Annotated in this window: 57 protein-coding genes (1 of these 57 only partly in view); 37 read left to right on the forward strand and 20 right to left on the reverse strand. The window is 64.5% G+C overall.

The window, feature by feature from the left end; translation table 11 throughout:
• From sdhA to LB547_RS26405, 3 genes are all read left to right on the forward strand, one after another.
• A protein-coding gene (gene sdhA, locus LB547_RS26395) for a succinate dehydrogenase flavoprotein subunit (RefSeq protein WP_140759182.1) crosses the window boundary here: on the forward strand, positions 1–964 show its 3' portion. 872 nt of this gene lie to the left of the window's left edge; 964 of the gene's 1,836 nt are visible here — the last part of the coding sequence; its start codon lies beyond the left edge, outside the window; its stop codon occupies positions 962–964.
• Positions 965–1,003: 39 nt separating this feature from the next.
• Complete coding sequence (locus LB547_RS26400) at positions 1,004–1,783, forward strand: succinate dehydrogenase iron-sulfur subunit (protein ID WP_140518103.1); 780 nt, start codon at positions 1,004–1,006, stop codon at positions 1,781–1,783.
• A 105-nt stretch (positions 1,784–1,888) separates the two neighbouring features.
• On the forward strand, positions 1,889–2,515 hold the full coding sequence (locus tag LB547_RS26405) for a YceH family protein (RefSeq protein WP_140759180.1): 627 nt from the start codon (positions 1,889–1,891) through the stop codon (positions 2,513–2,515).
• A 48-nt stretch (positions 2,516–2,563) separates the two neighbouring features.
• Here LB547_RS26405 and LB547_RS26410 read toward each other — a convergent pair whose 3' ends face one another.
• Positions 2,564–2,989 carry an OsmC family protein gene (locus tag LB547_RS26410; protein WP_140492697.1) on the reverse strand — a complete coding sequence of 142 codons (426 nt, stop codon included), beginning with the start codon at positions 2,987–2,989 and terminating at the stop codon, positions 2,564–2,566.
• A 212-nt stretch (positions 2,990–3,201) separates the two neighbouring features.
• Between LB547_RS26410 and LB547_RS26415 the strand changes: the two genes are divergently transcribed.
• Together LB547_RS26415 and LB547_RS26420 are read left to right on the forward strand one after the other, a co-directional pair.
• The gene (locus tag LB547_RS26415) at positions 3,202–3,429 is read left to right on the forward strand and encodes a hypothetical protein (RefSeq protein WP_140554839.1); all 228 of its coding nucleotides are present in this window, start codon (positions 3,202–3,204) and stop codon (positions 3,427–3,429) included.
• Positions 3,426–3,782: a YciI family protein gene (locus tag LB547_RS26420; protein ID WP_140492691.1), complete on the forward strand. Its 357-nt coding sequence runs from the start codon at positions 3,426–3,428 to the stop codon at positions 3,780–3,782. The genes LB547_RS26415 and LB547_RS26420 overlap by 4 nt, the downstream gene beginning before the upstream one ends.
• A gap of 13 nt (positions 3,783–3,795) precedes the next feature.
• On the opposite strand, the gene LB547_RS26425 is transcribed toward LB547_RS26420, so the two are convergent.
• Positions 3,796–5,055, reverse strand: coding sequence for a ubiquinone biosynthesis hydroxylase (locus LB547_RS26425; RefSeq protein WP_140759178.1), 1,260 nt, complete (start codon positions 5,053–5,055; stop codon positions 3,796–3,798).
• Positions 5,056–5,154: 99 nt separating this feature from the next.
• Between LB547_RS26425 and tesB the strand changes: the two genes are divergently transcribed.
• The 7 genes from tesB to LB547_RS26460 all read left to right on the forward strand — a co-directional run bounded on the left by tesB (position 5,155) and on the right by LB547_RS26460 (position 13,206).
• Positions 5,155–6,015, forward strand: a complete 861-nt coding sequence (tesB, locus tag LB547_RS26430) for an acyl-CoA thioesterase II (protein ID WP_140524665.1) — start codon at positions 5,155–5,157, stop codon at positions 6,013–6,015.
• A gap of 249 nt (positions 6,016–6,264) precedes the next feature.
• Positions 6,265–6,603: a P-II family nitrogen regulator gene (locus LB547_RS26435; protein WP_013528889.1), complete on the forward strand. Its 339-nt coding sequence runs from the start codon at positions 6,265–6,267 to the stop codon at positions 6,601–6,603.
• Positions 6,604–6,635: 32 nt separating this feature from the next.
• Positions 6,636–7,988 carry an ammonium transporter gene (locus LB547_RS26440; RefSeq protein ID WP_140492683.1) on the forward strand — a complete coding sequence of 451 codons (1,353 nt, stop codon included), beginning with the start codon at positions 6,636–6,638 and terminating at the stop codon, positions 7,986–7,988.
• A gap of 308 nt (positions 7,989–8,296) precedes the next feature.
• Positions 8,297–8,572 carry a hypothetical protein gene (locus tag LB547_RS26445; RefSeq protein WP_140513949.1) on the forward strand — a complete coding sequence of 92 codons (276 nt, stop codon included), beginning with the start codon at positions 8,297–8,299 and terminating at the stop codon, positions 8,570–8,572.
• A gap of 213 nt (positions 8,573–8,785) precedes the next feature.
• A complete protein-coding gene (locus tag LB547_RS26450) occupies positions 8,786–11,452 on the forward strand; it encodes a DNA translocase FtsK (RefSeq protein WP_140759176.1) in 2,667 nt (888 codons plus the stop codon).
• Between the two features lie 136 nt (positions 11,453–11,588).
• Positions 11,589–12,269 (forward strand): outer membrane lipoprotein carrier protein LolA, encoded by a 681-nt coding sequence (locus tag LB547_RS26455; protein WP_140513951.1) that lies wholly within the window; start codon positions 11,589–11,591, stop codon positions 12,267–12,269.
• Between the two features lie 130 nt (positions 12,270–12,399).
• Positions 12,400–13,206 (forward strand): exodeoxyribonuclease III, encoded by an 807-nt coding sequence (locus LB547_RS26460; RefSeq protein WP_140492674.1) that lies wholly within the window; start codon positions 12,400–12,402, stop codon positions 13,204–13,206.
• Between the two features lie 122 nt (positions 13,207–13,328).
• On the opposite strand, the gene LB547_RS26465 is transcribed toward LB547_RS26460, so the two are convergent.
• Together LB547_RS26465 and LB547_RS26470 are read right to left on the reverse strand one after the other, a co-directional pair.
• The gene (locus tag LB547_RS26465) at positions 13,329–13,784 is read right to left on the reverse strand and encodes a cyclic nucleotide-binding domain-containing protein (protein WP_140492671.1); all 456 of its coding nucleotides are present in this window, start codon (positions 13,782–13,784) and stop codon (positions 13,329–13,331) included.
• A gap of 121 nt (positions 13,785–13,905) precedes the next feature.
• Positions 13,906–14,589 carry a response regulator transcription factor gene (locus LB547_RS26470; protein ID WP_091576052.1) on the reverse strand — a complete coding sequence of 228 codons (684 nt, stop codon included), beginning with the start codon at positions 14,587–14,589 and terminating at the stop codon, positions 13,906–13,908.
• Between the two features lie 144 nt (positions 14,590–14,733).
• Here LB547_RS26470 and LB547_RS26475 point away from each other — a divergent pair, with 144 nt between their 5' ends.
• Positions 14,734–15,270 carry a L,D-transpeptidase family protein gene (locus tag LB547_RS26475; RefSeq protein WP_181165209.1) on the forward strand — a complete coding sequence of 179 codons (537 nt, stop codon included), beginning with the start codon at positions 14,734–14,736 and terminating at the stop codon, positions 15,268–15,270.
• A gap of 44 nt (positions 15,271–15,314) precedes the next feature.
• Here the strand turns inward: LB547_RS26475 and LB547_RS26480 are convergent, their stop codons facing one another.
• Positions 15,315–15,560, reverse strand: coding sequence for a hypothetical protein (locus tag LB547_RS26480; protein WP_140524660.1), 246 nt, complete (start codon positions 15,558–15,560; stop codon positions 15,315–15,317).
• Between the two features lie 165 nt (positions 15,561–15,725).
• On the opposite strand from LB547_RS26480, the gene gcvA reads away from it, so the two are divergent.
• Complete coding sequence (gcvA, locus tag LB547_RS26485) at positions 15,726–16,658, forward strand: transcriptional regulator GcvA (protein ID WP_140492662.1); 933 nt, start codon at positions 15,726–15,728, stop codon at positions 16,656–16,658.
• Between the two features lie 9 nt (positions 16,659–16,667).
• On the opposite strand, the gene LB547_RS26490 is transcribed toward gcvA, so the two are convergent.
• From LB547_RS26490 to tsaD, 6 genes are read right to left on the reverse strand one after another with little or no spacing between them, the layout of a single operon-like run.
• Positions 16,668–17,084 (reverse strand): DUF1761 domain-containing protein, encoded by a 417-nt coding sequence (locus LB547_RS26490; RefSeq protein WP_140524659.1) that lies wholly within the window; start codon positions 17,082–17,084, stop codon positions 16,668–16,670.
• Between the two features lie 51 nt (positions 17,085–17,135).
• The gene (locus tag LB547_RS26495) at positions 17,136–17,849 is read right to left on the reverse strand and encodes a class I SAM-dependent methyltransferase (protein ID WP_411908942.1); all 714 of its coding nucleotides are present in this window, start codon (positions 17,847–17,849) and stop codon (positions 17,136–17,138) included.
• Entirely contained in the window at positions 17,804–18,229 is a 426-nt protein-coding gene (locus LB547_RS26500) for an EVE domain-containing protein (RefSeq protein WP_140492656.1), read from the reverse strand. Before LB547_RS26500 ends, LB547_RS26495 begins: the two co-directional genes overlap by 46 nt.
• Before the next feature lie 28 nt (positions 18,230–18,257).
• Positions 18,258–18,554, reverse strand: a complete 297-nt coding sequence (locus LB547_RS26505; protein ID WP_140513955.1) for a YciI-like protein — start codon at positions 18,552–18,554, stop codon at positions 18,258–18,260.
• 23 nt (positions 18,555–18,577) lie between these two features.
• Positions 18,578–19,615: an NAD(P)H-dependent glycerol-3-phosphate dehydrogenase gene (locus LB547_RS26510; protein ID WP_224655808.1), complete on the reverse strand. Its 1,038-nt coding sequence runs from the start codon at positions 19,613–19,615 to the stop codon at positions 18,578–18,580.
• Positions 19,612–20,697 (reverse strand): tRNA (adenosine(37)-N6)-threonylcarbamoyltransferase complex transferase subunit TsaD, encoded by a 1,086-nt coding sequence (gene tsaD, locus LB547_RS26515; protein ID WP_181167281.1) that lies wholly within the window; start codon positions 20,695–20,697, stop codon positions 19,612–19,614. The genes LB547_RS26510 and tsaD overlap by 4 nt, the downstream gene beginning before the upstream one ends.
• A gap of 105 nt (positions 20,698–20,802) precedes the next feature.
• Between tsaD and hemC the strand changes: the two genes are divergently transcribed.
• The 6 genes from hemC to LB547_RS26545 all read left to right on the forward strand — a co-directional run bounded on the left by hemC (position 20,803) and on the right by LB547_RS26545 (position 26,907).
• A complete protein-coding gene (gene hemC / locus LB547_RS26520; protein WP_140513958.1) occupies positions 20,803–21,729 on the forward strand; it encodes a hydroxymethylbilane synthase in 927 nt (308 codons plus the stop codon).
• 2 nt (positions 21,730–21,731) lie between these two features.
• A complete protein-coding gene (locus LB547_RS26525; protein ID WP_140513959.1) occupies positions 21,732–22,448 on the forward strand; it encodes a uroporphyrinogen-III synthase in 717 nt (238 codons plus the stop codon).
• 89 nt (positions 22,449–22,537) lie between these two features.
• The gene (locus LB547_RS26530) at positions 22,538–24,019 is read left to right on the forward strand and encodes a COG4223 family protein (RefSeq protein WP_140513960.1); all 1,482 of its coding nucleotides are present in this window, start codon (positions 22,538–22,540) and stop codon (positions 24,017–24,019) included.
• A gap of 10 nt (positions 24,020–24,029) precedes the next feature.
• Entirely contained in the window at positions 24,030–25,631 is a 1,602-nt protein-coding gene (locus LB547_RS26535; protein WP_140759174.1) for a heme biosynthesis protein HemY, read from the forward strand.
• Positions 25,632–25,667: 36 nt separating this feature from the next.
• Positions 25,668–26,147 (forward strand): TerB family tellurite resistance protein, encoded by a 480-nt coding sequence (locus tag LB547_RS26540; RefSeq protein ID WP_140492633.1) that lies wholly within the window; start codon positions 25,668–25,670, stop codon positions 26,145–26,147.
• A 22-nt stretch (positions 26,148–26,169) separates the two neighbouring features.
• Positions 26,170–26,907, forward strand: a complete 738-nt coding sequence (locus LB547_RS26545; RefSeq protein ID WP_224655818.1) for a glutamine amidotransferase — start codon at positions 26,170–26,172, stop codon at positions 26,905–26,907.
• Positions 26,908–26,928: 21 nt separating this feature from the next.
• Here the strand turns inward: LB547_RS26545 and LB547_RS26550 are convergent, their stop codons facing one another.
• Together LB547_RS26550 and LB547_RS26555 are read right to left on the reverse strand one after the other, a co-directional pair.
• The gene (locus LB547_RS26550; RefSeq protein ID WP_140492627.1) at positions 26,929–27,159 is read right to left on the reverse strand and encodes a hypothetical protein; all 231 of its coding nucleotides are present in this window, start codon (positions 27,157–27,159) and stop codon (positions 26,929–26,931) included.
• Between the two features lie 84 nt (positions 27,160–27,243).
• The gene (locus LB547_RS26555) at positions 27,244–28,482 is read right to left on the reverse strand and encodes an MFS transporter (protein WP_140513962.1); all 1,239 of its coding nucleotides are present in this window, start codon (positions 28,480–28,482) and stop codon (positions 27,244–27,246) included.
• A gap of 895 nt (positions 28,483–29,377) precedes the next feature.
• Here LB547_RS26555 and LB547_RS26560 point away from each other — a divergent pair.
• Positions 29,378–29,803, forward strand: coding sequence for a hypothetical protein (locus LB547_RS26560; protein WP_140492621.1), 426 nt, complete (start codon positions 29,378–29,380; stop codon positions 29,801–29,803).
• Between the two features lie 33 nt (positions 29,804–29,836).
• Positions 29,837–30,244 (forward strand): lysozyme inhibitor LprI family protein, encoded by a 408-nt coding sequence (locus LB547_RS26565; RefSeq protein ID WP_140492618.1) that lies wholly within the window; start codon positions 29,837–29,839, stop codon positions 30,242–30,244.
• Between the two features lie 178 nt (positions 30,245–30,422).
• Here LB547_RS26565 and LB547_RS26570 read toward each other — a convergent pair whose 3' ends face one another.
• The 5 genes from LB547_RS26570 to LB547_RS26590 all read right to left on the reverse strand — a co-directional run bounded on the left by LB547_RS26570 (position 30,423) and on the right by LB547_RS26590 (position 36,697).
• Positions 30,423–30,884 carry a MucR family transcriptional regulator gene (locus LB547_RS26570; RefSeq protein WP_140492615.1) on the reverse strand — a complete coding sequence of 154 codons (462 nt, stop codon included), beginning with the start codon at positions 30,882–30,884 and terminating at the stop codon, positions 30,423–30,425.
• A gap of 216 nt (positions 30,885–31,100) precedes the next feature.
• Complete coding sequence (locus tag LB547_RS26575; protein WP_140554825.1) at positions 31,101–31,805, reverse strand: ROK family protein; 705 nt, start codon at positions 31,803–31,805, stop codon at positions 31,101–31,103.
• A 16-nt stretch (positions 31,806–31,821) separates the two neighbouring features.
• Positions 31,822–33,198: a glucose-6-phosphate dehydrogenase gene (zwf, locus tag LB547_RS26580; RefSeq protein ID WP_140513965.1), complete on the reverse strand. Its 1,377-nt coding sequence runs from the start codon at positions 33,196–33,198 to the stop codon at positions 31,822–31,824.
• A gap of 22 nt (positions 33,199–33,220) precedes the next feature.
• Positions 33,221–34,237, reverse strand: a complete 1,017-nt coding sequence (gnd, locus tag LB547_RS26585) for a phosphogluconate dehydrogenase (NAD(+)-dependent, decarboxylating) (protein ID WP_140492606.1) — start codon at positions 34,235–34,237, stop codon at positions 33,221–33,223.
• 42 nt (positions 34,238–34,279) lie between these two features.
• Complete coding sequence (locus tag LB547_RS26590) at positions 34,280–36,697, reverse strand: glucan 1,4-alpha-glucosidase (RefSeq protein WP_140759172.1); 2,418 nt, start codon at positions 36,695–36,697, stop codon at positions 34,280–34,282.
• Positions 36,698–36,905: 208 nt separating this feature from the next.
• Between LB547_RS26590 and LB547_RS26595 the strand changes: the two genes are divergently transcribed.
• The 5 genes from LB547_RS26595 (at position 36,906) to LB547_RS26615 (ending at position 43,577) form a co-directional block, all read left to right on the forward strand.
• Entirely contained in the window at positions 36,906–37,919 is a 1,014-nt protein-coding gene (locus LB547_RS26595; protein WP_140492600.1) for an ABC transporter substrate-binding protein, read from the forward strand.
• Positions 37,920–37,968: 49 nt separating this feature from the next.
• Positions 37,969–39,432 carry a sugar ABC transporter ATP-binding protein gene (locus LB547_RS26600; RefSeq protein WP_140559251.1) on the forward strand — a complete coding sequence of 488 codons (1,464 nt, stop codon included), beginning with the start codon at positions 37,969–37,971 and terminating at the stop codon, positions 39,430–39,432.
• Position 39,433: 1 nt separating this feature from the next.
• A complete protein-coding gene (locus tag LB547_RS26605) occupies positions 39,434–40,408 on the forward strand; it encodes an ABC transporter permease (protein ID WP_140559250.1) in 975 nt (324 codons plus the stop codon).
• Between the two features lie 3 nt (positions 40,409–40,411).
• On the forward strand, positions 40,412–41,359 hold the full coding sequence (locus LB547_RS26610; protein WP_140662720.1) for an ABC transporter permease: 948 nt from the start codon (positions 40,412–40,414) through the stop codon (positions 41,357–41,359).
• Between the two features lie 145 nt (positions 41,360–41,504).
• Positions 41,505–43,577, forward strand: coding sequence for a 3-hydroxyacyl-CoA dehydrogenase NAD-binding domain-containing protein (locus tag LB547_RS26615; RefSeq protein WP_140759170.1), 2,073 nt, complete (start codon positions 41,505–41,507; stop codon positions 43,575–43,577).
• A 26-nt stretch (positions 43,578–43,603) separates the two neighbouring features.
• Here LB547_RS26615 and LB547_RS26620 read toward each other — a convergent pair whose 3' ends face one another.
• The gene (locus LB547_RS26620) at positions 43,604–44,410 is read right to left on the reverse strand and encodes a response regulator transcription factor (protein ID WP_140524652.1); all 807 of its coding nucleotides are present in this window, start codon (positions 44,408–44,410) and stop codon (positions 43,604–43,606) included.
• 119 nt (positions 44,411–44,529) lie between these two features.
• Here LB547_RS26620 and LB547_RS26625 point away from each other — a divergent pair, with 119 nt between their 5' ends.
• From LB547_RS26625 to LB547_RS26650, 6 genes are all read left to right on the forward strand, one after another.
• A complete protein-coding gene (locus LB547_RS26625) occupies positions 44,530–45,666 on the forward strand; it encodes an ABC transporter ATP-binding protein (RefSeq protein WP_140513973.1) in 1,137 nt (378 codons plus the stop codon).
• Positions 45,647–46,810, forward strand: coding sequence for an ABC transporter substrate-binding protein (locus tag LB547_RS26630; RefSeq protein ID WP_140654959.1), 1,164 nt, complete (start codon positions 45,647–45,649; stop codon positions 46,808–46,810). Before LB547_RS26625 ends, LB547_RS26630 begins: the two co-directional genes overlap by 20 nt.
• A gap of 77 nt (positions 46,811–46,887) precedes the next feature.
• Positions 46,888–47,745 (forward strand): ABC transporter permease, encoded by an 858-nt coding sequence (locus tag LB547_RS26635; protein WP_140654962.1) that lies wholly within the window; start codon positions 46,888–46,890, stop codon positions 47,743–47,745.
• Positions 47,745–48,557: an ABC transporter permease gene (locus tag LB547_RS26640; RefSeq protein ID WP_140654964.1), complete on the forward strand. Its 813-nt coding sequence runs from the start codon at positions 47,745–47,747 to the stop codon at positions 48,555–48,557. The genes LB547_RS26635 and LB547_RS26640 overlap by 1 nt, the downstream gene beginning before the upstream one ends.
• 10 nt (positions 48,558–48,567) lie before the next feature.
• The gene (locus tag LB547_RS26645) at positions 48,568–49,329 is read left to right on the forward strand and encodes an SDR family NAD(P)-dependent oxidoreductase (RefSeq protein WP_140492572.1); all 762 of its coding nucleotides are present in this window, start codon (positions 48,568–48,570) and stop codon (positions 49,327–49,329) included.
• Positions 49,330–49,653: 324 nt separating this feature from the next.
• Positions 49,654–50,349: a hypothetical protein gene (locus LB547_RS26650; RefSeq protein ID WP_140654967.1), complete on the forward strand. Its 696-nt coding sequence runs from the start codon at positions 49,654–49,656 to the stop codon at positions 50,347–50,349.
• A 29-nt stretch (positions 50,350–50,378) separates the two neighbouring features.
• Here LB547_RS26650 and LB547_RS26655 read toward each other — a convergent pair whose 3' ends face one another.
• Complete coding sequence (locus tag LB547_RS26655; protein WP_181168303.1) at positions 50,379–50,573, reverse strand: hypothetical protein; 195 nt, start codon at positions 50,571–50,573, stop codon at positions 50,379–50,381.
• A gap of 93 nt (positions 50,574–50,666) precedes the next feature.
• Here LB547_RS26655 and LB547_RS26660 point away from each other — a divergent pair, with 93 nt between their 5' ends.
• The 4 genes from LB547_RS26660 to pcaF all read left to right on the forward strand — a co-directional run bounded on the left by LB547_RS26660 (position 50,667) and on the right by pcaF (position 55,308).
• Positions 50,667–50,987 (forward strand): hypothetical protein, encoded by a 321-nt coding sequence (locus LB547_RS26660; RefSeq protein ID WP_224655810.1) that lies wholly within the window; start codon positions 50,667–50,669, stop codon positions 50,985–50,987.
• Complete coding sequence (locus LB547_RS26665) at positions 50,897–52,603, forward strand: nucleotide disphospho-sugar-binding domain-containing protein (protein ID WP_347439596.1); 1,707 nt, start codon at positions 50,897–50,899, stop codon at positions 52,601–52,603. The genes LB547_RS26660 and LB547_RS26665 overlap by 91 nt, the downstream gene beginning before the upstream one ends.
• Before the next feature lie 2 nt (positions 52,604–52,605).
• Positions 52,606–53,904, forward strand: a complete 1,299-nt coding sequence (locus LB547_RS26670; RefSeq protein WP_181170858.1) for an NAD(P)/FAD-dependent oxidoreductase — start codon at positions 52,606–52,608, stop codon at positions 53,902–53,904.
• 198 nt (positions 53,905–54,102) lie between these two features.
• Positions 54,103–55,308, forward strand: a complete 1,206-nt coding sequence (gene pcaF / locus LB547_RS26675; RefSeq protein ID WP_140759168.1) for a 3-oxoadipyl-CoA thiolase — start codon at positions 54,103–54,105, stop codon at positions 55,306–55,308.
• Positions 55,309–55,338 lie beyond the last annotated feature (30 nt).

The following is a 55,338-nucleotide window of genomic DNA, read 5'->3' on the forward strand; positions in this document are numbered from 1 at the left end:
GTCGGCCAAGGACCTTGCCTCGCGCGATGTCGTCTCGCGCTGCATGACGCTGGAAATCCGCGAAGGCCGCGGCGTCGGCAAGAACAAGGACCATATCTTCCTGCACCTCGATCATCTCGATCCGGCGGTGCTGCACGAGCGGCTGCCCGGCATCTCGGAATCGGCAAAGATCTTCGCCGGCGTCGACCTCACCAAGGAGCCGATTCCGGTGCTGCCGACGGTGCACTACAATATGGGCGGCGTGCCGACCAATTACTGGGGCGAGGTGCTCAACCCGACGATCCCTAATCCCGATCGGGTCTCGCCCGGCTTGATGGCGGTAGGCGAGGCCGGGTGCGCCTCGGTGCACGGCGCCAACCGGCTGGGATCGAACTCGCTGATCGACCTGGTCGTGTTCGGCCGCGCGGCGGCGATCCGCGCTGGCCAGGTCATCGACCGCAAATCGGCAATCCCGTCGCCCAACCAGGCCTCGGTCGACAAGATCATGGACCGCTTCGACCGGCTGCGCCACGCCAACGGCTCGACGCCGACGGCGGTTCTGCGCGAAAAGATGCAGCGCGCCATGCAGGAAGACGCGGCGGTGTTCCGCGCGCAGGAATCGCTGGAGAACGGTTGCAAGCGCATTTCGCAGATCTGGGGCGAGCTCAAGGACATAAAGGTTTTCGACCGCTCGATGATCTGGAACTCCGACCTGGTGGAGACGCTGGAGCTGGAAAACCTGATGGCCAACGCCATCACCACGGTCTACGGCGCCGAGGCGCGCAAGGAGAGCCGTGGCGCGCACGCGCGGGAGGATTTCTCGGCCCGCGACGACGCCAACTGGCGCAAGCACACGCTCGCCCATCTGAGCGAGACCGGTGAGGTGACGCTCTCCTACCGCCCGGTGCACACCGAACCGCTGCTGGCCGAAAAGGACGGCGGCATCAGTCTCGCCAAGATCGCGCCCAAGGCCAGGGTGTATTGAAATGACGTCCAGCCGCGTCATCCGAAAGGACCTGAGGTAATGGTCGAACTCACGCTCCCCAAGAACTCGAAGATCCAGCAGGGCAAGACCTGGCCGAAGCCGGAAGGCGCGACCAATCTCAGGGAATACCGCATCTACCGCTGGTCGCCGGATGATGACGAGAACCCGCGCATGGACACCTATTTCGTCGACATGGACGATTGCGGGCCGATGGTGCTGGATGCGCTGCTCTGGATCAAGAACAAGATCGACCCGACGCTGACCTTGCGCCGCTCCTGCCGGGAAGGCATCTGCGGCTCCTGCGCCATGAATATCGACGGCTCCAACACGCTCGCCTGCACCAAGGGCTGCGACGACATCTCGGGCGCCGTCAAGATCTACCCGCTGCCGCATATGCCCGTCATCAAGGACCTGGTGCCCGACCTGACCAATTTCTACGCCCAGCACGCCTCGATCGAACCGTGGCTGAAGACGGTCTCGCCGCAGCCCGCCAAGGAATGGCTGCAGAGCCATGAGGAGCGTGAGAAGCTCGACGGGCTCTACGAATGCATATTGTGCGCCTGCTGCTCGACCTCTTGCCCGAGCTATTGGTGGAACGGCGACCGTTATCTCGGCCCGGCAACCCTGCTGCAGGCGTATCGCTGGCTGATCGACAGCCGCGACGAGGCCACGGGCGAGCGGCTCGACAATCTCGAGGACCCCTTCCGGCTCTATCGCTGCCACACCATCATGAACTGCGCGCAGACCTGCCCCAAGGGCTTGAATCCGGCCAAGGCGATCGCGGAAATCAAGAAGATGATGGTGGAGAGAAGGGTTTAGGCGCTCGCTCGCGGCAATCTTGAACGCAGCGACCCTTCGCCCCCCCTTTCTCCGGCAGGACAAAAGGGGCGCTGTCTTGCCAGCTTCAAAAAGGATTGCAATCCAATGACGGACCTCCCCATCCTGTCTCCTCCCGAAGCGCGTGTGCTCGGCTGCCTCATCGAGAAGAAGGAGCTGACGCCGGACGTCTATCCGTTGACCCTCAACGCAGCGCTTGCCGCCGCCAACCAGAAGACGGCGCGCGAGCCCGTCATGGCGCTGGAGCAGACAGAGTTGCACCGGGCGCTGAAGCTGCTCGAGCAGAAGGGGCTGGTGCGGCAGATGTTCGGCTCCCGCGTCGAGCGCTACGAGCACCAGATGGCGCAGCGCTTCTCGCTGACCACGCCTCAGACCGCCTTGGTCGGTCTGCTTTTGCTGCGCGGGCCGCAGACGGCGCATGAATTGTTGGCACGCAGCGAGCGCATGGCAAGGTTTTCATCGATCGAGGATTTGCGCGGTGAACTCGATATGCTGATCGGCCGTCGACCGCCGCTCGTTCAGGAAATCCCGCGCGGTCCAGGCCAACGCGAGGACCGCTATGTGCATCTCCTCGCCGGGCCGGTTGACGTTGCCGCCCTGTCGGCGCAGCGCACTGCATCGGCCCTACCCGCTTCCGACCTCGAAGCGAGAGTGGAGGCGCTGGAGCAGGAAGTCGCAGCCCTTCGCGCCCGGCTCGACGCGCTGGGCGCCTGAGCGGTCGGGCGTGCCCGGCGCGACCATGCGCGCCGGGATGCCGTGGTCTCAGCCGAGCCTGGCGTCGAGCGATACGTTGATGGCGCCCAGCGCTTTGGAAACAGGGCATTCGGCCTTGGCCTTCTCGGCCAATTCCTTGAACTTCGCCGCGTCGATGCCGGGCACCTTGCCGACAAGGGTGATCGCGCTGCCCGTGATGCCGGTGCCGGGAACCAGCGTCACCACGGCCTTGGCGTCGAGTTCGGCTGCCGGGGTGCCGTTCTCGGCCAGGAAATGCGACAGCTGCATGGCGTAGCAGCCGGCGTGCGCGGCCGCGATCAGCTCTTCCGGATTGGTGCCGGATTTGCCGCTCTCGTCCTCGAAGCGTGCCTTGAACGAATAGGGCGTGCCGTTCAGGGTCCCGCTCTGGCTGTCGAGCGTGCCTTTGCCGTCCTTCAGATTGCCCTTCCAGACGGCGGTTGCGGTGCGGTCCATGAATTCCTCCTTGGTTGTCGTGAACTTGTCCAGGTGAGCCCAGCGTCCGGCCAACTATAACGCGGGCATGCGCGAAGACCACTGCGCTGTTTGGACCACGGCGTGATGACGGTTCATTCCTTTAGAAAAAAACCGCGTGCAAAAATGTCGGCTTCCATTCGGCCCGGCCGTCCTGCGGGCGACCACGGGATTGTGGCCGGATGGAGGTTCACATGGACAATCTGTTTTTCGCAATATGGAAGACCCCGGGCCGCAAGGCTCAACGACGGCAAGACTTCTGGCTGGAGCCACCGCCGTCCGGTGTCCGCAGGCTGCTGGCGGCTGTCGCCATCATCGCGGTCGCGGCATGCCTTCTCGACCATGCGGCAGCGGTCGAAGGCAAGGCTGACACGCTCGTCACCGCATCCTATGATTCATCGCAGCAAGGGAGCGCGAAATGAAATATGTCTGCCTGGTCTATGGTGAGGAGAAAGACCTCTACGCGCTCACCCCGGAAGGATCGGCCAAGCTCGACGCCGATTCGCTGGCCTATGACCGCTCCTTGGACCAACAAGGCAAGCTCATCGTCGCGCAGGCGCTGCAATCGGTGAAGACCTCGAAAACCGTGCGCCGTCGCAAGGGCAAGCGGCTGGTCACCGACGGCCCGTTCGCCGAAACCAAGGAGCAGTTGCTCGGCTTCGTCATGATCGAGGCGAAGGACCTCCAGGAGGCACTGGACATCGCCGGCGGCATTCCGCTGGCCGAACTCGGCACGATCGAGGTCCGGGCGATCTATGACGTGCCCGGGTCATAAGCGGCGCGGCGGGTCAGATCGCCTCGCCCTTCAAAAGGCGCGGCGTGCCGGCTGAAAGCCCCGACGCCTGGCGGATGAAGAATTCCTTCAGCCGTGGCATGCGCTCGACCAGGCCGAGGCCGATGTCGCGCACCGCGCGCAGCGGGCCGATATCGTTGGAAAACAGCCGGTTCAGCACATCTGTCGTGACGCCCATCTGCACCGTGTCGAAACGGCGCCATTGCTGGTAACGCTCGAGCACGTCGAGCGCGCCGATATCCTGGCCCAGCCGGTCGGCTTCGACGATCACCTCGGCCAGGGCGGCGACATCCTTGAAGCCGAGATTGAGGCCCTGGCCGGCGATCGGGTGGATGCCGTGGGCGGCATCGCCGGCAAGCGCCACGCGCGGCGCGACGAAGGCGCGCGCGATGGTAAGACCCAGCGGCCAGGCGCGCGGCTTGTCGGCGACGCGGATCTCGCCAAGCTTGAGGCCGAAACGCTGTTCCAGTTCGTGCTCGAAGAGGAGGTCGTCGCCGGCGACCATCGTCTGAGCATCTTCCGACCGCTCGACCCAGACGATCGACGAGCGGTTGGAGCCGTCCGCGCCCGGCTTCAGCGGCAGCGTGGCGAAGGGTCCGGCGGGCAGGAAATGCTCTTCGGCGCGGCCATTGTGCGGCCGTTCATGTGCCACGGTGCAGACGATGCCGGACTGGCCGTATTCCCATTTCACCGTCTTGATGCCGGCCATGTCGCGCAGCTTCGAGTTGACGCCGTCGGCGGCGACCAGCAGCCGCGCCTTCAGCGTCGCGCCGTCGGCCAGATGCACGGTGATGCCCGCACCATTGGTTTCGAACCCTTGCACGGCAACGCCTTCGATGATGTCGACGCCGAGCTTTTCGGCGCTGCGGCGCAAGGCGCCGTTCAGCACCCGGTTGGCCACCATATGTGCGAAGGGCTCGCCCGGCGCCACCTCGCCGTCGAAAGTGAGGAAGACCGGGCGCACAGGATCGGCGGCACGCGAATCGGTGATGATCATCTCGGTGATTGCCTGCGCTTCCGGCGCGATCTCGGCCCAGACGCCGAGCCGCTCGAGCATGCGGCAGGCGGCCGCCGCAATGGCCGAGGCGCGCCCGTCCCTTTGCCAGGAGCCGGGGAGTGCGGCATCGACCAGGGCCACGGCAAGCTCCGGTTGCGCCTGTTTCAGCGACACGGCGGCAGCCAGGCCGACATAGCCGGCGCCGGCGACCAGAACATCGAGCCCGGACCTGGTTTTCGCCTCTGCCTTGCCTTCCATGGTCTTCGCTCCTTGCAAGCCAGCCTGCCATCCGCCCTTGACGGCCCGTCCTTCCTGTCGGAAACCCGCCGAGGAAATCTTGAGGCGAGGTCACGACACATGACGGCGGCCATGGACGAGCTTCTGCGCATTCTCGACCTCGAGAGGCTGGAACACAATCTGTATCGTGGTCGCAGCCCCCAGGTGGAGTGGCAGCGCGTGTTCGGCGGCCAGACCATCGCCCAGGCGCTGGTGGCGGCGCAGCGGACCGTCGAGCCCGACCGCTACGTGCATTCGCTGCACGGCTATTTTATGCGGCCGGGCGACATCAAGGTGCCGATCATCTACGAGGTCGACCGCATCCGCGACGGCGGCTCCTTCACCACCCGCCGGGTGCTGGCGATCCAGCACGGGAACGCGATCTTCTCGCTGGAAGCCTCGTTCCAGGTCGATGAGAAGGGGCTGGAGCACCAGTTCGCTTTGCCCGACGACGTGCCGCCGCCGGAAGGGCTGAAGACGCAGCGCCAACTGCTCGAAAAGGCCGACCGGGTGCCGGAAGCGGTGCGACGCTTCTGGGCGCGCGAGCGACCGCTGGAGCTCAGGCCGGTCAATCTCCAGCACTATGAAAGCCGTGACAAGCTGCCGCCCCGGCAGAATGTCTGGATCCGCCTCGCCGGTCCCGTCCCAGACGACCGCGCGCTGCAATCGGTGTTGCTCGCCTATCTCTCCGACATGACGCTGCTCGACACCTCGACCTTCGCGCATGGGCGCGGGCTGTTCGATCCCGACATCCAGGCGGCCAGCCTCGACCATTCGATGTGGTTCCACCGCCCGCATTCGCTCGACGGCTGGCTGCTCTACGCGCAGGACAGCCCCTCGAGCTCGGGATCGCGCGGATTCAGCCGCGGCACGCTTTATGCCCGCGACGGCACGCTGATCGCCTCGATGGCCCAGGAAGGCTTGATCCGGCTCAAGCGTTGAGCAGTCCTTTCGACCAAAGCCCGCCAAATAGGCGTTTTCTGAAAACTGCTTAATTATTGAGCAGAAGCTGTGCCGCGCTCATCGGTACGGTGCGATCGCCGGTGCGTCAATTCCTTTGTTTACAACCAGTTAACACGCTGCTTCGGCAATTGGCACGGAGCTTGAATCCTCGTCGGCACTCTCCGGCTCCTCGGGATCGGTGAAGGTGTGCAAACGCGGGGGACCGCAACAGCAAAAGGGTGAAACCTTATGAAAATCGTGATGGCAATCATCAAGCCGTTCAAGCTCGACGAGGTACGCGAAGCGCTTACCGCCGTCGGCATCCAGGGCCTGACCGTCACCGAAGTCAAAGGCTACGGGCGTCAGAAGGGGCACACGGAAATCTATCGCGGGGCGGAATACGCGGTCAGTTTCCTGCCGAAGATCAAGATCGAGGTCGCGGTCAGCGCCGACATGGTCGACAAGGCCGTGGAGGCCATCACCGCAGCCGCCAAGACCGGTCAGATCGGCGACGGCAAGATCTTCGTTTTCGGCATCGACCAGGCGGTGCGCATCCGCACCGGCGAAACAGACACCGACGCGCTCTGAAGCGGCGAACACGTATTCCAATGGAGAGTTCAATGAATATTCCTTCCACCTTGAAGAAGACGGGACGCGCCGCCCTTTTTGGCTCGCTCGCTCTCGCAGCGTTGGGCAGCGTCGCCGCCCTCGCGCAGGAAGCGGCTCCGGCCGCGGCTGCCGCCGCCCCGGCCGCTCCCACCCCGGTGCTCGACACCGGCAACACCGCCTGGATGCTGACTTCGACGGCGCTGGTGCTGATGATGACCATCCCCGGCCTGGCACTGTTCTACGGCGGCATGGTGCGCAAGAAGAACGTGCTTGCCACCGTCATGCAGAGCTTCGCCATCACCTGCCTGGTGACGGTGCTGTGGTTCATGTTCGGCTATTCGCTGGCCTTTTCCGACGGCGGCGGCATGAATGCCTATCTCGGGGGCTTCTCGAAGTTCTTCCATCACGGCATCACCACCTCGACGCTGTGGGCGCCGGGCGTGGCTAACATTCCTGAATTCGTCTTTTCGATGTTCCAGATGACCTTCGCCATCATCACCCCGGCCCTGATCGCCGGCGCCTTTGCCGAGCGCATGAAGTTCTCGGCCCTGCTGATCTTCATGGCGCTGTGGCTGCTGGTCGTCTATGCGCCGATCGCGCATTGGGTCTGGGGCGGCGGCTTCCTCGGCGCTGCCGGCGTGCTCGACTTCGCCGGCGGCACGGTCGTCCATATCAATGCCGGTGTCGCGGGTCTCGTCTGCGCCCTGGTCCTGGGCAAGCGCGAAGGCTACGGCACCACCAACATGGCGCCGCATAACCTGGTCTATTCCGTGATCGGCGCTTCGCTGCTGTGGGTCGGTTGGTTCGGCTTCAACGCCGGTTCGGAACTCGCCGCCGACGGCCTCGCCGGTGCCGCGATGCTCAACACCCAGGTTGCCACCGCGGCAGCGGCGCTGGCCTGGATGTTCGCCGAATGGATCGTCGCCAAGAAGCCCTCGGTGCTCGGCATCATCTCCGGCGCCGTCGCCGGCCTTGTCGCGGTGACGCCGGCTTCCGGCTTCGTCAACCCGACGGGCGCCTTCATCGTCGGCATCGTCGCCGGCGTCGTCTGCTACATCTCGGCGGTCAAGGTAAAGCACATGTTCGGCTATGACGACTCGCTCGATGCCTTCGGTGTCCATGGCGTCGGCGGCGTGGTCGGCGCATTGCTGACCGGCGTGCTCGCCGACCCGGCAATCAACAGCCTCTCCTCGGGCGCGTCGATCGGCAAGCAGCTCTACGGCATCGTCTTCACCATCCTGTGGACGGCAATCGCCACCTTCGTCATCCTCTACATCGTCAAGGCGCTCGTCGGCCTGCGTCCGTCGACCCAGGAGGAGGTCGAGGGTCTCGACATCAGCCAGCACGGCGAAGTGGTGCCGTAAGGCCTCTTTGCCATGGGACCGGCGGACCTCCTCCCGCCGGTCCCATCTCTTCGGTAATCACGTACGGAAAACCGCTGCACGTCTTCCGGAACTGTTTTGAAATCCCGTCGTGACGCTCCGCAAGGTGCTCACGCCTTGAGGCCCGGATCGCTCCGGGCCTCTTTTTTTGGAGCCCGTTTGGTTGGACGAGCGCAATCACGTTCGCGTGATTGAGATTTTCGAGGAAACATCGGCCGTCTTGGCATCGAACTCCCGGGCACGACCACTGTTCGGCGGTCGTTGCAAACAATAGGGAAGGAAACTATCCAATGAACGTCAAGAATATCTGTCTCGGCGCGCTCGCTCTTTCCATGGTCAGCGGCATGGCATTTGCCGGGGCTCTCGACGAACCCGACAATATGGCCCCGTTCTTCACCGATTCCAGCATGAAAACCATGAAGCCGATGGCGGAATTCAAGACCGCTTTCATGGCCATGCCAATGGAAAAGCAGGATGCGATGAAGAAGGAATGCCAGGACGCGGCGATGAGCAAGCCGCACGCCGAGTTCTGCGCCAACGTCCAGGCGCTCGGCGGAGCCAACTGAGACCGCGGCGGATCAGGCCCACCGAGCCTGGTCACCCTGCCGTTGCCGATGCAGAAATGGCGGGCCGTGAGGCTCGCCATTGTTATTTGCGGCAGGCGGCTGGGGCCCTTGCCATGGTTAATGCGGCCTTAACCTTCCCACGCATAGTCTGGCAGCCAAATCTGCCGAAGTGCGTCACGCGCTCGGGCCAGGCAATCACTGACGGGGAAGAGCATGCGTTCAGGGGCTTCAGCACCGCTCGCGCTGACCGATACGGGGCACGGCATCCAGGCATTCGCGCGACGCCAGGTCGGCCGGCTTGTCGGCGCCGGCATGTTCGCGTTCACCGCCTTCGGCGTCGCCAGCCTTGCCACCTGGAATGTCGCCGACCCGAGCTTCTCGCACGCCACAGCCAACACCGTCACCAATGCCATGGGATATGCGGGTGCGGTCTTCTCCGACATCGCCATGCAGTTCTTCGGCCTTGCCGCCGTGGCGGCGCTGGTTCCGGCCGTGATCTGGGGATATCTGCTGTTTTCGGCGCGCGGCGTCGACAGGCTGCCCAGGCGCGGTCTGTTCTGGTTCGGCTTTGCCCTGCTGGCCGCTGCGATCGCCGGCTGCGTGGTGCCGCCCAAGACCTGGCCGCTGCCGACCGGGCTCGGCGGCGTGTTCGGCGACATGGTACTGAAGATTCCGGGCGTCGTCATCGGTGGCTATCCGACCGGGCTGGTGGCCAGCGTGCTCGCCATTCTGATGGCCGGTCCGGCGCTATGGCTATTCGCCTACGGTTCGGCGCTGATCGCACGCAAGAACGGTTTCGCCGTCATGGAGGAACCGGCCGCCGCCGATCCGCGTGAGGATGAGCTGCTGTTCGACAATGACGAGGATGAAGGCGACGAAGGCATACTGGCGCTCGGCGCAATGACCCATTGGTGGCTTTCGTTCCGCGCGTGGATGCACCGCCGCGCCGTGCGCCGCAGGCAGCGGCGGGACGAATTCGAGCCGGGAATGGAACCGCGCGCCAGCGCCTGGCGGCGTGCCGCCGAACGGGTCGAATCGGCCGAGTTCGCCGAGCAGCGGATGAGCCCGGATGGCCGTGCCCGCGTCGAACCGGAATTCTTCGCCGCCATGGTCAACGACCGCAGCGTTTCCGTCGATCCGGACGATGACGTCTTCGACGATCGCTTCGACACCGGCGATGACGATGTCGATTTCGACGATGAACCCCTCGTCCAGCGTCGCGCGGCTTCCACCGCCAAGGTCCAGCCGTTCCGCTCGGATGCCGCCACGCGCGTTGAAGCGCCGGCGCCGCGCCCGGCTCCGGGTGCGCGCGTCCAGCGCGAGGCGCAGACCTCGTTGATCGGCTCGGAAAAATTCGAGATGCCGTCGCTGCATTTCCTGTCCGAACCGAAGAACGTCGCGCGCGACCCGAGCCTCTCGAAAGACGCGCTGGAACAGAACGCCCGCCTGCTCGAAGGCGTGCTGGAGGATTTCGGCGTCAAGGGCGAGATCATCCATGTCCGCCCCGGCCCCGTCGTCACGCTCTATGAGCTGGAGCCTGCGCCAGGCATCAAATCATCGCGCGTCATCGGCCTCTCCGACGACATCGCCCGCTCGATGAGCGCCATCGCCTGCCGCGTCGCCGTGGTGCCGGGCCGCAACGCCATCGGCATCGAATTGCCGAACGCCAAGCGCGAGACGGTGTATCTCAGGGAAATCATGGCCAGCCGCGATTTCGAGACCACCAAGGCCAAGCTGGCGCTGGCGCTGGGCAAGACCATCAACGGCGAGGCGGTCATCGTCGATATCGCCAAGATGCCGCACGTCTTGGTCGCCGGCACCACCGGCTCGGGCAAGTCGGTCGCCATCAACACCATGATCCTGTCGCTGCTCTACCGGCTGACGCCGCAGGAATGCCGGCTGATCATGATCGACCCCAAGATGCTGGAGCTCTCGGTCTATGACGGCATCCCGCACCTTTTGACGCCTGTCGTCACCGACCCGAAGAAGGCGGTGGTTGCGCTGAAATGGACCGTGCGGGAGATGGAAGACCGCTACCGCAAGATGTCGAAGGTCGGCGTGCGCAATATCGACGGTTTCAACGCACGCGTCCAACAGGCGGAGAAGAAGGGCGAAAAGATCTCGCGCACGGTGCAGACCGGCTTCGACCGCCAGACCGGCGAGGCGATCTACGAGACCGAGAATCTCGACCTCGAGCCGATGCCCTACATCGTCGTCATCATCGACGAAATGGCCGATCTGATGATGGTTGCCGGCAAGGACATCGAGGGTGCCGTCCAGCGCCTGGCGCAGATGGCGCGCGCCGCCGGCATCCATGTCATCATGGCGACGCAACGTCCGTCTGTCGACGTGATCACCGGTACCATCAAGGCCAACTTCCCCACCCGCATCTCCTTCCAGGTGACGTCGAAGATCGACAGCCGCACCATCTTGGGCGAGCAAGGCGCCGAGCAGCTGCTCGGCATGGGCGACATGCTCTACATGGCCGGCGGCGGCCGCATCCAGCGCGTGCACGGCCCGTTCGTCTCCGACGACGAGGTCGAGAAGATCGTCGCGCATCTGAAGCTGCAGGGCGTGCCGGAATATCTCGACGCCATCACCGAGGACGATGATGAGGACGAGGACGAGCCCTCCGGCAAGGGCGGCTCGGGCGGCGGCGGCGGCAATTTCGAGGATTCCGACGATCCTTACGACCAGGCGGTGTCCGTCGTGCTGCGCGACGGCAAGGCCTCGACCAGCTACATCCAGCGGCGTCTGGGCATCGGCTACAACCGCGCCGCTTCGATCATCGAGAAGATGGAAAAAGAAGGCATTGTCGGCCCCGCCAATCATGCCGGAAAACGCGAGATCCTGGTGCCGACCGAAGAGGACAAATTCTGATCGCGACAAATACCGGCGGCAACTTTGAACCTTCTGGCGCGTTCAAGCGGTCAAGCAGCGTTCGCGCCGTCAAACTTCAGCCCAACTGGGGGTTCAGGACAGCAACAAATCAGGATTCAAGATGAGAGTGACCGACATGAAAAACGATCTTTCCGCGCTCGGCGATCTTGCCCCGACGCGCCGTCAGCTGCTTGGCCTCGGCCTGGTGCTCGCGGGCGCTGCGGCCCTCAACGTGGTGCCCGGATTCGAGCTGCTGGCATCCGCGCAGGCGGCCGTGCCGGCGGCCGCGCAGAAGATCGCCGATCATTTTTCCTCGGTTAAGTCGATGAGCGGCGAATTCGTGCAGTTCGGCCCCAAGGGCGAACAGACCGGCGGCAAGTTCTTCCTGGAAAGACCGGGCAAGATCCGCTTCAATTATGACGGATCCTCGAATTTCCGGGTGATTTCGGACGGCAAGTCGGTGGTCATCCTCAACAAGAAACTGAACACGTCCGATCTCTATCCCTTGTCCAAGACGCCGCTGAAACTGCTGCTCGACGACCGGATCGACCTCTCCGGAAACCGCGTCAAGAGCGTCAAGGAAGAGGACGACCTCACCACCATCCAGCTCTCGGACAAGTCGGTGTTCGGCAATGCGCGGATCACCATGATGTTCGATCCGAAGACCTATGATCTGCGCCAGTGGACGATCACCGATGCGCAGGGCAAGGACACCACGGTGATGATCTTCAACACCAAGGAAGGCGTCAGCTTCGCTCCCGACACGTTTGCCATCGACTATACGGCCAATCGCGAGCTGAATACGAAGACCAGATAGCTCTCCTCGCGCTGGCGAAGCCTTTCGTGCGGTTTCGGCGGCGCGGCGCCGACCTCCGCAACTGCTGCAATGCTTGTCTTTATGGCGCGGGGCTGGCAGTAGTTCGGCGATCTTTCGCCGGACCCGCCAAATGCCCTTTTCCATCGCCACCTGGAACATAAATTCCGTTCGCCTGCGCATGCCGATCATCGAGCGCCTGCTCGATGAATACGCACCCGATGTGCTTTGCCTGCAGGAAACAAAAGTTCCCGACGAGCTGTTCCCCGAAAAGGCCTTCCGCAGGCTCGGCTACGGGCACATCGCCTTTCACGGTCAGAAGGGCTATCACGGCGTGGCGACGGTCGCGCGCCGGCCGATCGCGGTGGTCGAGAAGCGCCGCTTCTGCGACATCGACGACAGCCGGCATTTGTCGGTGACCGTGCGGGCCGGCGGCAAGACGATCCTGCTGCACAATTTCTACGTTCCGGCGGGCGGTGACGAACCGGACCCGGAAGTCAACCGCAAATTCAGGCACAAGCTCGATTTCGTCGCCGAGATGAACGCAATCCGCGCCGAACACAGCGAAGTGTCCGCCTCGGTCCTGGTCGGCGACCTCAACATCGCGCCGCTCGAACACGATGTCTGGTCGCATAAGCAACTGCTCAACGTGGTCAGCCATACACCGGTCGAGACGGAGAGTTTCGAGGCCATGCGGCTGGCCGGCGACTGGGTCGACCTGATGCGGCTCAACGTGCCATCAGAACAGAAGCTCTACACCTGGTGGAGCTACCGCGCGCAGGACTGGGAGGCATCCAACCGCGGCCGGCGGCTTGACCATGTCTGGTCGTCACCGAACCTGGTGCCTGATTTCACCGGCTACGAAATCCTGCGGGCGGCGCGTGGCTGGGAACGCCCCTCGGACCATGTTCCGGTCATCGCGCGGTTCAACCTGGACTGATCAGCCGGGCCGGCGCTTTTCCCACTCCGGCGACAATTGCGTCAAGCCGCTCGGTCGCCACGATGAAGGGCAGGTCATTTTCGGTGGCGCGAACCAGCCGGAACTCCACCTGTCTCTCCCGTTCACTCGGAAAAGCGCGGCGCCAGCTTCTCGATGCGGTGGATCATTGCCTGAAAGTCTTCCAGGATGCGCTGGTGGAGCTGTGCCGCCAAATCCGGATATTCCTCCAGGATGCGGCGGAACATCTTTCGGCTGAGCCGGATCACCTCCGAATCGACCGCGGCCGATGCACTGGTCAGCCGGTTGGTGTCGGCGATCAGCGCCAGTTCGCTCAGCATGGTGCCGGGGCCGGCCGTGCCGATAGGGATGCGTTCGCCTGTCTGCTCGCGGTAGAGCACGATCTCTCCGCTGACCACGATATAGGCCGAATCAGCCATATCGTCCTCGCGATAGAGCTTGTGGTCTGCCTGCAGCAGCATGGTCTCGGCGCCGAAGGCGAGCAGGCGCAATTGTTCCTGCGTGAAGCCCTCGAAAAGCCTCACGGCTGACAGGATGCGGATGTCGTCATCCAGCGCCATCTAGCTGTGTCCCCGAACGGTCAGTCCAATCCCTCCTCTGCGGTGCGATCCAGAATCCCGCTCCAACAGGATCGCACCCAAAAGCAGCCCCGCCCAGACCGCTTATTGGATAATAAAATGTTTAAGGAACCAGCTTGTAGCCACCGCTTTCTGTCACAAGAATTTCCGCATTGGAAGGATCGCGCTCGATCTTCTGGCGCAGGCGATACACATGGGTTTCCAGCGTGTGCGTGGTAACGCCGGAATTGTAGCCCCACACCTCCTCGAGCAGCACGTCCCGCGTCACCACCTTCTGGTCGGCGCGGTAGAGATATTTGATGATCGAGGCCTCCTTCTCCGTCAGCCGCACTTTTGCGCCGCGCGGGTCGATCAGCAGCTTCTGGCTTGGCTTGAAGGTGTAGGGGCCGACCGAGAAGGTGGCGTCCTCGCTTTGCTCGTGCTGGCGCAGCTGCGCGCGGATGCGCGCCAAAAGCACCGCGAAGCGGAACGGCTTCGTCACGTAGTCGTTGGCGCCGGCTTCGAGGCCAAGGATCGTGTCCGAATCGGTGTCGTGGCCGGTCAGCATGATGATGGGCGCCTTGTAGCCACCCTTGCGCAGGATCTTCACCGCTTCGCGGCCGTCCATGTCGGGCAGGCCGACATCCATGATCAGCAGGTCGATGAGGCCGCCACGCGCCGCGGCGACGCCTTTTGCCGCAGTGGACTCCTGCAGCACGTCGAATTCCTCATAAAGAGACAATTGCTCGACCAACGTGCCGCGCAGGTCGTCATCGTCGTCGACGATCAGGATGGTTCGTGAAGTCATGGATCAATCCGTTGTTTTGAAAAGAAAATTCAGTTGACCGCTGCCTGTTTATGCGGAAGCTGACCGGCACAACAGCCGATCACAGTGATTTGTTCCGTGGCACGATCATACAAGAAAAAACACGATCGCAATGCAGCCGGCGCAATTTTGCGAAAAGGACTGCGGGTGCTGACCGTGCGGGCAAGGCCCGGCCGTCCCAGCCAGGGGCTGCTGCAGGCGGGCAGAACGGTGTTTGCCTGCGCGCTGGGGCGTGGCGGCATCTCGGCGGGCAAGCGCGAAGGCGACGGCGCCACGCCGCTTGGCCAAATGCGGATCCTGTCGGGTTATTTCCGGGGAGACCACTTCTCCAGCGGCCGCATCACCCGGCTGGCGATGACGCCGATCGGGCCTGATCTCGGCTGGTGCGAAGTGCCCGACGACCGAAACTATAACAGGCCAGTCAAGATCCCCTACGGCGCCAGCCACGAACGCATGCGGCGCGACGACAGGCTCTATGATGCCTGCCTTGTGCTCGACTGGAATATAACGCCGCGCCGCCGCGGACGCGGCAGCGCCATCTTCTTCCACCTGGCGCGCCCGGGCTTCACGCCCACGCAAGGCTGCGTCGCGGTGACCGCACGCACGATGGCGCGCCTTTTGCCGCTGCTGTCGGACCGGACGGTGGTGAGGGTGGTAAGGTAGGGAATAGGCAGTAGGCAGTAGGGTTCTCTTTCTATTGCCTACTCCTAATTCCTATTCCCTTTCCTTACCTGCCAGCCGATGTCGAGCAGGCCCAGCCGGCCGAGTTCGCGGGCCATGGCGCGGGAGACGTCTTTGCGCGTGGCGCCGACATCGCGCAACTGGCGATCCGACAGGTCCTCGATGTCGTCCTGCGGCAGGCTTGCCGCGACCTTGGCCTGGCGGAGCCAGTCGAACGCGGCGGTCAGCCAGTTCAGCCGGCTCGCGGGAGCTCTCAAAGCTATGTGAGACATGATACGGTTCCTTCCATCCGGACATAAAATCCGGTTTGATATTGGTTCGATGGTCGCATCATGCCCGATTGAAAGATTGGAGAGAAACGAGTAGTTCTTTCCGGATTATCAAGTTTTCTTTGAGGATCAGGACGCCATGACCGCGTCTGTTCTGGGGCCGCGCTGATGGCCCGCCTGGTGCCGGGAACCCGGGCGCTGAGGACGCTGGAGGCAGCGGCCCGGCATCTCAATTTCACCCGGGCCGCCGACGAACTCGGCCTGACGCCAGCCGCCGTCAGCCACCAGATCAAGGAGATCGAAGACCAGCTCGGCATCGTCCTGTTCACGCGCTCCAGCCGCAGCATCCGGCTGACGGAGGCCGGAACGGTGCTGTTCGAGGCCTCTGCCGATGCGCTCGACCTGCTTGGCAAGGCCGTCTCGCGGGCACAGAAGATGACGCGCGGCACGACGCTGCTGAAAGTGACGCTCGACGCCCAATTCGCGACGAAATGGCTGATGCGGCGGGTCGAGGATTTTCGAAAAAAACATGAAGGCATCGAACTCAGGTTCGACATCGCCTACGGATTGCGGGATTTCGACCTTGACGATGTCGATGTCGGCATCCGCTTCGGCGCCGGCAGATATCCGGGACTTTGCGCGCATCGGCTGTTCGACAACGTCATCATCCCGGTATGCAGCCCGAGCCTGCTGGCGTCAGGTCCGCCGCTGCGCGAACCGCGCGATCTCTTCCATCACACGCTTGCCCATATCGAATGGGCGCGTCAGGGCGTGACCTGGCCGAACTGGCGCATGTGGATGGCGGCAGCCGGCGTCGACGATTTCGACGACAGCCGCACCATCGTTTTCGGCACCTCGGCCGACGCGGTCCAGGCGGCGATGGAGGGCAGCGCCGTGGCGCTCGCCGATTTCGCCATGGTGGCCAACGACCTTTCCGAAGGTAGGTTGGTGCGGCCTTTCGAACTCGGCATCAAGGTCGCGCCGGAATTCGCCTATTTCCTGGTCTATCCCAAGGAACTGGTGAACGATCCGCGCATCGTTGCCTTTCGCACGTGGATTCTGGAGGAAATGGCAAAATCCCAAACCGCGGACCGGGTGTAGCGGAGGCCTTCAACTCGCTGCGGCGCCGAACCAGCCGACCACGGCGCCGACGATCAACAGCACGCCAAGCCAGTGGCCGCCGTCGATGACGGTCAGGTCCCAGCCGAAATTCTCGTAGCGATGATTGACCGACAGCGTGGTTGCGACGAAGCCGAGCCAAAGCACGAAACCGAAGACCAGTCCCGCCAGCAATGTCGGCTCGCCGCCAGTCACCGCGCCGACGACCAGGGCCAGCACAAGCGCCATGACCAACTCGGCGATGAAAGAGATGAGAAACGGCAGCAACGATTTCTTCATGGTCGCCGGATCGAGTTTTGCAGCCTTCAGCCATGGCTTACTCAAACCGGTGTACCAGCCGGCGCCGAACAGCCACGCCAGGATTGCGGCGACGATCACCGCCAGCCAGTTAACCGCTGAAAAATCCATGATATTCCCCTCTGATACGGAGCTCATGGAAACGCCTGTTCAGTGGCGGCGTCAAGCCGGGCGCTCGGTGCTCCACCGCCAGACGGTGGTGCGTTTTATTTCGGCATCCTCGAGCGCCCGCGTCACCGGCACCTGGTAGACGCCAAGCGGTTCCAGCCCCGACCGCGGCAGATAGGAGCGGCCGGGATCGCCGATCAGGATATCGGCGCCGCGCCGCTTCAGAGCCGCGAACCAGGGCGTCAGCCGGTCTGCGAACGGCTTGTCGTAGAAGACATCGCCGGCAAGAACCACGTCCCAGTCCGCATCCGTTCCGACGCAGTCATCCTGGACGAATTCGACGGCGACGCCATTGGCTTGCGCATTGAGGCGGACCGCCGTGGCGCAGAACGGGTCGATGTCGGCGGCGGTCACCCCTGCCGCGCCGGCTTTTGCTGCGGCGATGGCGACGAGACCGGAGCCGGAGGCGAAGTCGAGCACGCGCTTGCCCCGCACCATGGCCGGGTTGTCGATGATATGGCGGGCAAGCCCCTGGCCGCCGGCCCAGGCAAAGGCCCAGAAAGGCGGCGGCAGCCCGATCTCGACCAGCTCGTCCTCCGTCCGCTGCCACAGATCATGCGCCTCGTCGGCAAGATACAGCGCAATCTCGGGCACATGCGGCGGCGCCATCAGCGCCGTATTGTCGAGGATGAAGCGTTCGGCGCTATGGCTCGTGAGAACCGTCACGGAGCCGGCGTCAGGCCACCCATGCGGCAGACTTCCTTCCATTCGGCCGGCGTCACCGGCTGCACGGAAAGCCGTCCGAGCCGCACCAGCGCCATGTCGGCGAGCTTGGGATTGGCCTTGACCTGCTCCAGCGTCGGCGGGTTCGGCACATCCTTGAAGGCGCGGATGTCGACGCATTCCCAGCGCGGATCGTCCGATGTGGTGTCGGGATGAGCCAGTGCGCACACTTCGGCGATGCCGACCACGTTCAGCCCCTCGTTGGAGTGGTAGAAGAAGCCGAGATCACCGATCTGCATGGCCTTCATGTTGTTGCGCGCCGCATAGTTGCGCACGCCGTCCCATTGCGTGCCTGCCTTGCCCTTGGCCTTCAACGCCTCGAACGAGAAGACCGAGGGTTCGGATTTGAACAGCCAGTAGTTCATTCGTATTGCTCCTCCAGCCTTGTGCCGATTAATTAGCCGCCGGCTTGTTGAAGGTCCAGTTCCACTGGCGGATCTCGACGCTTTCGAACAGTCCCGCCTTGGCATAGGGATCGGCTGCCGACAGCGCCTGCGCGCCTGCCATGTCAGGCGCTTCGACGACGACGAGGCTGCCGTTGGACTTGCCGTCGGCGTCGAGGAACGGACCGGCGAAGGCCAGCTTCTTGTCGCTGTTCAGCCCTTCGAGAAAAGCGAGGTGCTCCGGCCGCGTATCGATGCGCACTTGCATGCTTCCGGGCTTGTCCTTGCAAATCAACGCGAACAACATGTCTCTGTCTCCTGATGCTGGAATCAATCGTCGGTTTCGGTCTTCAGCGGCCGGGTCATCAAGGCCGCCACAGCCTGCCGGATGGTGATGGTGCCGTCCAGTATGGCGGCGACTGCGGCGATGATAGGCGCGTCGATGCCGCGCTCGGTGGCGATGCGGGCGGCGATCGCCGCCGTCGGCACGCCTTCCGCCAGCGGCAGCCCGCCAAGCGGCTTGCCCTGGCCGAGCGCCAGTCCGTAGGCAAAGTTGCGCGATTGCGTGGACGAGCAGGTGAGCAGCAGGTCGCCAAGGCCGGAAAGCCCCATCAACGTCTCGGGCCTGGCGCCGAAGGCGGCACCGATGCGGCGCAGTTCGACGAAGCCGCGCGTCACCATGGCGGCCTGGGCACTGGCGCCGAGCCCGGCGCCGGTGACGGCACCCGCGGCGATGGCGAAGACGTTCTTCAAGGCGCCGCCGATCTCGACGCCGATCAAATCATCATTCGAATAGCAGCGCAGATTTTCCGCCGAGAAGCGCGCGGCAAGCTTGGCCGCCAGCGCCTCGTCCCGGGCGGCAACCACTACCGCCGTGGGCAAGCCCCGGGCAACGTCCGTGGCGAAGCTCGGACCGGACAGAGCGGCGACCGGATTCGCAGGCAGGATTTCCCCGACGATCGCCGACAGCAAAGCGCCGGTGTCGCGCTCGATGCCCTTGGCGCATAGCACCAGTGGGACGCCGGCCGGCATATGGCCGTTGGCGTGAGCAAGCATGGCCCGCAACGATTGCGCCGGCGTCACCGCCAGCACGCAATCGGCACCGTCGAGCGCGGCTTGGATGTTGCTCGTCGCCACGATGCCGGCCTGGAGCGCGATGCCAGGCAGATAGCGTCGATTTTCGCCGTGGTCGATTGCGGCGACGGTCTCCGGGTCGCGCGCATAAAGGCGGACGAAATGGCCGGCGCGCAGCATGGCCAGCGCCAAAGCGGTACCCCAGGCCCCGCCACCGAGCACGGCAACGCGCCAGCCGGTTGGCGCGATCTCGATGCCGCTCATGCCTTCTTCGCTCATGCCCTCCTTGCTCATGCTTTGGCCCCGCGCCGGCCCGAACCGATCATCGGCGCGGAGATGCTGTCCAGCGGCCAGCGCGAGCGCGGCACGAAATCGAAGCCGTTTTCTTGCGCCAGGCCTTCGCGCATCCGCTCGATGCCGGCCCAGGCGATCATTGCCGCATTGTCTGTGCAAAGTTTCAGCGGTGGCGCGACGAAGGCGAAGCGCGCCTCGGCGCACAGCCGTTCCAGCGTCGCCTTGATCGTATGGTTGGCGGCGACGCCGCCGGCGACGACCAGCGCCGGCGCGGCCGTGTCGGGGAATTCCCGGCGGAACCGGGCGAGCGCGCGCGAGACACGGTCGCCCAGCGCGTCGGCCACCGCCGCCTGGAAGGACGCGCAGATGTCGGCGACGTCCCGGTCGCTCAAGGGCTCGATCGCGCTCGCCGCCTGGCGCACAGCGGTCTTCAAGCCGGAGAACGAAAAATCGGGCTGCGCCGATCCCTTCATCGGACGCGGGAAGGCAAAACGACCCGCATCGCCCGATGCCGCCGCCTTCTCGACATTGGGACCGCCGGGATAGGGTAGGCCAAGCATCTTGGCCGTCTTGTCGAATGCTTCGCCGAGCGCGTCGTCGATGGTCGTCGCCCAGCGTTGGTAGTCGCCGACACCGCGCACGGCCAGGATCTGTGTGTGGCCGCCGGAGACCAGCAGCAGGAGATAGGGAAAGTCGAGCCCATCGGTCAGCCGCGCCGTCAAGGCATGGCCTTCGAGATGGTTGACGGCGATCAGCGGCTTGCCGGTTGCGGCCGCGATCGCCTTGGCCGTCATCAGCCCGACGATGAGGCCCCCGACGAGGCCCGGACCTGCGGTCGCGGCGATGGCGTCGATGTCGGCCAGCGCCACGCCCGAATCGGCAAGGGCTGCCTCGACAATGCCGTCCAGGGCCTCGACATGGGCGCGCGCGGCGATCTCCGGCACAACCCCGCCGAAGGCGGCATGCTCCTCGATCTGCGACAGCACGATATTGGACAGGATTTTGGGCGCGGCATCGCCCTCCAACGCCACGACGCTGGCGGCGGTCTCGTCACAACTCGTTTCAATGCCCAGAACGCGGATCAATTGGTCGCTGTCCCCAAGGATTGTGTATCGGGGCATTCCCCGGTAGGAGACGCCCGGAAAAGGCGACTTCGCTTGCCGGGGGGTTATCACGGACCGCGCGCCATGCAAACAATCTTGAAGATCGGAACACGCGGCAGCCCGCTGGCGCTGGCGCAGGCGCAGGAAACCCAGGCGCGGCTTATGGCGGCGCATGGTTTGCCGCAAGAAGCGTTCGAAATCGTCGTCATCTCGACCACCGGCGACCGCATCCAGGACCGGCCGCTGTCGGAAGCTGGCGGCAAGGGCCTCTTCACCAAGGAGATCGAGGAGGCGCTGCTCGCCCGCGCGATCGACATTGCCGTGCATTCCTCGAAGGACATGCCGACGCAGTTGCCCGATGGGCTGGAGCTGTCTGCTTTCCTGCCGCGCGAGGACGCGCGCGATGCTTTCGTCGGCAAGGCGGCTAAGACGATTGCAGACCTGCCGCGTGGCGCCAAAGTCGGCTCGTCGTCGCTCAGGCGGCAGGCGCTGATCCGCCGCATGCGGCCGGATCTCGACGTGGTGATGTTTCGTGGCAATGTGCAGACGCGGCTGCGCAAGCTCAATGAAGGCGTTGCCGCCGGCACCATCCTCGCCCATGCCGGGCTGAAGCGGCTCGGGCTCGGCCACGTGGTCACCGATCTGATCCCGCTCGACATCTTTCCGCCGGCGCCGGGCCAAGGCGCGATCGGCATCGAAACCCGCATAGGCGATGGCGACGTCGAACAGATGCTGGCGGCCATCCACGACCTGCCGACCGGACAGGCGCTGGCTTGCGAGCGCGCTTTCCTGGCGGCCCTCGACGGCTCCTGCCGCACGCCGATTGCCGGTCATGCCGTGATAGACGGCGCGGACCTTTCTTTCGCGGGATTGATCATCTCGCCTGATGGCACGCAGTCGCACATGGTCGAGATGAAAGGCCTGGCGCTGGATGCCGCCCGCATCGGTGAAGAGGCGGCAAGGACGGTGCGGGCCAGGGCCGGCGAGACATTCTTCGACGGCTGGGCCTGACGGTGCAGCGCGTTCTGGTGACGCGGCCTCAACCGGGCGCCTCCCGCACCGCGCGAATGCTCAAGGACATGGGGTTTCTACCGCTGCTTTTGCCGCTGACCGAGACGGTGGCCTTGCCGATCGATACGGACCTCGTCATCGGCAATGCCGTGGCCGTTGCGGTGACCAGCGCCAATGGCGTGCGCTTTGCGCCTAAGGAGGTCGTCGCCCGGCTTTCGGACTTGCCTTGCCATGCCGTCGGCAAGAGGACCGCGCAAGCCGCGCGTGAAGCAGGATTTTTGTCCGTCAGCGAAGGTCCCGGCAATGCCGAAGGTCTTGCTGGCAGTCTTGCCGGCGAATTCCAGGGCAAGACCATTGTCTATCTCTGCGGACGCGTGCGCTTCCCGGCATTCGAGCAGCGGCTGCAAGCTGCCGATGTCGGGGTCCGCCCCGTCGAGACATACGACACGCTCGCCGTGACCTATTCGGACGAGGCCGTGCTTGCCCGTCTGTCGGGGCAAACCGCGGATGCGGTGCTGCTCTACTCCGCCAGGGCGGCTGCTGCGCTGCAGGCCTTGGTCAGGCGGCCTGCGCTGCATGAAGCCTTTGACAAGACGCGGGTTTTTGCCCTGTCGCATCGCATCGCCGCCGTCCTTGGCGACGTCGCTGGCGACCGCATCCACATAGCCGCGCGGCCCGACGAGGGTGCGCTGCTTTCGCTTTTGCGGCCCGGGTCCTGAGCCGCGTCATCACACCGCCCCTTTTCACCGCTTGGTGATGTGCTAGACCCTCTTTGAACCATCCCCAAGCGAATTTGCGGAGCCCAAGCATGGTCAAGACGCCGAAGATGCGACATTCGAAAAGCCGCCGCGAGCCGGTGACCATCGAACTTGAGCCCGGCGCCGTTTCCCGCATCGCCGACGAGAATGCCGCCAGGGCCGGGGCGCAAACCGACGAGGCCAAGGCGGAGGAAGCCGCGAACGCCTCGCGGCCGGAGGCGCCCGAAGAGCCTGTGCACGCCGACCAGACCGATCTAGAACCCTGGGAGCACGCCGAGGCGACAGCGCCCCGATCGGAACGATCCGCGGAAAGCGCCGCCAAGGCGGACGAACCGGCGGCAGCCTACCCCGGTTCCCGGGACGACGCCGCTGGCAAGGCCGGCGCCTTCGACTACAGTTTCGAGGACACATCGGCGAAGCGCGCCGAACCTGAACCGGCCGGGCCAGTAACCGGCGCCTCGGCGGGGAACGGGAAAACCGCATCCGCACCGCCACCGCCGAAGCGGGTCAACGGCATCGCGGCCGGCATCATCGGCGGTGTCATCGCACTGGTCGGCGCCGGCGGATTGCAGTTCGCCGGCCTGCTCGGCGCGCCGGGGTCCGCTCCCAGCGTCTCGCTCGAAGGCGTCAACGGCGAAATCGCCGCGCTCAGAGCCGAGATCGCGGATCTGAGGCAAGCCGGCGACGGCGGTGCGTCGGCCAAGGTCGACGGGTTGTCCGCGGCGTTGGATCAGGTCAGGACGGATGTCGCAGCGCTCAAATCGGCGGTCGAGCAAGGCGGAGCGGGCGACAATGCCGGGCTGGCCGCGCTTGGCGACAAGGTCAGGCAGATCGAGACGGCGGTTACGGCGCTCGGCAAGGCCGGCAACTCGGCCCCAGTCGATCTCGGTCCGCTCAATGAAAGGCTGGCTGGCCTCGATGCGCTGGTGAAATCGGCCGGCGAGGCGGCGGCGAAGCAGGACAGTCGGCTCACCGCGCTGGAGCAGTCGGTGTCGCAGCTTTCTGGGAAAGTCGAGGCGCAGGCCGGACAGCCGAAGGTCGCGCTCGCCATCGCCGCTTCGGCACTGAAGGCGGCGCTCGACCGTGGCGCGCCGTTTGGTGCCGAACTCGAGACCTTCGCCGCGATCGCGCCGGACGCGCCGCAGCTTGCGGCTCTGCGCGCCTACGCCCAAAAGGGCGTCCAGACCCGCACCGAGATCGCATCGCAGATGGATGCCGCCGCCAACGCCATGGTCGCGGCGGCCACGCCGGTCGACGAAAATGCCGGGCTGCTGCAGAACCTTCTGTCGAGCGCCGAATCGCTGGTCAAGGTCCGGCCGATCGGCGCTGTCCAGGGCGCCGGCGCGCCGGAAACCATTGCGCGCATGGAGGTGGCGGTCAATCAGGGCGACTATGCCAAGGCGCTCACAGAATATGAGACGCTGCCCGCGCCTGCAAAGGCGGCCGGCGCCGATTTTGCCGGCAAGCTGAAGGCACGCATCGAGGTCGAGACGCTGATCGATGCGCTGATATCAGGCGCGATGAAGGCGTGAGGAACTGGCGATGATCCGAATCCTGCTCTTCCTCGCCGTCGTCTTCGCGCTGGGCCTAGGCTTTGCCTGGCTGGCGGACCGGCCGGGCGACATGGTCATCACCTTCAACGGCTACCAGTATCAGGTCAGCCTGATGGTGGCGGCGGTGGCGGTGGTCGCTGTCGTCGCGGCGGTGATGATCCTGTGGTGGCTGATCAAGTCGGTCTGGAACAGCCCCTACACCATTTCGCGCTATTTCCGGGTGCGGCGCCGCGACCGCGGCTATCAGGCGCTGTCGACCGGCATGATCGCCGCCGGCGCCGGCGACGGCGCGCTGGCCCGCAAGAAGACCAAGGAAGCGGCCAAGCTGATCCGCTCCGACCAGGAGCCATTGATCCATCTGCTCGAAGCCCAGGCTTCGCTGCTCGAAGGCGACCACGAAGGCGCGCGCCAGAAATTCGAGAGCATGCTCGACGATCCCGAAATGCGGCTGCTCGGCCTGCGCGGGCTTTATCTCGAAGCCGAGCGCCTGGGGGACCGCAATGCCGCCAGGCACTATGCCGGGCGCGCCGCCGGCATGGCGCCGCAACTGGCCTGGGCGGCCGAATCGACGCTTGAAGAGCTGACCGGGCGCGGCGACTGGGACGGCGCGCTGAAGCTGGTCGAGGCGCAGAAGGCGACCCGCCAGATCGAACGTGACGCCGCCAACCGCCGACGCGCCGTGCTGTTGACCGCCAAGGCGCAGTCACTCGCCGACAGCGATCCCGCAGCCGCCCGCACGGCGGCGATAGAGGCCAATCGGCTGCAGCCGGAGTTCGCGCCGGCCGCGGTCGCGGCTGCGACGCTGCTGTTTCGCCAGAACGACGTGCGCAAGGGCTCGAAGATCCTCGAGACAGCCTGGAGGGCCGAACCGCATCCGGAGATAGCGGAGCTCTATACCCATGCCAGGCCGGGTGACGCCGTGCTCGATCGCCTCAACCGGGCGAGGAAATTGCAGGAGATGAAGAAGAACCACGCCGAATCCTCGATGACGGTGGCGCGCGCCGCGCTCGATGCACAGGATTTTGCGACTGCCCGCCGCGAAGCCGAGGCGGCGATCCGGATGGACCGCCGCGAGGGCGCCTATCTGCTTTTGGCCGACATCGAAGAAGCCGAGACGGGCGACCAAGGCAAGGTGCGACAGCTCTTGTCCAAGGCGGTGCGGGCGCCGCGCGACCCGGCCTGGGTCGCCGACGGCGTCGTCTCGGAGCGCTGGGCGCCGGTATCGCCGGTCACCGGCCGGCTTGACGCCTTCGAGTGGCGCGCCCCGATGGAGCGTCTCGGCCAGCTGATCGACAGCCGTGACGATGCGCCGGACGCCCCGGCGGTGGCTATCGAGGCGCCGGACAGGCCGGCGCAGGAAGAGTCGGTCGAGGTGATCGATCACGCTGGCCCGGGCGGCGAGACGGCCGGCAAGCAGGCCGAGAACGATCAGGACCACGTCAGGCCGGTGACGGCGCAGGCTTTCGCCGCGGTGCCCGCCGATGCCGAGGCCGTCGAACCGGCGCAGGAACTGGCACGCCTGCCGGACGATCCCGGCGTCGATCCGGACGATGCGGCGGAAAAGTCGCCGCGCCGGTTCCGGTTGTTTTGAGTTGGCTGGGTGGCCCGGCCGTTTGGGAATGGATCGATGTTCGAACGCGTTTTGTCGTTTCTGAGGGATTTGCCGACCGGCACCGGCGCCCGCGCCAGCGCCGATGATCCGCGCGTGGCAGCCTCGGCGCTGCTCTACCACGTGATGAGCGCCGACGGCGTGCGCCAGGACGTCGAGTGGGAACGGTTCAAGGCAGTGCTGGCGCAGGCCTATTCGGTCAGCGGCAACGAGCTCGACGCGCTGGCCGCCGCCGGCGAGCGCGCCGACAACGAGGCGATCGACCTCTATGCCTTCACCAGCGTGCTGAAGCGCCACCTCGATGCCGAAGGCCGCAAGGCTTTCATCGGCCTGATGTGGGAGATCGTCTATGCCGATGGCGAGCTGCACGAGTTGGAAGACAACACGGTCTGGCGCGTTGCCGAGCTGATCGGCGTCGAACGCCAGGATCGCATCGAGGCGCGCCGCAAGGCGGCGGCCGCGGCGCCGGGGGCCCGTGGAACGTCGAGCGACGAATAGGATCCATCCGCCGATGCCGCCGATGCCGCCGATGCCGCCGCGTTCGAAGCCGAGAATCCTGATCGTGCTGCATCAGGAGAATTCGAGCCCCGGGCGCGTCGGCCACATGCTTCTCGAAGAGGGCTTCGATCTCGACATCCGCCGCCCGCCGCTTGGCGATGCCTTGCCAGAGACGCTCGACGGCCATGCCGGGGCCGTGGTGTTCGGCGGGCCGATGAGCGCCAATGACGAGGACGAGTTCGTCCGCCGCGAGACCGACTGGCTTGAGGTTCCGCTGCGTGAGAACCGACCGCTGCTGGGTATCTGCCTTGGTGCGCAGATGCTGGCCAACCATCTCGGCGGCAAGGTCGAGGGCCATGGCGAAGGTCTGGTCGAGATCGGCTGGTATCCGTTGAAGGCGACCGAAGCCGGCAGAAAGCTGATGCACTGGCCCGAAATGGTCTATCAGTTCCATCGCGAAGGTTTTTCGCTGCCGAGCGACGCGACCTTGCTGGCGACCGCCGAGACCTATCCCAACCAGGCTTTCCGCTACCGCGACAATGCCTGGGGCATCCAGTTCCACGGCGAATTGACCAGGCTGATGATGCAGCGCTGGGTGGTGCGCGGCGCGCACCGCTTCGAATTGCCGGGCGCCCAGCCCGGCCGCGACCATCTCGGCGGCAGGCTGATCTGGGACATGCACCTCAAGCGCTGGCTGGACGAGTTCCTGGTGCTGATTTTCGGCGGCCGACGGCGCGGTCGCGGCACAACCATCCCCTGATGGCGGGTCGTTTAACGCCTGCTAGTTCGAAAACGTCACGCTCACGCCGCGCTGACGAAAATAAGCCTGCATCAATTTGCGGCCCGAGCGGTTGTTCTGCGCCAGTTTGGTGGGATCGAACACCGCCTGCTTCATCCCCTCTCGTGCCAGCGCTGCCTTAAGCGTCGCGATATGGGCGTCGAGATCGGCATTATCGGCCCGCAGCGACACATAGATACTCTCGGTTGCCTCAGCCACGGTCGGTTCGCTCACAGTTATCGTCCTTTGATTGGTCGGGCGGCGGCTTAGCACAGATTCGCAGCCCGCCGATACCGGTGGACCTGAATTCGATCCCCGTCAGTTTCGTCCACTGAGGTGCCGCACCCTTCGGAGCGCCGGGAACAGATAGGCCCACAGGCCGGCAACGGCAATGGCGCCGACGCCGCCGATGACGACGGCAGGCACCGTGCCGATCAGCGCCGCCATGGTGCCGGCGCGGAATTCGCCGAGCTCGTTGGAGGCGCCGACGAAGACCTGATTGACGGCGTTGACGCGGCCGCGGACATGATCGGGGGTCCAGAGCTGGATCAACGTTTCCCTGATGTAGACGCTGAACATGTCGGTGGCGCCGAGGAAGGCCAATGCCAGGATCGACAGCCAGGTGAAGGTCGACAGGCCGAACAGCACCGTAAAGGCGCCGAACGCGGCCACGAAGCCGAGCATGATCAGGCCCGCGTGGTTGCGGATAGGATGACCAGCGAGCCAGATGGCGACACAGATGGCACCCACCCCTGGCGCCGAGCGCAGCAAACCAAGTCCCCAGGGACCGAGTTGCAATATGTCGCGGGCATAGATCGGTAGCAGCGCCGAGGCGCCGGACAGGAGCACGGCGAAGAGATCGAGCGAGATGGCGCCAAGCACGATCTTCTCGCCCCAGATGTAACCGAAGCCGGCGAACAGGGTCTGCATGGTCGGCTTGTCGGTCTCGCTGCGCTGTGCCGGCCTCGGTATGGTGAAGATCAGCAGCCCGGCGACGAGCATCAGCGCCGTGGCCGTGCCATAGGCCACCTCGGCCGATACGCCGTAGAGAAGGCCGCCGGCGACCGGCCCGACGATGGTCGCCGTCTGCCAGGCCGACGAGTTCCAGGCAATGGCGTTGGCGAAATCCCGGGGCGGCACCAGATTGGCGAACAGCGACGACGAGGCCGGTCCGAAGAAGGCGCGGGCGATGCCGAACATGGCGAGCACGATGAAGATTGGCAGCGGGCCACTGATGCCGCGCAGGGTCAGGATGAGCAGCGCGAGCGCGCAGATCGCCTCGAGTAGCACCGCCAGCGCCATGATCAGCCGGCGGCCGAAACGGTCGGCAACGACCCCGGTGACCAGCACCAGGAGTAGCGAAGGCAGGAACTGGACGATGCCGACAAGACCGAGATCGAGCGGGTCACGGGTCAGGTCGTACATCTGCCAGCCGACCGCGACGGAAACGATCATGGTGGCGAATGTGGTGAGGAAGCGCGCCGCCCAATAGCTCAGGAAGGAGCGATGGCGGAACGCGGCATAGCGCTGGTCCGGTGATATCTGTTCGGCGGTCATGGAACGAGGCCCCGTTAGAAGGATGGAGGCCGGCGGGGCACTTCCACGATGGACGCTGGTCCGGCCGGGGAACCCTTTAGCCCAGTTCGACGTATGACGCGCGCAAAAAACAGGTTCTGGATCAAGGATTTTCTGGCGTGTTCCATCGAACGCACACGAAACTCACCCGCCAAGACCCAGCGGGACAGGAAAGCCTATCGGGTGTCTCGAAGACCGCATGTCTCCCCCATCGTGCACGCGATAACCTTGAAAGCCGATCCGTGAGCAGCATTCTTTTGGCCTGCCCACTGGCCTGGCCGAAACCTACCAATACATTGGGGTTCTGGCGATAATGTCGAGCGTAACTTCACCCTTATATATCGTCGTCCCTTGTGAATTGGAATAATAGACCATTTTATGCTGGAATAGTCGAAAAGCGTAGGCGTAACCCGGCAATCTTTTTGCTGGAGCCTTTCTGTCAATTGTATTTAAATACTTGCTAAATCAAGCAGGGCGCTTACTGGATTATTAAGCATTCTCAAAACAGGACTCAAGATCTGGCAATTTTCCCTTGCTAGCCGGCGACATCGGCTACAACCTATGGCACATCAACCGCGCCGGCGGATCGTTGGCATGCTTGGGCGGATGGGCGCTAGGCATGGAGAGGGAAATGGACATTCGCCAAGGCGACTCCCGCTGGGAGCGCTCCCCTCGACTTGAGGAATTGCGACGGCCGGCCGCAAAGTCGTCGAATGCATGGGCCACAGCCCGGCAATCCAAGCTTCGATACGCAGGGCAACTATCAGGGGTGCAATGGCATCGGCTGCCAGGTCGATGCGCCTGACGATGACAATTCGTCCGATGACGACGATTCCGACTGACAGCCACACTCCGCAAAGGAAGAGGAAAACCACCCATGTCTGAATTCGGCGACTTGGTTCGACGGCACGCCAAAACCGTCATGATCGGGCTGGCGGGATTGATACCGACATCTGCTTTCGCGAACGATGCCTGCGACGGCGTCGAGGTCGAAGTGACGAAGGCGCGCAAACAGGAATATGCACCGCTCGTCGCTTCGGCGATGGACAATAAGTTCAAGCCCGCCCGCGCCAAGTTCATCACCATCTTGGAAAGCGGCAACTGGAGCGCCGCTTATGTCTCCACGCCTGTGAGCGATGACGGCGTGATGTTCTTCCAGACCGTCGACGGAAAGAAGCAGTTTCGTGACGTATGGGGCGGCTATGCCGATCCATCGGAAAAGCCTGGACTGGTATCCTGGGCGAAGAAGCTTGGAGCACCGGAAAAGCTGGCCAGGTGCTTCGCCGAAACCGTTACGGAATGACGATGCCGCTCACCTGCAAAGAGGACGAGACCAATGAAAACCGCAATTCTGACCACCGCCGTGGTTCTGGCCATGCCGGCTTTCGCTTTTGCCAAGGACAAGTGTGCCGACGCCAAGGATCAGGCCACCATGAACCAGTGCGCCGATGCTTCGTTCAGGAAATCCGACAAGAAGCTCAACGAACTTTACAAGCAGATCGAAACCCGCCTGAAGGACGACGCGGATACCAAGAAGCTTCTTGTCCAAGCGCAGCAGAATTGGATCAAGTTCCGCGACGCCGAGTGCAATTTCCAGATCGCGGGAGCGGCCGGAGGCAGCGTGGTCCCCATGCTCCTCTCGATGTGCATGGATGGCCTGACGCAATCCCGGGTCAAGGATTTCGAGGGTTACCTGAATTGCAAGGAAGGCGATCTGAGCTGTTCCGTTCCGGCAGCGAACTGAGGTTTCCTGCCAGTCTGCAGACGGGGTGGAAAATCATTCCCTCAGCGCGCCGGAGATGGCATCGAGCCCGCCCTGCAATTGCGCGCTCGCCATGGAAGAGCGTAAGATCGGGCAGCCTGCCAAGACGGACCGCCGGCAGGCCTCAATCAAACCATTGGCTCAGCGCCGGAATGCGCGCTCAGGCCGAGACCTTGGCTTTCCTGCCCCTGGCCGGCGCTTTCGGGGCGACGGCCTTGCGGCCGAGACCGATCGACTTAGCCAGTTCCGAACGCGAGGCCGCGTAATTGGGAGCGACCATCGGATAGTCCGACGGCAAGCCCCATTTGGCGCGGTAGGCGTCCGGCGTCAGGCCGAAATGCACGCCCAGATGACGCTTCAGCGATTTGAACTTCTTGCCGTCCTCCAGGCAGATGATGAAATCCGGCGTCACCGACTTCTTGGGATTGACCGCCGGCACGAGCGGCGCCGCCACGGGTACGGCCGGCTGGCCGAGCCCGCTGATCGAAGCGCTGACGCTGGCGATGAGGTCGGCCAGGCCGGAGGCGGGCAGGCGGTTCTTCTCGACGTAAGCCGACACGATATGGGCGGTCAGCTCGAGAAGGTCGATATCCTTGCGAGCGTCGTTGCTGTCGTCGGTCAATCTATTTTCCTCCGTCTATGGCGTATGGGGCCCGAAATCGGCACAGTTTCGGATGGGATGATGCGCAAAGTTAAAGTGCGGCGGCGTCTTTGCACGTCCCTCGCGGTTCGTCGCGATGTAGTGCGCCGGAATTCCTAGTCGGCAAATCTGCGCAATGCAACGACTTGGCCCCGCGTCACACATTATTTTGAATAACTATACTGAACTGTAATACTATCAGACGATCAGGGCCTTGTCTCGCCACAGACGAAATCCGCCTTCGAAGGCGCGTGTGTTGTCGCCGCGCCTGCTGTCGGCGGGCAAATCGCCGAGCTTGTCGACATTGCCGCCGCCGATGACGACATAATCGGGCTGCATGGCGGCGCGCAGCCGGTCGACGACGTCGAAAACGGATTTTCGCCATTTCTTCTTGCCGCGTTTTATCAGGCCGCGCTCACCGACATAGTCCTCGAAGCTCTTGCCCTTCTTATAGGGAAGATGGGCGAGTTCCATCGGTTGGGCGACGTTGTCGACGATCATCGCCGCACCCAGGCCGGTTCCCAACCCCAGGAACAGCATGCGACCGCCTTCATAGCTGCCGATGGCCTGCATCAGCGCGTCGTTGACCACCTTGACCGGTTTGCCGAACTGCGCGGCGAAGTCGAAGCCGGCCCAGCCCTTGCCGAGATTGGCGGGATCGAACAAGGGCCTGTTGTGATGCACCGGGCCGGGATAGCCCATCGAGACGACGTCGTAGGACAGTCCGTCGGCCAGCGCCTTCACCGCATCGATCATCTGCTGGGGCCTCAGGTCCGGCCCGGAATCGGCGCGGCGCTCAGCACCGCCTGAGCTGGTGAGGATCTTGACGTGCGAGCCGCCTATGTCGATCGACAGCACGATCGGATCGCCGCTCGCCGCTTTCGGCCTTGCCGTCCTGGCCATGCTGCCCTCTCCCAGCCTATTTCGATGGATTGATCCAGCCGTTCGGCGGCCCGAAGCCGTTCATGGCGGCTGCCGGCCCCCAGGTCTTCGGTTCATAAAGATGCGGCGGCGTGGTGTCGCCGAGGACCGGCCCGACGATGCGCCAGGCAAGTTCGCTGGCGTCCTGGCGGGTAAAAAGCTGGCCATTGCCGTTCATGGCATCGCCGATCAGCCGTTCATAGGGCGGCATATCGCCCTTGCTGTCGTCGAGCGCCGTCAGTTCGACCTGTTCGCCGACCATGTCGTCGCCCGCTGCCTTGCGCTGGGCGCCGATCGAGATCGCCACCTGCGGGTCGATGCGGAAGCGCACATAATTGGCGTCGTTCGGCTTGATCGGGTCGAAGACATCGAGCGGCGGCCGCTTCAGCCGCACGATCACCTCCGTGGCATGCACCGGCATGTTCTTGCCGGCGCGGATGAAGAACGGCACGTCGCGCCAGCGCCAGGTGTCGACGAAGAAGCGCACCGCCGCGAAAGTTTCGACCGGCGAGTTGGGCGCCACGCCGGGCTCGGCGAGATAGCCGTCGAATTGGCCACGCACGATATCGTCCTTGGTCAAGGTGCGGATCGCGCGCAGCACCTGCACCTTCTCGTCGATCAGGTCGTCGGCGGAACGGCCGACCGGCGGTTCCATCGCCAGCAGCAGGAGGATGTTGAGCAGATGGTTCTCGATCACGTCCCTGACGCAGCCGACCTCGTCATAGAACCGGCCGCGCCCATCGATGCCGAAATCCTCGGCCATGGTGATCTGCACGCTCTCGACGAAATTGCGGTTCCAGATCGGTTCCAGGAAGGAATTGGCGAAGCGGAAATAGAGCAGGTTCTGGATCGCCTCCTTGCCGAGATAGTGATCGATGCGGAAGATCGACTGTTCGTCGAACACCAGATGCAGCACCCGGTTCAGCCAGCGCGCCGATTGCAGGTCATGGCCGAAGGGCTTTTCCACCATCAGCCGCGCGCCGCGCGCCGTGCCCGATTGCTCCAGGCCCTGGACCACCGTCTCGAACATGGTCGGCGGCACCGCCATGTAGTGCAGCGGCCGCTGGGCGGTGCCCAGCGCGCTCTTCAGTTTCTCGAACGTGGCCGGATCGCGATAGTCGCCGCTGACATAGCGCAGTAGCGAAGCGAGCTTGGCGAACACCTTCTCGTCGATCTTGCCGAGCGTATTGACGATGCCGTCGCGCGCGCGGTCCTGCAATTTCCTCAAATCCCAGGCGTCGAAGGCGACGCCGATCACCGGTTCGGTAAGCGTCCCCTTGGCGACCATGGCATAGAGGGAAGGAAATATCTTCTTATGGGCAAGGTCGCCGGTCGCCCCGAAGAGCACCAGCGTATCGGACCGTTCCGGGCTCATGAGCGCGTCTCCCCTGCCGCCGTCACTTGCCGGCCTTCGGTTTTTCGACATGGCCGCCGAATGCATAGCGCATGGCCGACAAGAGCTTGTCGGCGAATTCGGATTCGCCTTGCGAGGAGAAGCGGTCGAACAGGGCCGAGGACAGCACCGGCGCCGGCACGCCGGTGTCGATGGCCGCTTTCAGGGTCCAGCGGCCTTCGCCGGAATCGGACACCCGGCCGCCAAACTGGGTCAGGCCGGGATCGCTCTTCAACGCGCCGGCGGTGAGATCAAGCAGCCACGAGCCGATGACGCTGCCATGTCGCCAGACCTCGGCCACTTCGGCAAGGTCGATGTCAAACTGGTAGTATTCGGGGTTCTGCAACGGGCTGGTCTCGGCATCGGCCTCGCGCTTGACCTTGCCGGCATTGCCGGCCTTGAGAATATTCATGCCTTCGGCATAGGCGGCCATGACGCCGTACTCGATGCCGTTATGGACCATCTTGACGAAGTGGCCGGCGCCGCTCGGGCCACAATGCAGATAGCCGAAGGGCGCCGTGCCGGCCGTCTTGTCGGGAGCGGGCGCACCGGCATCCGCGCCGGGCGCCAGCGTGGCGAAGACCGAATCGAGATGCCGGACCGCGTCATCGGGCCCGCCGATCATCAGGCAGTAGCCGCGATCCAGGCCCCAGACGCCGCCGCTGGTGCCGACATCGACATAGTTGAGGCCCTTGGCGGCGAGCTTGGCGGCCCGGTCGACGTCGTCGTGATAGTAGGAATTGCCGCCGTCGATGATGATGTCGCCGGGTTCCATCAGCGCCGCCACCTGATCGACGATCTTGCCGGTGATGGCCGCAGGCAGCATCAGCCACACGCAGCGCGGCTTGGCGAGCTTGCCGACGAATTCCGCCATCGATGCAGCCCCCGAGGCGCCGTCGCCGACCAGGGCCGCGACGCTTGCCGGGTTGATGTCGTAGACGACGCATTCGTGGCCGTCACGCATCAGGCGCCGGACCATGTTGGCGCCCATTCGGCCCAGTCCCATCATTCCGATCTGCATGGTCTCATCCTTGTGTCTTGAAGAGGATCTGCCGGGAAGGATCTACAGTCTGTCCTGTTCACCAATGATGACGGAGAAGTCGACATTCTCCCAATCGCCGCTGCCGGGCCAGAAAAAAGTGAAGATCAGCGTGCTCCCCTCGGGCAGGCCGGCGACCGGCAGATCAGCAACATGGACGCCGAAGGCATTCTCGCTGGTCGCGCTGTCATGCACGGTCGCCCAATTGTCGACGCTCCAATGAACGGTTGCCTTCGCCAAAAGCTCGACGCGCATTGTCTTGCCGGCCGGCATGGAACGGATCTTGTTGTTGAAGCGCCATGTCCGGAACGGCGAGACGGTCCTATTGTCGATATAGCGTTCGACGCCTTGCGGCGGCATGTCGAACACCGCGCCGTCGCGCAGCGAGCGCAGCAGCTTGATATGTTCGGAATGCGCCCAGACCAGCGGCATGGCGCTGCCCGAGGGCTTGCCATGCAGCAGTTCGCGCTCGGGGAGGTCGGCGCCGTCCCAGATCTGCTCCGGCAACAGGCCGCCCGGTCCGGACGAGCCCTCCATCGCCGCCAGCAGCGAGGTCGCCTTGTCCTTGCGTCCGGCCGCCAGCTCGTAATGGGCCCGTTCGCCGGCGAGCAACGGCCAGGGGCGGCCCTGGCCGGTGCCGTCGAATGGCGCGCCGTCCTCGTGCTCGCCATAGCCGTCGCCGGTGTAGCGATACCAGAGCGGCCCCTGCGGCAGTTGCCGGCGCAGCTGCGCGTCGATGACCTTGACCGTGTCGACGATGCGCGGATCGTCGGCTGCCCTGAGGCCAAAGCGCACCAGGGCAAATGCGTCCGGGCTGACGATTTCCTGCGCCGGCCGGTCGGCATCGCCAGGCGGGCGGTTTTTGATCGGCACATAGCCGTCCTTCGGCGAACCGGCCTCGGCGCTGTCGGGCGGTGCGATGCGGACATAGTAACCCGCGACGCCGGTCGCCTCGCAGTTTGCCGTGCCGGTGACATAGGTCCAGCGCTCGACCTGGTCGTTCCAGCCGTCGGCGGTCTCGCGCAGATAGCTTGCTGCGTCCTGCTTGCCGCAGGCCTCCAGCATATCCGCGGCGGCAAGCAGCGCCGCGATCTCAACGGCGAGCGTGAACGGGCTGTAACCGGAATCCTCCTCCCAACGGTCCTCGCCGGTGACGGGTCCATTGCGCACGACATAGGCTGCGGCGCGCTCGATCATTGGCAGGAAGGCCAAAAGCCTGGCGCGCGGCAAATGGCCCTGGCGCCGCAGCGCATCCGCCAGCAGCAGCGGAAAGGCGCATTCGTCCATCTGGATGCCCGGCCAATAAGCTGTCCCATCGAGCCAGGCGTTCTGCGGCCAGTGGCCATCCGGCTGCTGGATGGAGCAGAGATAGTCGAGGGTTTGCAGGGCCGAAGCGGCATCGCCGGCGGCGAGAAAGCCGCCCGCCGTCTCGACCAGATCGCGCGGCCAGACCAGATGGTAGCCGCCGAGATCGTCGTCGCCCTTGTCGAAGCCCCATGGGATAGACAGGCTGGCGACCGCCGCGCCCGGCATGAGCGATGACCGGTGCGTCGCCAGGACGGCGGTGGAGATCCTGTAGCTGTTCACTCCGGACGCGCCACGGCGGTCCAGCCGCAGCAGGCCAGCCTGCCATTCGCGCCATTGTTCGGCGTAGGAAGTCGCCGCCGCCGCGAAACCCTGCCTGAGGCTGGCGAAGGCATTTCGAGCGGCCTCTTCGGACGTCGCCCCGAAGCCCAGCGCCAGTACCGTTTTGGTGCTGTTGGCGGAAAACCCGATTTCGCCGGTCAGCGCTACATTGCCGTCCTCGGCTTGCTGAAAGGCTGGATCGAGCCTACCGGTGTTGCGCAGTTGCTGCCAGCCGTCGGAGACGCCGACATATCCGGCCGAGCCGTTCCGCCAGGGCAGCGATGAGGCCAGCGCAAGGCAAGTGCCGCGGCCCGAGGCGAACAGCACAGGCTCTCCCTCATGGTCGCCGACCCAGGCGGTGTTGCCCATGCCGGCATTGACCAGATGCGGCGCCAGCAAGGCGTGGACGCGGTAGTCGCCCGGCGCGCCCTTGAGCGGCGTGAAGGTGATCTCCTGCAGCAAGGTGGGTCGTGCAGGGTCGGCCAGGATACGCTTCTCGATCCGGTAGGCGCCGTCATCAGCGGTGTTGACCAGCCTGTAGGCTGGCACGCCTTCTTCGAACGGTTCGATGCCATGCGCGGCATCACGTTTTTCTTCCGAGAAATATCCGTTCGGGCCGGTGACAATCAGGCCGAGGTCGCGGGTGCAGGCACTGTCGACACCGGGATAGTAGATCTCGTTCAGGATGCCATGGCTGAGCGTGAACCAGACGCGGCTCGACGGCGAAAGCGCCGCGCCGACGCCGCTTTTGGCGCTTGACGTCCAGCGCGCCGGAATTCCCGGAGCCCCCGGGGGAACGATCGGCGTCACTGCCATACGTCTGCGGCCTCCTGCCCGCATGCCTAGCCCATCCACCGAAGCCTTTTCAATCGTCGCACCGCAATGTGATCAGCGGCATCTTATGGATTGCAGTTGACAGCTCGCCGGCCTTCTGCACTTTTGTCTGACAATAGATAAAAAACAGGTACGCAAGCGCGATAGTCACCAGCAGCCATCAAGACCAGCAACTCGGGAGGAGTATGACATGAAGAAACTGTTCGTCCTGGGCACCCTTGCAGCGGTGCTCGCAGCCGGTACGGCGTTTGCCGACACCAGCGGCAAGAAGATCGCTTTCTCCAATAATTACGCCGGCAATTCGTGGCGGCAGGCGATGCTCGACAGCTACAACGCCGTCACCAAGAAGGCGGTGGCCGACAAGGTGGTCGGGGCCGCCGATGTCTTCACGACGGCCGACAAGGAAGTGCCGACCCAGGCAGCCCAGGTGCAAAACCTGATTCTACAGGGCTATGACGCCATCGTCATCAACGCCGCCTCGCCCGACGCGCTGAACGGTGCCATCAAGCAGGCCTGCGACGCCGGCATCGTGGTCGTTTCCTTCGACGGCATCGTCACCGAACCCTGCGCCTACCGCGTCGTCGTCGACTATAAGGACATGGGCAAGCAGGAAGTCGAGCATATGGCCAAGTTCCAGCCCAAGGGCGGCAACCTGCTCGAGATCCGTGGCCTCGCCGGCACCTCGATCGACGACGCCATCCATGCCGGCATCCTCGAAGGCGTGGCCGCCCATCCCGAGTTCAAGATCGTCGGCTCGGTGACCGGCGACTGGGACCAGACGACGGCGCAGAAGGCGGTGGCGACCATCCTGCCCTCGCTGCCCGAAATCGTCGGCATCGTCGACCAGGGCGGTGACGGCTATGGCGCCGCGCAAGCCTTCGCCGCCGCCGGCAAGCCGCGCCCGACCATCATCATGGGCAACCGCCAGGACGAGCTGAAATGGTGGAAGGAACAGAAGGAAAAGGACGGCTACCAGACCTGGTCGGCCTCGATCGCGCCCGGTGTCTCGACGCTCGCCTTCTGGGTGGCGCAGCAAGTGCTCGATGGCCGCAAGGACATTCCGCACGACCTGCTGGTGCCGTATCTCGCCTTCACTCAGGACGATTTCGAGGCCGCTCTGCCGAAGATCAAGGAGGGCGGTGTCGCCACGCACGAATACACACAGGAAGATGCCATCGCGGCCATCAAAGCCAATATCAAGTGAATGTCGCACACGCGTTGCCGTGCACATCGCCGACCGGATATCGTTGAGCATGCCTGAAGGGAACGCGGACATCATCAGACTGAGCGGCGCCGAAAAACACTTCGGCGCCGTTCGCGCGCTTGGCGGCGTCGACTTCACTGTCGGGCCCGGCGAGTGCGTCGGCCTCGTCGGCCACAACGGCGCCGGCAAATCGACGCTCATGCACATGGTGGCGGGCACGCTGACACCCGACAGCGGAACGATCGGCGTGCATGGTGAGGCCGAGGAGAACTACTCGGTGTCGCGGGCACAGCAGCTCGGCATACGCTGCGTGTTCCAGGAATTGTCGCTGTGCCCCAATCTCAGCGTCGCCGAGAACACGCGCATCAACCACGCCTCGCTCACCGGCTTCGGCTGGCGGCGCAAGGCGGCCGAGCTGATCACGGCCAAGCTGGACGAAATCTTTCCCGACCATGGCATTTCGGCGGCCGACATCGCCGGTGACCTTTCAATCGGACGGCGACAGATGGTGGAGGTGGCGCGCGCGTTCACGCTGACCCGCGAGCCGCTCCACCTGGTCATCCTCGACGAGCCGACGTCCTCGCTCGACGCGCACACGGCGGGGCAGTTGCTTGCCTTCGTGCGCCGCTTCGTCGCGTCGGGTGGGAGCTGCATTCTCATCTCCCACGTGCTGGGCGAAGTGCTGCAGAACGCCGATCGCATCGTCGTGATGCGCGACGGCAAGGTTGTCGGCGCCGACGCGGCGAACGCTTTCGACCGCGATAGGCTGGTCGCCACCATGGGCGGCGCCGAAGGACATCGGAGGACCGCCACCGAAATCCGGAAAGCCGAGGCCGGCCCGTTGCGCGTGCGCGCCCGGCCGGCGCGGCAGCAGGACGGCAAGGAGCTGGTGGCCCGCGCCGGCGAGATCATCGGACTTGCCGGCCTGGCCGGCCATGGCCAGACCGACCTGCTGCTGGCGATCTTCGCCGCGGCATCGCGCGCCAAGGCCGGCGTCGAGGTCACCGCACCGGTGGCGCTTGTGGCCGGCGACCGCCAGGCGGACGGCATCTTTCCGCAGTGGTCGATCGCTGAAAATATCGGCATCCGCTCGCTGGCTCGGCTGCGCAACGGGCTGCTGATCTCGCCGCGGCGAGAGGCCGAACTGGCCGGGTTCTGGCAAAAGAAGATCGGCATCCGCACGCCGGATATGAACAACAACATCTTTTCGCTGTCGGGCGGCAACCAGCAGAAGGCTTTGTTCGCCCGGGCTCTCGGCTCCGACGCCGGGATCGTGCTGATGGACGACCCGATGCGCGGCGTCGACATCGGCACCAAGCTCGAGGTTTACGATCTCGTGCGCGAGGAGGCCGGCAAGGGCCGCACCTTCCTCTGGTACACCACAGAAACGGAAGAACTCGACAATTGCGACCATGTCTATGTCTTCAAGAACGGCCGCATCGTCGCCAATCTGACGCGCGACGAGCTGACGGAAGAAAAGATCATCCAGTCCTCCTTCGGCGACGCGGCCTGAGATGACGGCCGTCTCTGTTCAAAACGGTTCGAAGACCTTTGGGAGCGGGGCGGCACGCGCCCGCCTACTGCGTGGGCTGCTGCCGGCGCTGTCGCTGGTGCTGGTGCTGCTCGCCATCGCCTGGCTCAATCCGCGCGCCATCAGCTATTTCGGCTTCGGCCTGATGCTCAACCTGGCGATCCCGATCGCGCTGGCGACGATCGCGCAGATGTTCGTCATATCGGGCAACGAGCTCGACCTGTCGATCGGCACCTTTGTCGGTTTCGTCGGTTGCGTCACCGCGACGTGGTTGAAGGACGCACCGCTCATCGGCGTCCTCGTCCTGCTCGGATCGATCGGTGTCTATGCGCTGCTCGGCGCGCTGATCCATCTGCGCAATTTGCCATCGATCGTGGTGACGCTGGGCATGAGTTTCGTCTGGCAGGGGCTGGCCATCCTGGTGCTGCCCAAGCCCGGCGGCAAGGCGCCGGACTGGCTGCTGGCGATCATGGCGTTCAAGCCGCCCTTTGTGCCCTTCCCGATCATCGCGGCGCTGCTGATTGGCCTCATCGTCCATTTCGGCCTGATGCGCACCTCCTATGGCGTGATTCTGCGCGGCTCGGGCGGCAACCCGGCTGCGCTCAAACGCGCCGGCTGGTCGCTGCTCAAGACCAAGGTCGTGTTGTTCGCGCTGACGGGTCTGTTCGGCGTGCTGTCCGGCATGGCGCTGATCGGCATCACCACTTCGGCCGATGCCAATATCGGCAATGGCTACACGCTGCTTTCGATCGCCGGCGTCATCCTCGGCGGCGGCGAATTCGTCGGCGGCCGTGTGTCGCCGATCGGCGCGGTGATCGGCGCGCTGACCTTGGCGCTGGCGGCATCGCCGCTGCTTACCTTCATGCACATCCCACCCGACTGGCAGGTGGCGGCCAACGGCGCCATCCTGATCATCGTGCTGGCGGCGCGGGTGCTGATCAGCCGCAAGGAGAGGTGAGCAATGATATTGCTGAGGTCGCTGACCGCCAAGCCCTGGACCTGGTCGTTCGTCGGCGCGCTTGTGGTGTGGCTGGCGACCATCGCTTTCACCGGCGGCTATGGCGCCGGCGGCATGGTCACCGCCGCGCTGTCGCTGGCCGTGTTCACCGTCATCGTCGGCGTCGGCCAGATGTTCGTCATCACGCTTGGGCCGGGCAATGTCGACCTGTCGCTGCCGGCCAATATCGGGCTCGCCAGCGCGGTGGCCATGAAGGTGATGGGCGGCAGCGATGCCATGATCGTGGTCGGGCTGCTGGCCGCGCTTGCCTGTGGTGCCGCGATCGGCGCCGTCAACTATCTGCTGATCTGGGCGCTGCGAATACCGCCGATCATCGCCACTTTGTCGGCGAGCTTCATCATCCAGTCGGTCGACATCAGCTACGGGCGCGGATTGCAGATCAAGCCGCCGCCTGGCTTTGCCGATTTCGCCAACCGGCAGGTTCTTGGCATTCCGGTGCTGGCGGTTCTCACCGTTCTGTTTACCATCGGTGCGGCCATCGCCTTGCAGCGCATGATCTATGGCCGCTCGGTGCTGGCGATAGGCCAGAACATCCGCGCCGCCTGGCTCGCCGGCGTCAATGTCGGCCGCGTCCGTTTCCTTACCTACACGCTGTCGGGCGCGCTCGGCGGCATCGACGGCGCGCTGCTCGCCGGTTATTTCCGCGGCGCCAATGTCGATATCGGCAACGAGTATTTGCTGGCTTCGATCGCCGTGGTGGTCATCGGCGGCACGTCGGTGGCTGGCGGCAAGGCCAATGTCCCCGGCGTTTGGGGCGCAGCACTGTTCCTGGTGCTGCTTTTGACCATGCTCAACACATTCGGCGTCAGCGCCGGTGTGCGCCTGCTCTTGACCGGGCTGATCATCGTCGGCGTGATCACGGCGGCCGGCGGGGAGAAGGCGGTGCGGTGATATTCGCCTCACTTCAACCGCAACTCGCCAGCGTGCCGCCCTACAGCCTGTCCTGACAAGTCTTGTGCCAGTGCGACACGCGGTTCCCATTCGCGGCGCGGCCTAGTAAACCCTCCCGATCGCAGCCGGTCTCGGGAGGTTCAGCTTGTCCAATTTTGTCAGCGTCGCCAGGGACAGCGACGTCGCCATCGTCACCATCGACAACCCGCCGGTCAACGCGCTGAGCTTTCATGTCCGCGAACCACTGATGCACGCGCTGGCTGCCTTGCGTGACGACGCATCGGTCGGAGCCATCGTCGTCGCGTGCGCGGGCCGGACCTTCGTCGCCGGCGCCGACATCACCGAATTCGGCAAGCCGGTGCAACAGCCCGAGCTGCGTGCCATCATTGGGACGCTGGAAACCATCGCCAAACCTACGGTCGCCGCCATCCACGGCACCGCGCTGGGCGGCGGGCTGGAGCTGGCGCTCGGCTGTCACTTCCGCGTTGCCGATGCCGACGCCAGGCTCGGCCTGCCCGAGGTGAAGCTTGGACTGCTGCCGGGCGGCGGCGGCACGGTGCGGCTGCCGCGCCTCGTCGGCGCGATCAAAGCGCTCAGGATGATCGTTTCCGGTGCGCTGGTCGGTGCTGATGAGGCGCATGAAGCCGGACTGGTCGATGCTGTGTTCGAGAGTAACGTGATCACGCATGCCGTGAACTTCGCCAGGGAGATCGCCCGCAAGGGCGGGCCGTTCACGCCGGTGCGCGATCGCGATGACGAGATCAAGAAAACCGAGCTGGCCGCTTTCGATGCCGAGGCGGCGGATCTCGCCAGGAAAGCGCGCGGCCTCGACGCACCGATCGCTTGCGCGCAAGCGGTGCGCAATACCGTCACGATGTCGTTCGAGGAAGCTCTGGCTGCCGAACGCGCGCTGTTCATGAAGCTGGTCGCCGACGATCAGTCGCGGGCGCAGCGGCATCTGTTCTTCGCCGAGCGTGAAGCGGCAAAGGTCCCGGGCAAGGATCTTGTCCGGCGCAGGATCGCCCGCGTCGGCGTCGTCGGCGCCGGCACGATGGGCGGCGGCATCGCCATGGCCTTCGTCAATGGCGGTTTTCCAGTCACGTTATTGGAGACCAGCCAGGAAGTCTTGCAGCGCGGGCTCGGCATGATCGACAAGAACTATGCCGTCTCGGTCTCGCGTGGCTCCTTGACCGAAGACGCCAAGCGCCAACGCCTCGCTCAATTCAAGGGCTCCACCGACTATTCCGACCTCGCCGATTGCGACCTGATCATCGAGGCGGTGTTCGAGGACATGGCGGTCAAGAAAGAGGTGTTCGGCAAGCTCGATGCCATGGCCAAGCCGGGAGCGATACTCGCCACCAACACCTCCTATCTCGACATCGACGAAATCGCCGCCTCGATCTCGCGCCCGCAAGACGTGCTCGGCCTGCACTTCTTCTCGCCGGCCAACGTCATGAAGCTGTTGGAAATCGTGCGCGCCGACAAGACCGCGCCCGACGCGCTGGCAACCGTAGTCGACTTGGCGCGGCGGATCGGCAAGGTGGCGGTCGTCGTCGGCGTCTGCCACGGCTTCGTCGGCAACCGCATGCTGGCCGCGCGCGGCTCCGAATCGGAAGCCTTGCTGCTGGAAGGCGCGACGCCCAGCCAGATCGACAAGGCCTTCACCGATTTCGGCTGGCCGATGGGGCCGTTCCAGATGGGCGATCTCGCCGGCCTCGACATTGGCTGGCGCAACCGCAAGGCGCGAGGCCAGACGGCCGTGATCGCCGACATGTTGTGCGAACAGGGGCGTTTCGGTCAGAAAACCGGCCGTGGATTCTATCTTTACGAGAACGGGTCACGTATGCCGGTCCGGGACCCGCAGGTCGAGGCGCTGATCCGCGGTAAGGCAGCCGAGAAGGGCATCGCGCCGCGCGAAATCAGCGCGGAAGAAATCATCGAGCGCACCCACTACCCACTAATCAATGAAGGAGCGAAAATCCTCGAAGAAGGGATAGCCGCCCGCGCCTCCGACATCGATGTCATCTGGGTCAACGGCTATGGCTTTCCCATCGGCAAGGGCGGGCCGATGTTCTGGGCCGGCCTCGAAGGCGCGACCGGGATCGTCCAGCGGCTCGAATATTGGCATCAGCGGACGGGCAAGGATGTTTTCAAGCCGGTGCGGCTGCTGAAACGGATGGCCGAGACCGGCTCCTGGGAAGCTGGTGCAAGACCCTGATCGAAAGGTGGTCGAAGTGGGTCGGACTATCTTATCCGCGCGTCGATGATTTCGACAAAGCGGGCAAAAAGGCCGGCCTGCGACTTGATCTTGAGCTTGCGATAGATGTTGCGGCGATGGACCTTCACCGTCCCCGGCACGATGCGCATGGCCCGGGCGATTGATTCGGTGGAATGCCCTTGCAGCACTAGATCGACGACATGCTTTTCGCGCGGCGTCAGGGACAGGCTCTTCCAGATATGGGCGCGATCGAACTCGTTGACCGCCGCCAATGCATCGTCTTGCCTGGCCTCGGCCGGCTCGTCGGCGGGAAGGGCGGGCCAGCGCAATCGGGCGAAGGCGACCACCGCCGGCGCCATGTCGCGCAGCAGTCTGGCGTCGGCGGTCCCGAACGGACCTGAAGCGCGCAGCCGCATCAGCGACAGCACCAGCGCATCCTTGCCCGGCAGCGGAACGAAGAAGCCGACCTCCTCGGCCAGCCTGGTCTGGCTGTAGTAGGAGCGAAAATATTCGCTGGCGTAGAAGCGGTCGGGCGCCAGCTCGCGCATGCGCCAGAACCCTTCCTTGCGCTCGACCGCCGCATGGTGGAACGGATCCAGCAGGTATGGGCCTTCCTGGTAAAGCGCAACGAAGACATGGCTCTCGGCCGACGAGAAGGTCTCGAACAGCAGCGGCGGGCGTGCAGCGCCGCGATAGCCGAAGACCACGCAGTGGTCGAAGCCGACATGCTGCCGCAGCCAAGCGACCATCGCCTTGCCGAAGACGTCGCCGCTCGTCTCCCGCGTCGCCGCGACCAGCGCGGCGAGCTGGCTGTAGTCGTCGCTGCGGGACATCCAATACCCCCTTAAACAAGAAAATAGGTCAGATATACCACCTGCGAGGTATATACTAGCTGCCATTGGCTCTGGTAGCGTCCCGAAATCGCATCGTCCTGTCGCTGGAGCCCGCAGCCTTGACCGCAGTGCCCGACATCGAGTTTCGCGGCGTCACCAAGCGCTATGGCGCGGTGACCGCGGTCAGCGGCATCGATCTGGCCGTGCCGCCCTCCGCCTTCGTCGCCCTGCTCGGACCATCCGGCTGCGGCAAGACGACCTGCCTGCGCATGATCGGCGGCTTCGAACAGCCGAGCGAGGGCAAGGTGCTCATCCGCGGCCAGGACATGGCCGACACGCCGCCCTACAGGCGGCCTGTCAACATGGTGTTCCAGCAATATGCACTGTTCCCGCATTTGGACGTGAACGACAATGTCGCCTACGGGTTGCGCCAGGCACGACCGCGGCTGTCGTCGCGCGAGATCGGCCTGCGGGCAGGCAAAGCGCTGGAAATGGTGCGGCTCGCCGGTTATGGCGGCCGCAAGGTCCACGAACTGTCCGGCGGCCAGCAGCAGCGTGTCGCTCTCGCCCGCGCGCTGGTCAACAAACCGGCGGTGCTGCTGCTCGACGAGCCGCTGGCGGCGCTCGACAAGAAGCTGCGCACCGACATGCAGATCGAATTGCAGAACCTGCAACGCGAGATCGGCATCACCTTCGTGCTGGTCACCCACGACCAGGAGGAAGCGCTGTCGATGAGCGATTTCGTCTGCGTCATGAATGGCGGCCGCATCGTTCAGCTTGGGCAGCCGAGCGAGATTTATGACGAACCGGCCGACCTGTTCGTCGCCGATTTCGTCGGCAAGACCAATCTCTTGAGCGGCGCCGTCGCAGGGCATTCGGGCGATCTGGTGGATGTGAAGCTGGCCGATGGCACCGTCATCGCGGCGCGCAAGCGGGTGGATTTGCGGCAGGGCGAAACCGTTTCGGTCAGCCTGCGTCCTGAATCGCTCAGTCTCGGTGGCCCGACTAGCGGCCCGCTCAAGGGCATCGTCCGCAACCGGATCTTTCTGGGCTCCACGGCGGAATACGCAGTCGAGGTCCAGGGCATCGGAACGCTGCTGGCCAAGGCCGACCACATGATCGGCCAGGGCAATCTCTTCAAGCCGGGTGAACCCGTCGCCATCGGCTTTGCCGCCGGAACGCCGTTGGCGTTCGCGGATCCAAAGAACAACGGGACCAACCAGAGGGTAGAAAAACATGTCGAAATCATATCGTGACGGACTGCCGATAAGCCCCGAGAATTTCGTCGACCAGCTAATGCGCCTCAAGCGCGGCTCGATCGGCCGCCGCGACTTCCTTGGCCTCACCGGCCTCGGCATCGCGACGGCGGTGATGGCGCGCGAGATCGGCATCATGCCGACGCCGGCCTTTGCCGCCGAGAACCTCGGCGACCGCATGTCGATTGCCACCTGGCCCAACTATCACGACCCGCAGACCTTCGAGAATTTCAAGAAGGACACAGGCGTGGCCGTCGAGGTCAACGTGTTCGGCTCGAATGAGGAGATGCTGGCCAAATTGCAGGCCGGGGCGTCGGGCTGGAGCCTGTTCGTGCCGACCAATTACACCATCTCGACCTACAAGAAGCTCGGCATCATCGAGCCGTTGGACATGGCCAAGCTGCCGAATTTCGACAGCACGCAGGAAGACCCGCGCTTCACCTCGGAAGGCACGATCGACGGCACGATCTACGCCGTGCCGAAGAATTGGGGCACGACAGGATTTGCCGTCAACACCAAGAAGCTGACCAAGCCGCTGACGAGCTGGAAGGAATTCTGGGACACCGCCATGACCGAGGGCGACGGCCGCACTATGGTGCACGACTATCAGCTGACCACCATCGGCAATGCGCTGAAATATTACGGCTACTCCTTCAACTCGCTGAAGCAGGACGAACTCGCCAAGGCCGAGGAATTGCTGCTCAAGGTCAAGCCGCATCTGTTCGCGGTGTCTTCCGACTACCAGCCGGGCATGCGCGCGGGCGATGCCTGGATGACGATGTGCTGGACCAATGACGGTGCGCAGCTCCATCGCGACATTCCGGAGATCGCCTATGTGCTGGGCAAGGAAGGCGGCGAGATCTGGACCGACTTCTACGCCATCCCGAAGGACGCGCCGAACAAGCCGGCCGGCTACGCCCTGCTCAACTATCTGATGAACCCGCAGGTCGCGGTCAAGGAACACCTCGCCAACGGCGCGCCCTCGACCGACGCGCGCGTCAACAAGCTGCTGCCCAAGGAAGTGCTGGACAATCCGATCCTCTATCCGGCGGCCGACCTGTTGACGCCGCTGGAATTCGGCGCTGCTGCAACGCTGACCGATCCGGGCCGCGCCGAGCTGATGGCGCGCTTCAAGTCGGCTTGAGCCAGGCGGGCAACAAATCCCATTCGAGACAACTTGACCGGCGGGCCCAGACCCGCCGGCACCGGGGCAATCCTTCGATGCGCGGCATTCGCAAAAATCTGCTGACGGCCATGCTGCTCGGGCCGGCGGCCGCCTGGCTCGTCGTGTTCCTGGTGCTGCCGTTCATGGCCATCGCCGTCTTCAGCGTCGGCGAGCGGGCGCCGGAGGGCGGCTATCAGGCGGCCTTCACCCTGGCGCAATATGCCAATCTTCCGGCGCGGGCGACCGCGTTCTGGAACACGATGGTGCTGGCTCCGGTGGGCGCGCTCGCCTGTCTGCTCGTGGCCTATCCCGTCGCCTATTACCTCGCCCTGCGGGCGCCGCAGCGCTGGCGGTTGATCCTGCTCGCGCTGGTCGTCATACCGTTCTGGACCAGCCTTTTGATGCGTACCTATGCCTGGATGTACATTTTGGGTGGACGCGGCATCCCGGCGCTGCTCGCGCTTGCCGGCATCGAGGACGTCAGGCTGATCAACACGCCGGGCGCCGTCCTGCTCGGCATCGTCTATGGCTATCTGCCGCTGATGATCCTGCCGATCTATGTCAGCCTCGAGCAGCTCGATCGCCGCCTGCTGGAGGCCTCCGCCGATCTCGGCGCGACGCCGCTCTCCACTTTCTTGGGCGTGACCTTGAAACTGTCGCTGCCCGGCGTGATGACCGGCTTCTCGCTGGTGATGATCCTGCTGCTCGGCGAATACCTGATTCCGACGCTGCTTGGCGGCGGCAAGGTGTTCTTCATCGGCAATGCGCTGGTCGACCTGTTCCTGCAGTCGCGCAACTGGCCGTTCGGATCGGCCATCGCGATCACGCTGGTGCTGGTTTCGGTTGTAGTGCTGATTGCCGCCAACCGCATCTCGACCCGCGTCTCGGGCGCCCGCCGGGTGGATCTGATCTGATGCGCGTCTTCGTCGTAGCCGTCTTCGCCTTCCTCTATCTGCCGATCGCGTTGGTCGTGCTGTTCTCCTTCAACGCCGGCCATCATGCCAGCGAGTTCACCGGTTTTTCGGTGCAATGGTACGGCAAGGCGCTGGCGAACCCATTCCTGGTCGAGGCGCTGAAGAACAGCCTGTTCATCGCCACCACCAGCGCCTTGCTGGCGGCGGTGTTCGGCACCGCGGCCGCGCTCGGCCTGGCACGCGTCGGGGTGCGGACCCGCGCCGTCTTCGACGCCTTGCTTGGAGCCGCAATCGTCGTTCCCGGCGTCGTCATCGGCATTTCGACACTGGTCGCACTCGTCCAGCTGTTCGCCGTCGTCAATCCGTTCCTCGCCTCGATCTGGCCGGACGATCAGCCGCCGCGCCTGTCGCTCGGCTATGGTTCGATCATCGCCGCGCACGGCCTGTTTTCGATGGCGCTGGTGACGATGATCGTCGGCACGCGGCTGGGCAGCCTTGATCGCAACTTGGTCGAGGCATCCAGCGATCTCTACGCCACGCCGCTGACGACGTTCCGTTCCATCGTCCTGCCGCAGATCTTGCCGGCGGTGGTCGCCGGCTTCCTGCTCGCCTTCACCTTCTCCTTCGACGATTTCATCGTCGCCTTCTTCGTCGCCGGCGCGCAGACGACGCTGCCGATCTATGTCTTTGCGTCGATCCGGCGCGGGGTGACGCCGGAGATCAATGCCATCGCGACGATCGTGCTCGTCGCCTCCGTCCTGCTCGTGGTGCTTGCCCAATGGCAGCTGCGCCAGCGCAAGCCGTCAAACTAAAGGTCGCATCATGATCCTCGAAGACCGCATCGCCGTGGTGACAGGCGCCGGTTCCGGCATCGGGCGCGCCGGCGCCATGATCATGGCCAGGGAAGGCGCGGTGGTCGTCATCGCGGACAGGGATCGGACCAGCGGCGAGGCGACGGCTTCGGATATACGCGCCGCGGGCGGCCGGGCGGAGGCGGTCGCCACCGACGTCTCGGACGACAATGCGGTCGAGCAGCTCCTTGCCGGTACGCTCGACCGGCATGGGCGCATCGACATCCTGCACAATCATGCAGGTATCCAGGTCGGCGGCACGCTGACCGAGGTCGAGACCGGCGGCATGGACGCTTCCTGGCGGGTCAATGTGCGGGCGCAGTTCCTGGCGGCAAGGATCGTCATGCCATCGATGGTCGCGCAGGGCGGCGGCGTCATCCTTAATACGGCTTCGAATTCAGGCGTGTTCTACGACCGCGAGATGATCGCCTATGCGACCTCGAAACATGCCGTGGTGGCGATGACCAGGCAGATGTCGCTCGACTATGCCCGCCACAATGTGCGCGTCAACGCGCTCTGCCCCGGCTGGGTCGACACGCCGTTCAATGGACCGTTCATCGCCCAGATGGGCGGACGCGAGGCAATCGAAGCCTATGTCCGCACCAAGATCCCGATGGGGCGCTGGGCCAGCGCCGAGGAGATCGCCGAGGCGATCCTCTTCCTCGTGTCCGATCGGTCATCCTTCATGACCGGCCAGGCGCTGGTGATCGACGGTGGCGAAAGCATCGGCTGAACCAGCCGTCTTGGCCTTCGGCCGATTGGTGAAAAGCGCCGTCGCCTGCGCGTTTCGGCGCTGGGTCCGCGTCACCGGCCGGCAGCGCCGAAATCAACTCTGACCGACAGTTCGGACCATGGTCCGACCGGCATGGGACCTCAGTACCACAGCCGTTCAAAAACGTCGATTTCTGTTGGATATCAAGCATTTGCCGTACCGACAGATTCCCTGCTCTCTTATTGAGACAGTCTTTGTCTAAAGTTTACTGCGCATAATTAGCGGCTTCTCATACGAACTTACCATAGCAGCGGGCACAGGGCGGCGTTTCCCGAGGAGACTATCATGACAAACTGGAAAACTGCGTTGGCGGCGCTAGCCGCATTGGCGCTTCTGGCGTCTCCGGCACTGGCCGGCAATGGACACGGCGGAGGCAATGGCGGTGGTCACAGCGGCGGCAATGGCAATGGTGGCGCCCACGGCAACAGCGGCGCTGCGCACGGCAAGTCCTCGTCGGCCCGCGGGCAGGTAGCCAAGGCGACAAGGGACGCAACGATCACGGTCGATACGAAGACAAAGGTTTCGTCCCTGCCCAAGGAAAAGAACCTCCACGCCAAGCTCGGCCGGCTGAACTCGCTGCAGCGCAACGTCAACGCCTATATGAATTCCAAGAGCAGGAAATTCGCTGCGCTTCAGGCCTTCGTGACGCAGTCGGCAAAAGCCAAGGTCGCACAAACCCAGCTGGACGCCCTGAATTCACAGCTGGACGCACTGACGTCGCTGACGCCGGACCAGATCGCCGCCATGACCCCCGAGGAGCAGGCGGCCCTGCCTGGACAGATATCGGCTCTGCAGGACCAGATCGCCGCACAGCAGGAAGCGGTCGATGAGGCGGCGGTCGGCACCGACCCGGCCGCACTCGACGCGGCGTTGACCGATATGGCCAACAAGCCCGTCGACGCCGAGGTCACCGCTTGGGCCCAAGGCGTCCTTGCCGGCAAGATCGACGAGACGGCCGCTGCCATGCAACCGACGCCGTAGCATCGCCAGCGACAACGGGGCAGCCGGCCTCACACGTGTTTGCGGCCAATCGCTTCGTGGCCGATACGTTGTCCGATCACCTTAAGCTGCGGCGGCTGCCGGCATCTATGCCGGTGGTCGCCAATGTCTTTCGGCTGCGGCAATCGCTGCGCGAACATCTGAAAGCACTCGACCAGCTCGAAAGCCGGCAGTATTAGGTTACTGCCGATCTGCTTCGCGTCCATCTGCGGCTCTCGCAGACTGCGACCGCAAGCGGCCGGCCGCGGCGCTCTCGCGCCGTTCGGCATGACCAGCCGGCCGGAATGAAGAGGAAATAATTGACGCGTAAAGCCAGCCCGACCATCGCGCTGTTTCCCGAAGCAGGCTTCGGCGCGGCGTTGAATTGCGTCGGCATCGCGCAGGCCGTGCGGGGCGCCCGCCCCGTCTTCATCTCCCAACCCGGCCTTTCCGGTGTCTTTGCCGACAAGCTGCCGGCGCGCTTCATCGTCAATGTCGGCGGCCTGCGCGACGCCTACCGAGCGGTGCCCGACAATATCTATCTCGACCCCTGGTTTCCGCAGCGAAGTCGGATTTCTTCATCCACCATGGCGGCAGCAACTGCTTTTTTGAGGCGCTGCGCTTCCGTGTGGCGTCGCTGATCATGCCCTATTGCCGGGACGGCCACGACAATGCACGCCGCGCCGAAGAGACCGGCACCGGCGATCATATCGGCCGTGACGGCTGGACCGAAGGAGTATTGGAGAGCGCCATTCCCGGCCTTCTGGCCGACGACGCCATGCGCGCCCGCCTCAAGGGAAATGCAGCCCAGATGGCGCTGAACCCCGGAACGGACGTGGTCGCGCAAGCCATACTCTCTCTCTCTGATACGGACTCGAACAAAATGCTTGAGAAGAACACGAATACCGCGCCCTCCACCGATCCCAAGGCCTGGTTGGCGCAGCACGGCATCAACGAGGTCGAATGCCTTGTGCCCGACATGAACGGCGTGCTGCGCGGCAAGGCGCTGCCGACGGCAAAATTCCTCAAAGCGCTGGAAGACCGTGCGCTTTATCTGCCGAGCAGCGCCTTCCTGGTCAGCATAGACGGCCGCTATTCCGGTTCCATCGACGAGGGTTTTGCGTATTCGGACCCCGACATGCGCATGGTGCCCGATGTCTCGACGCTTTGCCTGGCGCCGGGCGCCGGCGCTGGCAAGGCCTACGTCTTCGCCGACGCCTTCCACATGGACGGCCGGCCATGGATGGCCTCGCCGCGCCATGTTCTGCGCGCCGTGCTCGATCTCTACCGGCAGCGCGGCTGGCGGGCGGTAGTGGCGCCGGAGCTCGAATTCTACCTGACCGCGCCCAATCCCGATCCCGACAAGCCGCTGACCGCGCCGACCGGCGGCAATGGCCGCGCCGAGGCCGTGCAGCATCCTTATGACATGGCGGCGCTCGAGGAATACGAACCGGTGGTTCGGCGCATCTATGACTATGCTGCGATCGCCGGACTGCCGCTCGATACGCTGATTCATGAATCGGGACCGGGGCAGTTGGAGATCAACTTCCTGCATGGCGACGCGCTGCCGCTGGCCGACAAGGTGCTGCTGTTCAAACGGCTGACGCGCCAGGCCGCCCAGCAAGACGGCATGCACGCCACCTTCATGGCCAAGCCGATTGCCGCACAGGCCGGCAGCTCGATGCATCTGCACATGTCCGTCATCGACGAGGCCGGCAACACGTTGTTTGCCGGCAGCGATGATGCCGATACCGCGATGTTCGGTTATTTCATCGGCGGCCTGCAAAAATACATTCCCGAAATCATGCCGCTGTTCGCGCCCAACGTGAATTCGTTCCGACGCGTTAGACCAAACCACAGCGCGCCGGCCAACATCGAATGGTCGCATGACAACCGCTCCTGCGGCCTGCGCGTGCCGGCCGGCGGGCGCGCCGCGCGGCGGGTGGAGAACCGGCTGCCGGGTGCCGATTGCAATCCGTATCTGGCGATCGCCGGCTCGCTTCTGGCTGGCTATCTGGGCGTCGAACAGAAGCTGGCGCGCTCGGCGGAAGCATCCGGAAATGCCTACAAGATCAAGAGCACGCTGCCGAAAACGATGGAGGAGGCGCTGGATCGTTTCGAGGCCTGTGAACCGGTGCGCAAACTGCTCGGCGAGGACTTCTTCCAGACCTATCTGCGGGTGAAAAGCGTCGAGCTCGACCTGTTCCAGAGCGTGGTGACGAGCTGGGAACGCGACCACCTGCTCTTGAAGGTGTGATCATGGCATCTTCAACGGGTTTCAATTCCGGTCTCGACATCGGCAAGTCCTACTATGTCGCCACCGCCAATCCGGCGCCGGACCATCCGGCACTTATCGGCGATGTCGAGGCCGACCTGGTGGTCGTCGGCGGCGGCTGCACCGGTCTGTCGGCCGCTCTTCACGCCGCCGAACGCGGCTTGAAGGTGGTGCTGCTGGAAGGCGGCAAGATTGGCTGGGGCGCTTCGGGCCGCAATGGCGGCCAAATGATCCCCGGCCTGCGCAAGGGCGCCAAGGGCCTGGTCAAGCTTTATGGGCCTGAACGGGCAAAGGCGCTGTTCGATCTCGCCTTCGAGGCGCGCAGCCTGGTGCTCGACATTATCGAGCGCCATACGATCGACTGTGATCTCAGGCTGACCGGCCATCTGGTCGGCGCGGTCAACGGCTCCGATCTCAGGGATTTGGAGGAAGAGGCGAAATGCCTAGAGAGCGTGATGAAATTCCGCGACGTCGAGATCCTGTCGGCGGCGCAGGCCCGGGCCAAGGTCGACACGCCCTATCACGGCGCGATGTACGAGCCGCTCGGCGGCCACATGCATCCCTTGAATTACACGCTCGGGCTTGCCCGCGCTGCAAGCGCGGCCGGCGTCGTCATCCACGAGAATTCGGTGGCCGTGCGGCTTGAGCGCGAGCCTTCGATCCGGGTCTCGACGTCAAAAGGATCGGTGCGCGCAAAGCATGTCGTGCTGGCTGGCGACGCGCTGCTCAATGGGCTGGAGCCGCGCGTCAACAGCCGCATCATGCCGGTCGGCAACTACATCGTCGCCACCGAGCCGCTGGAGGGCTCCCGCAACGTCATTCCTGCCAATGTCGCGGTGTCCGACACGCGCTTCGTCGTCAACTATTACCGCATGTCGGCCGACGGTCGCCTGCTGTTCGGCGGCGGCGAGCGCTACACGCCGTCGCCGCCGGCCGATATTGCCGGTTTCGTGCGGCCGCACATGGAAGGCACCTTTCCGCAGCTCAAGGGCTGCCGGATCGACCATGCCTGGGGTGGGCTGGTGTCGGTGACGACGTCGCGACTGCCGCATGTCGGGCACTATGGCGAGGTCTATTACGCGCACGGCTATTCCGGCAAGGGCGCCATCCTGTCGACGCTGTCGGGCAAGCTGCTCGCCGAAGCCATCACCGGCGACGCCTCGCGGCTGGACCTGTTCTCGACGCTGACCCCGATGCCCTTCCCCGGAGGCACGGCGCTGCGCGGGCCGCTCTATGTGCTGGGAATGCTGTGGTATGCGATGAGGGATCGGATGAAGCATTGAGCTCGCGGCCAACCGGCTGATCGTGGCGCTGCATCCAAGCGTGATTCGCCAGCAGGGCAGGAGAGCTGTGGCTGGGTGGTTAAGTTCGCGCAGGCGCTTGACGAAATGCCGGCGCCAAGCGAACCGAGCTACGACATTGCGCGACCTGCACGCGTCGCACCAAGGCGGCGCATGAGGGAAACGGGAGAGCTGACTGACATGGCCGAAGCCTATATCTGCGACTATATCCGCACGCCGATCGGCCGCTTTGGCGGCTCGCTGTCCTCGGTACGCGCCGACGACCTCGGCGCCATTCCGCTGAAGGCACTGATCGAGCGCAATGCCGGCGTCGACTGGCAGGCGGTCGACGACGTTGTCTACGGTTGCGCCAACCAGGCCGGCGAGGACAACCGCAACGTGGCGCGCATGGCGCTGCTGCTGGCCGGCCTGCCGAAGGAAATCCCCGGCTCGACCGTCAACCGCCTGTGCGGCTCGGGCATGGATGCGCTGACCATCGCCGCCCGTGCAATCAAGGCCGGCGAGGCCGAGCTGATGATCGCGGGCGGCGTCGAATCGATGAGCCGGGCGCCCTTCGTCATGCCCAAGGCCGAGACGGCGTTTTCACGCAATGCCGAGATCTACGACACCACGATCGGCTGGCGCTTCGTCAACCCGCTGATGAAGAGTCAGTATGGCGTCGATTCCATGCCGGAGACGGGCGAAAATGTCGCCGAGGATTTTTCGGTTTCCCGCGCGGACCAGGACGCTTTCGCGGTGCGCAGCCAGGACAAGGCCGTCGCCGCGCAGTCCAATGGCCGGCTGGCCAAGGAAATAACCGCGGTGACCATTCCGCAGCGCAAGGGCGATCCGGTTGTCGTCTCTAAGGACGAGCACCCCCGCGCTGGCACCACGATAGAGGCCTTGGCCAAGCTGCCGACGCCGTTCCGGCAAGGCGGCACGGTGACCGCCGGCAATGCCTCGGGCGTCAATGACGGGGCGGCGGCGCTGATCGTCGCTTCGGAAGCGGCGGCCAGGAAATACGGCCTGACGCCGATCGCCCGCATCCTCGGCGGGGCCGCCGTCGGCGTCGCGCCGCGCATCATGGGCATCGGCCCGGCGCCGGCGACGCAAAAACTGTGCGCACGGCTTGGCCTGACGCCAAAACAGTTCGATGTCATCGAGCTCAACGAAGCCTTCGCCTCGCAAGGCATCGCAGTGCTGCGCCAGCTCGGCATCGCGGTGGATGCGCCGCACGTCAACCCGAATGGCGGCGCCATAGCGCTCGGCCACCCCTTGGGCATGTCGGGCGCGCGCATCTCCGGCACGGCGGCGCTGGAGCTGCGCGAACGCGGCGGCCGCTATGCGCTGGCGACCATGTGCATCGGCGTCGGCCAGGGCATCGCCATCGCGCTCGAACGGGTCTGAACAACCGCTCTCCCGGCTAGTCCAGGAGAG

The sequence above is a fragment of the Mesorhizobium sp. B264B1B genome (assembly GCF_020165765.1).
Lineage (GTDB): Bacteria > Pseudomonadota > Alphaproteobacteria > Rhizobiales > Rhizobiaceae > Mesorhizobium.

Excerpts from the sequence above, each read along its gene's own strand:
- LB547_RS26400 (WP_140518103.1), top strand. The coding sequence starts at position 1,004 with ATGGTCGAACTCACGCTCCCCAAGAACTCGAAGATCCAGCAGGGCAAG.
- LB547_RS26405 (WP_140759180.1), top strand. The coding sequence starts at position 1,889 with ATGACGGACCTCCCCATCCTGTCTCCTCCCGAAGCGCGTGTGCTCGGC.
- LB547_RS26410 (WP_140492697.1), bottom strand. The coding sequence starts at position 2,989 with ATGGACCGCACCGCAACCGCCGTCTGGAAGGGCAATCTGAAGGACGGC.
- LB547_RS26415 (WP_140554839.1), top strand. The coding sequence starts at position 3,202 with ATGGACAATCTGTTTTTCGCAATATGGAAGACCCCGGGCCGCAAGGCT.
- LB547_RS26420 (WP_140492691.1), top strand. The coding sequence starts at position 3,426 with ATGAAATATGTCTGCCTGGTCTATGGTGAGGAGAAAGACCTCTACGCG.
- LB547_RS26425 (WP_140759178.1), bottom strand. The coding sequence starts at position 5,055 with ATGGAAGGCAAGGCAGAGGCGAAAACCAGGTCCGGGCTCGATGTTCTG.
- tesB (WP_140524665.1), top strand. The coding sequence starts at position 5,155 with ATGACGGCGGCCATGGACGAGCTTCTGCGCATTCTCGACCTCGAGAGG.
- LB547_RS26435 (WP_013528889.1), top strand. The coding sequence starts at position 6,265 with ATGAAAATCGTGATGGCAATCATCAAGCCGTTCAAGCTCGACGAGGTA.
- LB547_RS26440 (WP_140492683.1), top strand. The coding sequence starts at position 6,636 with ATGAATATTCCTTCCACCTTGAAGAAGACGGGACGCGCCGCCCTTTTT.
- LB547_RS26445 (WP_140513949.1), top strand. The coding sequence starts at position 8,297 with ATGAACGTCAAGAATATCTGTCTCGGCGCGCTCGCTCTTTCCATGGTC.
- LB547_RS26450 (WP_140759176.1), top strand. The coding sequence starts at position 8,786 with ATGCGTTCAGGGGCTTCAGCACCGCTCGCGCTGACCGATACGGGGCAC.
- LB547_RS26455 (WP_140513951.1), top strand. The coding sequence starts at position 11,589 with ATGAAAAACGATCTTTCCGCGCTCGGCGATCTTGCCCCGACGCGCCGT.
- LB547_RS26460 (WP_140492674.1), top strand. The coding sequence starts at position 12,400 with ATGCCCTTTTCCATCGCCACCTGGAACATAAATTCCGTTCGCCTGCGC.
- LB547_RS26465 (WP_140492671.1), bottom strand. The coding sequence starts at position 13,784 with ATGGCGCTGGATGACGACATCCGCATCCTGTCAGCCGTGAGGCTTTTC.
- LB547_RS26470 (WP_091576052.1), bottom strand. The coding sequence starts at position 14,589 with ATGACTTCACGAACCATCCTGATCGTCGACGACGATGACGACCTGCGC.
- LB547_RS26480 (WP_140524660.1), bottom strand. The coding sequence starts at position 15,560 with ATGTCTCACATAGCTTTGAGAGCTCCCGCGAGCCGGCTGAACTGGCTG.
- gcvA (WP_140492662.1), top strand. The coding sequence starts at position 15,726 with ATGGCCCGCCTGGTGCCGGGAACCCGGGCGCTGAGGACGCTGGAGGCA.
- LB547_RS26490 (WP_140524659.1), bottom strand. The coding sequence starts at position 17,084 with ATGGATTTTTCAGCGGTTAACTGGCTGGCGGTGATCGTCGCCGCAATC.
- LB547_RS26495 (WP_411908942.1), bottom strand. The coding sequence starts at position 17,849 with ATGGAAGGAAGTCTGCCGCATGGGTGGCCTGACGCCGGCTCCGTGACG.
- LB547_RS26500 (WP_140492656.1), bottom strand. The coding sequence starts at position 18,229 with ATGAACTACTGGCTGTTCAAATCCGAACCCTCGGTCTTCTCGTTCGAG.
- LB547_RS26505 (WP_140513955.1), bottom strand. The coding sequence starts at position 18,554 with ATGTTGTTCGCGTTGATTTGCAAGGACAAGCCCGGAAGCATGCAAGTG.
- LB547_RS26510 (WP_224655808.1), bottom strand. The coding sequence starts at position 19,615 with ATGAGCAAGGAGGGCATGAGCGAAGAAGGCATGAGCGGCATCGAGATC.
- hemC (WP_140513958.1), top strand. The coding sequence starts at position 20,803 with ATGCAAACAATCTTGAAGATCGGAACACGCGGCAGCCCGCTGGCGCTG.
- LB547_RS26530 (WP_140513960.1), top strand. The coding sequence starts at position 22,538 with ATGGTCAAGACGCCGAAGATGCGACATTCGAAAAGCCGCCGCGAGCCG.
- LB547_RS26535 (WP_140759174.1), top strand. The coding sequence starts at position 24,030 with ATGATCCGAATCCTGCTCTTCCTCGCCGTCGTCTTCGCGCTGGGCCTA.
- LB547_RS26540 (WP_140492633.1), top strand. The coding sequence starts at position 25,668 with ATGTTCGAACGCGTTTTGTCGTTTCTGAGGGATTTGCCGACCGGCACC.
- LB547_RS26545 (WP_224655818.1), top strand. The coding sequence starts at position 26,170 with ATGCCGCCGATGCCGCCGCGTTCGAAGCCGAGAATCCTGATCGTGCTG.
- LB547_RS26555 (WP_140513962.1), bottom strand. The coding sequence starts at position 28,482 with ATGACCGCCGAACAGATATCACCGGACCAGCGCTATGCCGCGTTCCGC.
- LB547_RS26560 (WP_140492621.1), top strand. The coding sequence starts at position 29,378 with ATGTCTGAATTCGGCGACTTGGTTCGACGGCACGCCAAAACCGTCATG.
- LB547_RS26565 (WP_140492618.1), top strand. The coding sequence starts at position 29,837 with ATGAAAACCGCAATTCTGACCACCGCCGTGGTTCTGGCCATGCCGGCT.
- LB547_RS26575 (WP_140554825.1), bottom strand. The coding sequence starts at position 31,805 with ATGGCCAGGACGGCAAGGCCGAAAGCGGCGAGCGGCGATCCGATCGTG.
- zwf (WP_140513965.1), bottom strand. The coding sequence starts at position 33,198 with ATGAGCCCGGAACGGTCCGATACGCTGGTGCTCTTCGGGGCGACCGGC.
- gnd (WP_140492606.1), bottom strand. The coding sequence starts at position 34,237 with ATGCAGATCGGAATGATGGGACTGGGCCGAATGGGCGCCAACATGGTC.
- LB547_RS26590 (WP_140759172.1), bottom strand. The coding sequence starts at position 36,697 with ATGGCAGTGACGCCGATCGTTCCCCCGGGGGCTCCGGGAATTCCGGCG.
- LB547_RS26595 (WP_140492600.1), top strand. The coding sequence starts at position 36,906 with ATGAAGAAACTGTTCGTCCTGGGCACCCTTGCAGCGGTGCTCGCAGCC.
- LB547_RS26600 (WP_140559251.1), top strand. The coding sequence starts at position 37,969 with ATGCCTGAAGGGAACGCGGACATCATCAGACTGAGCGGCGCCGAAAAA.
- LB547_RS26605 (WP_140559250.1), top strand. The coding sequence starts at position 39,434 with ATGACGGCCGTCTCTGTTCAAAACGGTTCGAAGACCTTTGGGAGCGGG.
- LB547_RS26610 (WP_140662720.1), top strand. The coding sequence starts at position 40,412 with ATGATATTGCTGAGGTCGCTGACCGCCAAGCCCTGGACCTGGTCGTTC.
- LB547_RS26620 (WP_140524652.1), bottom strand. The coding sequence starts at position 44,410 with ATGTCCCGCAGCGACGACTACAGCCAGCTCGCCGCGCTGGTCGCGGCG.
- LB547_RS26630 (WP_140654959.1), top strand. The coding sequence starts at position 45,647 with ATGTCGAAATCATATCGTGACGGACTGCCGATAAGCCCCGAGAATTTC.
- LB547_RS26635 (WP_140654962.1), top strand. The coding sequence starts at position 46,888 with ATGCGCGGCATTCGCAAAAATCTGCTGACGGCCATGCTGCTCGGGCCG.
- LB547_RS26640 (WP_140654964.1), top strand. The coding sequence starts at position 47,745 with ATGCGCGTCTTCGTCGTAGCCGTCTTCGCCTTCCTCTATCTGCCGATC.
- LB547_RS26645 (WP_140492572.1), top strand. The coding sequence starts at position 48,568 with ATGATCCTCGAAGACCGCATCGCCGTGGTGACAGGCGCCGGTTCCGGC.
- LB547_RS26650 (WP_140654967.1), top strand. The coding sequence starts at position 49,654 with ATGACAAACTGGAAAACTGCGTTGGCGGCGCTAGCCGCATTGGCGCTT.
- LB547_RS26655 (WP_181168303.1), bottom strand. The coding sequence starts at position 50,573 with ATGGACGCGAAGCAGATCGGCAGTAACCTAATACTGCCGGCTTTCGAG.
- LB547_RS26670 (WP_181170858.1), top strand. The coding sequence starts at position 52,606 with ATGGCATCTTCAACGGGTTTCAATTCCGGTCTCGACATCGGCAAGTCC.
- pcaF (WP_140759168.1), top strand. The coding sequence starts at position 54,103 with ATGGCCGAAGCCTATATCTGCGACTATATCCGCACGCCGATCGGCCGC.